This is a genomic window from Amycolatopsis sp., from assembly GCF_035276945.1.
GTDB lineage: Bacteria > Actinomycetota > Actinomycetes > Mycobacteriales > Pseudonocardiaceae > Amycolatopsis_E.
In genome coordinates this window covers 1-56,471 of the sequence record NZ_DATELF010000065.1, presented here as the reverse complement: position 1 = coordinate 56,471, position 56,471 = coordinate 1, and the positions used below count along the sequence as shown (strand labels likewise).

Sequence of the window (56,471 nt, the reverse complement as noted above, 5' to 3'; positions counted from 1 at the left end):
GCGACCAGCCGGCCTCTTCGGGCGAAATCGAGCTGTGCGCGAGGCTGGCCCAGCGGTATCCGGACGGCGTCCTGCTCTACCAGCCGGCGGCCGGCGTCCGGCAGCATGTGCCGCCGGAACGGGCCACCTGGGCGTACTTCACGGCTCGCTGCCGTGCGGAGGGGCTGTCGAGGGCAGCAGTGTCCGATTCGGACGGTCACCCGCGCGCGCTCGACACCGAACGCGAGTATGTGCGTCGCGTGCTTCCGGCCGGAATCGCCCACGCGTTGCGTGCCGCGGTTTTCGAACGTGATCTGGCCGGGCTCGCCAGGGCCGGGGCGTCGCTCGGCGGGCTGGCCGCCACCTGCGCCGGTTACGCGGCGGTCCGGGTCCGGCAAGCCCGGACCATCCGGTCGGCGAAAGCGCTGGCCGTGCTGCTCATCGCGCTGACGCTGTGGGCGGTGTCGCTGCGCTCGGCAAATCCGCGGGCGATGAACGACTTCGGTCTCCTGTCGATTCTCCCGCCCACCTACTGGATGGGCTTCGCGCTGATCGTCGGCGGCGCCGTGGTGCTCAACCACCGCGGGAACACGTCCGGGCGTGTGCTGGCCGCGTACCTGACGGCGTTGATCGTCCAGCTGCACGGCACCCCCGCGATCCTCTACGGTTCGCCGCGCTACTCGTGGTCGTGGAAGCACCTGGGCATCGTCGATTTCATCACCAGGCGGAACATGGTCGATCCCGCGATCGGCACCCTGTCCGCCTATCACGGGTGGCCCGGCTTCTTCTCGCTCAACGCGGGCTTCGTCGACGCCGGGGGTCTTACCGGCGCGTTGAACTACGCCGCGTGGGCACCACCGGTGTTCGCGCTACTGGCCTTCCCTCCGCTGCGCCTGCTGTACGGGACTCTCGTGCCGGATCGCCGGCAGGTCTGGTTCGGTCTCCTGTTCTTCTACCTGGCCAACTGGGTCGGCCAGGAGTACTTCTCCCCGCAGGCGTTCGCGTTCGTGCTCTACCTGACGGTCCTCGCGGTGTGCCTGGCCTGGCTTCCCGCGGGCCGACCGGTGCCGCGGTGGGCCCGCTGGCTCGGCGGAGGCGTGCGGGCACGGAAGACCCTGCCGGCGCCGAGCCGCCGAGGAGTGCTCGCCGTCGTCGTCCTGTTGCTGATCGCGGTGGTGAGCTCGCATCAGCTAACGCCGTTCATGCTGCTGTCCGCGCTGACCTGCCTCGTGGTGACCAGGCAGATCAGGCCGGCGTGGCTGCTGCCGCTGCTGGTTGCCTTGATCGCCGCGTGGGACCTCACGGTGGCCGAGCCGTTTCTGAAACAGAACCTGTACTGGATCGTGGAATCCATCGGCCAGCCCACCGCCAACACCCAGAGCAACCTGGTGGACCTGAGCAACACCCCGTACGCCCAGAAGCTCGTCGGCTACGCCGACCGGTCGTTGACCGGCGCGATGTACCTGCTCGCGGGACTCGGCTGGCTGCGCGGCCACTGGACGCGCAGTCCCCGGATGGTCCCGGTGCTGCTGGCACTCAGCCCGTTTCCCCTGCTGGTGGCCAACAACTACGGCGGCGAGATGCTGTTCAGGATCTACCTCTTCGGGCTGCCGGGACTCGCGTTGCTCACCGCGGGACTGGTGTATCCCCAGGCGTCGACCCGGTTGTGGCGGGCTGTGTTCCCGGCGGCCCTGGCGGTCGCGGTGACGATCAGCCTGGCCTTCGCCTACTACGGCAAGGAGCGTGCCAACTACTTCACCTCGGAGGAGATCGAGGCGGAAATGTGGCTGTACGACAACGCGCCACCGAGATCACTCCTGATCGGTGCGACACCCGACTTCCCATGGGCGTTCCGGCACTACGAGCAGTACGACTACACGTTCCTGGAAAACCTCTCGGCCGAAGAGCGCCGTGACATCGCGGCGAAACCCACCGAAGCGATGCTCGACATGGTGGGCGACCATCCCGGCCGCGCCTTCCTCATCCTCACCCGTAGTGAGGACGTGTCGGCCCGCTATACCGGTCTGCTGAGGGCGGATGTGATGCCCCGTCTGCGCGCGCTGGCCGAAACCGGAGTGTTCCAGGTGGTCTACCGCAACCCGGAGGCCGTGATCGTCGAGGTGAAAGGCGCCGCGTCATGACGAGATTCCAGGTCGACCGGCGGCGGGCCACGGTGCTCGCTTGCGGGGCCACCGCGCTGGCTTTCGACCTCCTCGGAGCCGGCCAGCCGTGGCGCGTGCTCGCGGTCGTGGTCTTCATCGTGGTCGCCCCCGGCCTGGCGTTCGTACCGCTCATCCGCGGACTCGACGTCTGGACCCGCGGGGTGCTGATCGTGGCCGTGGGTCTCGCGCTGGGGGCGGCGGTGTCCGAAGCGCTCGCTCTGGCCCACATCTTCTCGGGCACGCTGTTGCTGCTCATGCTCGCCGGGGTGTCCGCGGTGGGCTGTGTGTTCCCGCGAGGTGCCCGATGAGCGACGAGCCGATTCCGGTTCTGCTGTACCACTCCGTGAACCGGGACCCGTCGGGGTGGATCGCGCCGTTCACCGTGGCGCCGGACACCTTCCTCCGCCACCTGGACCTGATCGCCGAGTCCGGCCGTACCGCGCTGACGGTCTCCGCGCTGCGTGCCGCCGTCGAGTCGGGAGCGCGCCCGGACCATCCGGTTGTGATCACCTTCGACGACGGTTTCCGTGACACGCTCGAGTTCGCCGCGCCGCTGCTCGCCAACCGCGGCATACCGGCGACGGTGTTCCTGACGACCGGCTTCCTCGGCCGCCGCAGCCCGGGTGGTGACCGGATGGTCAGCTGGAGCGCGCTGGGGGAGTTCGGCGAATTCGGCCATGCACTCGGCGCTCACTCGGTGACCCACCCGCAACTGGACGCGTTGCCGTCGAAAGCGGCGCGCGAGGAAATCGTGGCGTGCAAGGCCGCGTTGGAAGATCACCTCGGCGCGCCCGTGGAGCACTTCGCCTACCCGCACGGGTACTCCAGCCCGACCGTGCGGCGGCTGGTCGCGGAAGGCGGCTACCTGTCGGCTTGCGCGGTCAAGAACGCCTTCAGCAGCCGGTCCGACCCGCCGTACACGATCGCTCGGCTCACCGTGATGGCCAACACGAGTGACGGGCGACTGCGTGCCTGGCTGTCCGGCAGGGGAGCGCCGCCGGCGCGCAGCCGCGACCGGGTCGCCACCCGCGCCTGGCGAACCTACCGGCGGGCCCGTGCGGTCGTTCGCGGCGGGGATGCCCCATGAAGCCGCTGCTGGCGCCCGACCTGCTGGGCGGCGCGGACGTCCTCGCCGAGCGCCTGGACGACGCCCTGCGCGAGGAGCAATGGCTCGATGCCTTCCTGCTCGCGGCCGGGCTGAACCAGGTGATCGAGGACCGGCTCCATCCGGACCCGCTGTTGCTGCGCCGGACCGCCGGCTACCTGAGCGGATCGTCCTCTCCCGCGGCACGGGTGGCGGCGGGTACGGCCGACTTGCTCGGTGCGGTACTCAACGTCGCCACCGGCCCCACGCGGCGGAAATTGCTGCGAATCCGGCCCGAACTCGACGGGCTGGTCGCACGCCTGGCCACGCAGGTGGTCGCGCCGCGGCCGATCGACGGCCCGACGATGCCGGTACTGCCCACGCTCGACGCGGAGCCGCCGCGGGTGCCGTCCTGCTTCCGCAGTTTCGACCAGCATCCCGACGACGTGACCTGGCTGGTGGACGCGTTTCGCCGCCGCTACCCGGAAACCGGCGTCCCGCTGTGCGTGGTCGGCGTGCGCACCTCCGGCAGCTACCTCGCGCCACTCCACGCGGCCGCGTTACGTGCCGCCGGGACGTCTCACGTCGAGACGCTCACGTACCGGCCAGGCCGGCCCTTCCTGCGCTCCGAGCGCTCCGTGCTGACGGCCACCGCCCGCGCCGGCGGGTTCGTGCTTGTCGTCGACGACCCCCCGGGATCAGGCACCTCCCTGGCCACGACGGCGTCGGCGATCGGTCGGACCGGCGTGCCCGACGGCCGCATTGTCCTGCTCCTGTCGCTCTTCGGCGCGGCCGACGACGTGCCGGCCACGCTGCGCCGATGGCCCGTCGTGATCCAGGAATGGGCCGAGTGGAGCGTGCACCGCAGGCTCGCCGCACACTCGGTGCGCCCGGTGCTGGCCGGAATGGCCGGCGCCGGGGTCGCGCTGGGCGAGGTCCGGCCGCTGGGCTGGCGGGCACCGGCCAACGGGCGCGGGCACGTGCGGCGAAGGTTCGAGGTCCGGTTTTCCGATCGGCGCACCGGGAAGACGGACTGGCGGCAGATCCTCGTCGAGGGAGCCGGCCTTGGCTACTTCGGACGGCAGAGCATCGCGGTCGCCGACGCGCTTCCGGCCCACGTGCCCCGCGTCTACGGGTTCGCGGACGGTTTGCTGTACCGGGACTGGCTTCCGTCGCGCCCTTCGCCCGAGCCCCTGCTGGTCCGCACCGTCGCCGACTACGTCGTCGCAAGGCAGCGGTCGTTGCCGGCGTCTTCGGCGTCCGTGCGCCGCCTCGGCGGCCGGGATCCCGTGTGGGAGGTTGCCGCCACGCTGCTGGCGGCCCAGTACGGCCGGTTGTCCCCGCCGGTGAGGCCGGTGCTGTTCGAACCGATCATGCGGCGACTGCTCGCCAACGACGCTCCGACCGTCGTCGATGGCAAGACCGGCCACCGGCACTGGCTTCCCGACCCGTCCGACGCCGGCAGGCTGCGCAAGGTCGACTTCTACCAGCGGGCGTTCAGCCACCTCGAACTCACCTGCTACGACCCGGTCTTCGACCTGGCCGGAGCCGCCGCCGACCCGCCGGGCGCCGGGTTCGAGTCGCGGCTGCGGGCGGCTTACGCCGATGCCGGCGGGTGTCCGGTCGACGGGGAGCGGTGGCTGCTCTACCGGCTTACCCACCTCTGGCGCCTGGGCCGAGCGGGCGATCTGGATGGCGAGCGCGTGCACCGACGGTCCGCCGCGGCGGTCCACGACTATCTGGCCGAACTGTTCCTGCGTGACCTGCCACCTGCCACCGGACCGCTGTGCGCCCTCGACCTCGATGGCGTACTGGAATGCGACTCGCTGGGTTATCCGGTCACCTCACCGACCGGCATGCGGGCGCTGCGCGCGTTGATCGCCCACGGCTACCGGCCTGTGCCGGTCACCGGCAGATCCCTGCCCGAGGTTCGTGATCGGTGCGCGGCTTTCGGGCTCGCCGGCGGGGTCGCCGAGTACGGAGGCGTGATCCTGGTCGACAACGAGGTGGCCGACCTGCGGCCGCCGGCCGCGCGGGTCCTGCTTGACCGCGTCCGGCGCGAACTGTCCGTCCGCCCCGAGGTCCGGATCGACCCCCGGTACCGGTACTCCGTGCGTGCGCGCACGGCGAAGGGCCCGGTCCCCGCCGAGTGGATCCCGGCGGTCCCCGGCACGGTGGTCGTCCAGGGCCAGGGACAGACCGACATCACGGCCGCCGGAATCGACAAGGGAGCGGGCCTTCGCGTGCTCACCGCGCGGCTCTCCGCACCCGGCTGTGCGCTCGCGGTCGGAGACTCGCCGGCGGACCTTCCGATGCTCGCCGCGGCGTCCCTGGCGCGAGCCCCCCGCAACGCCCGCTTCGGCGACGAGGCCAACCTGACGTTCGGCCCACCCGTCACCCTGGGTCACTCCCGGCCACCCGGAACCAGACTGACCAGCCGCGGTTATCAGGCCGGACTCGTGCAAGCGTGCCGCGCACTGCTCGGCCACCACCCCGGCCGATGCCCGGTCTGCCGTCCGCCCGGCCTTCCTTCCCGCACCAGAACCTTGCTCGCCATCCTCGACCTGCGCGCCAACGGGCTGGCGTCAGTCCCGTGCCGCACCGCCGCGCTCGGCGTCTCGCTCCTGCGGAGGTATTGATGCCGCCCTTCGAAGTCGTCACGCCCGCACCGCGCGCCGCTTGGCACGCGCTGCTGGCCGAAGACCCCACCTCGCTGATCACCCAGACTCCCGAGTGGCTCGACTGCATCACCGCGATCAGCCCCTACCACGACACGAGCAGGCTGTACCGGTTCGACGACGGGCGGCAGGTGCTGTTACCCATGGTCGGCCGCCTGCCGGGACCGGTCTCGATCGAGGCGTCCTGGCCGTTCGACTGGGGCATCGGCGGGCCGGTGGTCGACGGCACGATCGGCGCGCGCCACACCGAGGCGATATACGCCGATCTCGTCGCCCAGCATGCCTTGCGTCTCACCTTCCGGCCGGGGCCGTTCGCGGATCCGGCCTGGCGGGCCGTGCCATCGCCGTTCCGGGCCACCGAGCACACGACACAGATCGTCGATCTCGACGGCGGTTTCGCGCAGGCGTGGTCGCACCGCTTCAGCGGTAACGTGCGGCGTGCCGTGCGTAAGGCCGAGCGCGCGGACCTCGAGGTGGAAGTCGCGCAAGGGAACCGGCTGATCGACGTGTTCCACGACCTCTACCTGCATTCGATCCGGCGCTGGGCGCGGCAGCGACACGAACCGCACGTGCTTGCTCTCCTGCGTGCGCATCATGCGAATCCTCGGCGGAAGTTCCACGCGGTAGCCCGCCGGCTCGGCGAACGCTGTGCGGTCTGGGTCGCGACGACCGCCGGGGAACCCGCGGCGGCGATCATCGTGCTGCGCCACGGCCGGCACGCCAAGTACTGGCGCGGTGCGATGAACGTCGAGTTGGCCAACCCGGCCAGGGCCAATGACCTGCTGCACCGCCTGGCGATCGAAGACGCGTGCGCGGCGGGCTGCCGCTACTACCACATGGGGGACAGCCGCCCGGCTTCCGGACTGGCCCGGTTCAAGGCCGGATTCGGCGCGCGGGCGTATCGGACCGACGCCTATCGGTATGAGCGGCTCCCGTTCACCGAACTCGAAACCCGGCTGCGCTCGACGGTCAAGCGATGCCTGCGGTTCCGCGATCGGTAGACGGGCTAGGGAGGAACCATGACCTGGTTGATCACCGGCGGCGCCGGCTACATCGGTGCCCATGTCGTCCGGGAGCTACGGCGCGCCGGGCGCGAGGTCGCCGTCCTCGACGACCTGTCCACAGGCGACATCGTGCGGCTGCCGGACGACGTGCCGCTCTACCGCGGGTCCGTTTTGGACACCAATCTGCTGGCCAGCGTGCTGCTCGCGCACCGGGCCACCGGGGTGGTCCACCTGGCCGGGCACAAGGCGGTGGCCGACTCGGTCGCCCATCCCCTCGACTACTACCAGCACAACGTTCTCGGCATGCACAGCCTGCTTTCCGCGCTCGTCCGCGCTGACGTGCCGCGTGTCGTTTTTTCGTCGACGGCCGCGGTTTACGGGATCACCTCCGAAGGCATCGCGAACGAGCGATCCCGGACCCAGCCGCTGTCACCCTACGGGCGCAGCAAACTGATGTGTGAATACATGCTGCGTGACGCCGCGACCGCTTACGGGCTGGCCTGGGTGTCGTTGCGGTACTTCAATGTCGGCGGGGCCGCGTACCCGTCGCTTGCCGACCACGGTGCCGACAATCTGATCCCGCGCGCGTTCAACGCCGTCGACAGCGGCCGGCCGTTGCCGGTGTTCGGGCTGGGGTATCCGACTCCGGACGGGACCTGCGTGCGTGATTACGTGCACGTCCTCGACCTGGCCGACGCTCATGCGACCGTCGTGCGGCGCCTGGAAGAATCGATGCCGCGCGAGGTGTACAACGTCGGCCGCGGCGAGGGCGCCAGCGTGCTCGAGGTCATCCGCGCGGTCGAACGTGCCACCGGAAGTCCTTGCCCCTGCCAGCCCGCGCCGCCACGCCCCGGAGACCCGGCAACGGTCGTGGCGGACACGGCGAAGATCGAAACCGAGCTTCGCTGGCATGCCCGATACGCCCTCGACGACATCGTCGGCAGCGCTTGGCGGGCATGGTCCGTCCACGCGGCCGCCCCGCTCCCGGGTGGACCTTGACCAGGGCTCGTACCACGCGAGCGGGGAACTCGGGCGTCGTGAATGGGCAACAGCCGCGTCACGAAAGCCGGACTCGCGCGTGTTCGGGAGGGGACTCGCGGGTTACGAGGAAGGGCGGGTGCGGAGGCCGAGGCGGGCCAGTTCCCAGCGGGCGAGTCTGGCGAGGACGGCCGGGTCGCGGTCACGCCAGCCGGCGGTGACATCGCCGGCGCCGGCCAGGCGGGACAGCCGTTGCGTCGTCAGGGCGCGCAGGGCGAGCAGGTCCTGGCCCGCTTCGCCCAGGTCCCGCAGCCTGACCGCGGCTGTCGCCCTGCTCACGAAGCGCCACCGCAACGGCAGCCAGGTCACCAGCAGGAACATCACCGGGACGGCGATGAGGACGACGGCGATCCACAACGCGAGGTTCTCCACCGCCTCGATCTGCCACCGTCCGGCGTCGGCGAGCTGGGTCCCGGCGGTGGACCCGCTGTGCAGCGCACCGGCCAGCGCGCCGCCGATCAGGGGAAGGTCGTCCGCGTGGTCCGCGGCGGCGTCGAAGGTGTTCCGCAGCCCCGATCCGGCGTTCACGAGCCCATCGCCGGGCGCGCGCAACTGCACCACCTGGTCGTGCACGGTAAGGCCCAGCCACACCGTACCGGCGATGACCATGATCGCGAAAAGATCGCTGACGATCTGGGCCGTGTAGCGGGCCGGGCGGTCGGCGTAGAGCTTCATGCGATTGTCCCCTTCGGCTGGCGCATGCTCGGCGAGCAAGGAAAACCTACCGCCCCCCGTGCCCGGGCGCCGTGCACCGCGGCCGGTCACCGGAGCCGCCGCGCCCGCCCCCCGCGGTCGTGAAAAGAAAACAGCTTTTCGAAACGCGGCCGGACCGAATACCCGGGAAAGCTGCGAAATCCGCGGTAAGAATCCGGAACTGGGTACCCCGGACCGTTGGCGAGATGGCAAGGACGTGGAAGACCTCAGTGACCCTTGGTCACCTCACAGGAGTTTCGCGGCAACCGGGGAGTCCGTGCAATGCCTGAAAGCGCATTCTCACTGCGCACCGTGGTCGTGGAAAAGGCGCCCACGTTCGGTGGTTCCGCGGCCCGATCGGGTGCCGGTACCTGGATCCCGTGCGGCGAGGTGATTCTCGCCGCCGGAGTTCCCGACACCCCGCGGAAGGCCGCCGCCTGTCTCTCGGCCGTCGTCGGCAACACCGTCCCGGCCGCCCGGCGGCAGGCGTTTCCGGCCGTTTCCTTCGTCATGCGGCACAGCTCGCTGCGATTCCGCTGGATGGAGGGCTGCGACTACTACCCCGAACTGCCCGGGGGATGTCGTGCCTGGCGCGCGGGACCGCGGCCGCACTGGCCGGCCAGAAGCCGCTTACCATGGGCCCGTCGCCGGCCGCCGGGTTGCGCGCCGGACTGCTCTCCACCGGTGTCCCGGTGTGGCCGAAGACGCCACTGCCCGACCTGAACATCGAAAACGGGCCCGCGGGACACCGTCACCAGGTTCAACGGTTTCGCGCTGGGCGTCGACGACGTCGACTTCCACCGCGGCGACAGCGTTTACGACCACTGCTACACCGGCCCGGCCATCCTGCCCGACTCGTGCCCGGCGGCGCTGTGGAAGCCGCCGTTCTACCCGTCCAATGCCCGGTGACCTGGGCACAAGGGTGGCATGGTCACCGATGCCCGCGCCAGGGTGCTCCGGGCCGACGGCTCGGGCATCCGTGGGCGGTATGCGGCGGCGCGGCCGTCATGGGAGCACGGCTACGCCATGACCTTCGGGTACATCGCCGGGACGACATCTGAGGAAAGGAACGATTCGCCCGATCCGTGGTCATGAATCCGAATAACCCGGCGGCGACCTGGGTAGCACTCGCGTAACGGGCGACGAACAGCGGGGGAGTGTTTTCCGGTGAAAGGTTCGACCCAGGTCGACGTGAGACAGACCGAGCGAGCGGGATGTCTCGTCCTGAGGTTGACCGGGCGCCTCGACTCGGTCAGCTACCTCGAAGTGCGGGATCTGCTCGTCAAGCTGGCGCTGGAGCAACCGCGCGCGGTGGTGGTGGACATCGACGAGCTCGAGGTGGCCGCCGAGCACGCCTTGACGGTGTTCTCCGCGGCGCGGGCGAAGGTCAGTGACTGGCCCGAGGTGCCGATCGTGGTGCTCGCCGCGGACGGGGCGCGGCACGCGTGGCTGACCCGGTGTGCGTTCAGCCGGTTCGTGCCGGTCTTCGCCACCGTCGACGAAGCCGTCCGCTCGGTCCGGACCCTGGCGCCGCGTCGCCGCGCCACCGCCGACTTCCCGCCTGCGGCGGGGAGTTCCGCGCCGGCGCGCCGGTTCGCCCGGCGGGTCTGTGCCGAATGGCGGGTCGGCCTGCCGATCGAGGAAATCCTCTGTGTCGTCTCGGAACTGGTCGAGAACGTGCTCAAGCACGCGGGCACGCCACTGCAGCTGAAACTCGAACTCCGCAACGGGCTGCTGACGGTGGCAGTCCGTGACGGCAGCCCCAGGCAGGCCATGCTCTGTCAAGGCCCGTCGGGGACGCCCGTGGGATACGGGTTGCGGCTCGTCGCCGAGTTCGCCCGCGCCTGGGGTTGTTCGCCGGATCTGCGGGGCGGGAAGGTCGTGTGGGCGGTGCTCACGGCCGGCCCGGAGTGGTTCCGGAAGTTCCCGCCATGGCGGCCCCGTCAGAAGGTGCTTTGAAACGCGGGCTAACGGCGTCCGGCGGTTTCGATCACCGCGTCGTGGATGCGCAGCGTCTCGTCCAGGCCGGTCAGCCTGAGCAGGCGGCACACGTGGGCGCCGGCGACCAGCCGCAGGGAGACATCCCGCTGCCCGGCCCGGTGTGCGATCTCCACCAGCGTGTCCAGTCCCGCGGCGCCGAAGAAGTCCACCTCGGAAACGTCGACCACCAGCAGGGTCGCCGCGTGGAGCTGCTCGGTCAGCACCGCGAGCAGCCGGGGCGCGGTGAGCAGGTCGACCTCCCCGTGCACGGACACCGTGGTGTCCGGACCGTCTCGCCGGACCCGCAGCCGCAGCAGCGCCTCGACAATCGAGACCGGCACCGGTCGCTCGGGCACCACGTTCGCCTCCATCCCGCCTGGAAGACGATGGGCGAGGCACCCGGCAGTGCGCGTGGGCGCCTCACGTCACGCTTACAGCCTACTGCCAACCGGCCCGTCCGTAACCAGGTCGAATGTCAGGTGACGTAGACGGGAGTGAACTCCACCGGGAGTGACGTCAGCCCGCGCGTCCACATCGACGGCCGCCACACCAGCGCCTCCGGCGGCACCGCCAGGTCGACGTCCGGCAGGCGGTCGAGCAGCACCTCGATGCCACCCTGGGCGATGGTCGCGGCCACGTCCTGGGCCGGGCGCGGGCAGCCGTGCTCCCCGTGGCTGAACGACATGTACGCCTGGTTGCCCGCCGAGCCGGCAGCCGTGTCGGCGGTGTCCGGGCTGGAGACCGGCCGCACCAGCGGGTCGGTGTTGGCCGCGGCCAGGCCGAGTACCAGCATGTCCCCGGCCTGGATGCGCCGGCCGGCGAGCTGGGTGTCCTGGGTGGCCCACCGGCCCACGAAGTTCTGGACCGGCGTCTCTTCCCACAGCACCTCGTTCAGCGTCTGGCCCACGCTGCGGCGCCCGCCCGACAGGCTGACCGCGAACCGCTCGTCGACCAGCATCAGCCGCAGCGCGTTGCCCATCCAGTCCGAGGTGGCCCGCTGGGCCGCGCTCATGGTGATGCACAGGTCGGTGGCGACCGTCTCGTCGGACGGCACCTCCGGGTGGGCCGGCATGCGCGACGACATGTCGGGGCCCGGTCGCTCCTTCTTCTCCGCGACCAGCCGCTGCGTCCTGGACATGATCCGTTCGTTCGCCCGAACCGCCTCGGGGCCTTCGGCGGCGGAGATGGCCAGGTCACGGACCAGGTCGGGAGCCTCGGTGTCGGGCAGCCCGAACAGCTTGGCCAGTACCAGCAGGGGGATTCGGTGGGTGTACTGCGCGATCAGGTCGGCCTTACCGCGTCCGGCGAAGGAGTCGATCAGGCTGTCGGCGATCCGCTCCACGTGCGCGCGCAGTTCGAACTGGTCGATGGCGGCGATGGCGGTGATGACGGTGATGGCGGTGATGGCATCGTGCACGGCCGCGGACTTCTGCCGGTACTGGTCCCCTTCGCTGTGGGTCGAGGAGCTCGCCGCGACCCCGTAGGGCCGCAACGACCAGTCCTCGGAGGCCAGGTGCCAGCTGTGCCGGCGGCCGAACAGGTGCGGGTTGCCGGTGACGTACTGGGCCTCGCGGTAGCCGAGCACCAGCCACGCGGGCACGTCGCCTTCGAGCAGCACCGGTGCCACCGGGCCGTACTCCTCGCGCATGTCGTGGTACACCTGCGCCGGGTTGTTCTCCAAGCGCGGGCCGTACAGCGCCGGCGGCTTCCGCCGGGCGATCCGCGCCGTGGTCTCGGACCCGTGGCGAGGGCTGGTCATGAGCGGGTTTCCCGGGCGGAGGACAGGGCGTGGAGGTGGTCGACGAGGGCGATCAGAACCTGCTTCGACGACTCGCGATCGCGTGCGTCACAGTCGACGAGCGGGACGTCCTCGGACAGGGTGAGCGCGTCGCGCACGGCGCCCAGGCTGTGGACCGGGCCCGGAAAGTTGTTCCGCGCCACGACGAACGGTGTGCCGTGGTGCTCGAGGCGGTCGATCGCGTACCACGAGTCGACCACGCGCCGGGTGTCCATCAGCACGACCGCGCCGAGCGCGCCGGCGAACAACCGGTCCCACAGGAACCAGAACCGCTCCTGACCGGGCGCGCCGAACAGATACAGCACGAGTTCGCCGCTGAGCGAGATCCGGCCGAAGTCGAAGGCGACGGTGGTGGTGGTCTTGCCGGCCACACCGCTGGTGTTGTCGATGCCGATCCCGGCCTGGGTCATGGTCTCTTCGGTGGACAGCGGCCGGATCTCGCTGACCGAGGAGACCATGGTGGTCTTGCCGACGCCGAACCCGCCCACGATGACGATCTTCACCGCGTCCGTCGCGGTGCCCGGGAGCGGCGTGCGGTCCTGCCCCGCCGGGATTTCAGAGATTCTGGAGTCCAACGAGCACCTTCTTCAGGAATGTGGCGTCGGGCCGGCCGGTCGCCTGGCCGGAGGCCCGCCGCGGGCCTCCGCCACGGGCCGAAGACGGGTGCCGCGCGCTGATCCGGTCCTGGCCGAGCAGGTCGCACAGCAGGATCTTCACCACGCTCACGGGCAGGCCCAGATACGACGAGATCTCGACCACCGCCATCGGCCGCCGGCACATCCGCAGGATCTCGACATGCTCGGACTGCATGCCCGGCGCCGGCTCGGACCGGCTCACGATCAGCGTGACCAGGTCCAGCGTGTCCTCGCTGGGCCTGCTCCGCCCGCCGGTCACGGTGTAGAGCCGGTCCGGCCGCTCGTCGTCCAAGCTTTTCCGCGTCATGCTGTTTCCTCCGCGAATTCGCGCGCGTTGCCTTGATCGCCGCGACGTGACATGGAGCTGCTCACGCCAGAGATGCCGGCTGGCGCGGCGCGGCGGTCAGGTAGTCGCCGAGCTGTTCGACCAGTTCGTTCATGGTGTGGCCGATGAGCCCCACGTCGGCGTCGTCGTCGGCGACGACGGCCAGGTGGGCGCCTTCGCCCGCGGCCACGATGAACAGCAGGCCGCCGTGGAACTCGGTCATGCTCTGGCGCACCCCGCCGGTCCCGTCGCCGAACTCCATGGAGGCGCCGTAGGACAGGCTCTGGATGCCCGAGGCGATGGCGGCCAGCTGGTCGGCCTTGTCCGGCGTCAGGCTCGAGGTGTGGCAGAGCTTGAGGCCGTCCCTCGACAGCACCAGGGCGTGCCGGGTTTGCGGCGTCCTGGTGAGCAGGTTCTCCAGCAGCCACTGGAGATCGTGGTTCATGGCGTTCATTCCGATCGCGGGATCCGCCCGGCGCCCGGGCAGGTCCTTGCCTCCAATCCGTCGTGTCAGGCGTCGTGGTCCGGGGGAGCGGTGTCCGGCCCGGCCGGCCTGCCGGGAGGCGCCGAACCGGGTACCGGGGCCAGGGCGGGGGGTCTGTCCGGCGGCCGCGCGCATCCGCCCGCTCCGGCTGATCTCGTGCGCCAGGGTCTCCATGACGTACCGGTACCCGCCGTCGGCAGGCCCGGGGGCCAGTGCGGCCTCCGCCGGCGCGCCTTCGCGCAGGCGGTTCGCCAGCGCGGGCAGCAGCTTGTCGATGTCCGTGGTCGGCGCGTTGAGGCGGGCCCGTGCCCGGCGTGCGACACCGTGGTGTGGACCGCGACCGCCAGCAGGACCACCGCGACCCCGCCGAACCAGGCCAGCGAGATCCGGCCCGCGTCCGGCCTGGGTGAGCGGCGAGCGGCCGGGCGGACCGGGGCTGGTTGCGGGTACTGACATTGGTAGGTCCTCGTCGAGGTCGGTGGCCTGGTCGTGCGGAGCCGAATGATCCTGCTCTGTTCCCGCTCCTTGCCTCCATCCGGAAGCCGGCGCCGCCGGCGGAAAGGTGATCCTAGCCGCGACCTCCGGCCGCCGTCAGGAGGAAGTTGCGAAATGCGCGACCAATCGTGCCACTGCAACAAAGTCTTTCATGTTCTGCCTCCGGTGCCGGGCGGACCTTTCGCGAACAGGTTCTACCAGGTGCGACAAGGCCGCGGAACGGTCGGGCGGGTCAACGCGTTGGGCCATCCGGCCGAACGGGAGTACCGCCGGGGTGGGCAGTTACGCCGGAGGTGCGTTTCGCCGGTGGGCGCCGGGGAACTCCGCCCCCGGTAAGGGGACGAGTCACCTGGAGGTGTCCAATGTCCACTAGTGCGATCATCGTCGTCCTTGTGGCGGTCGTGGTGATCGGCGTGGCCGCGGCCGTGCTGGCCATGCAGGTGCGCAGGCGGCGGCTCCGCAACCGGTTCGGGCCGGAATACGACCGCGTGCTCCACACCACCGACGACCGGCGTGCCGCCGAGCGCGAACTGCTCGAGCGCGAACGCCGCCACGCCGACCTGGAAATCCGGCCACTGTCGGAGGATTCGCGTGTGGTCTACACCGAACGTTGGTCACGGGTGCAGGAACAGTTCGTCGACGCGCCCGCCGAGGCCGTCGCCGAGGCGGATCGCCTCGTCACCGACCTGCTGGCCGAGGTCGGCTACCCCAGGCGGGAGTTCGAGCAGCAGGCGGCGGACCTGTCGGTGGACCATCCGGACGCGGCGGAACCGTACCGCCGGGCGCACAGAGTGCTGGCCGACGGGGACAGTGGCGACGGCCAGGTGGCCGAGTCCGCGGACGAAACCGACGAACTTCGCCGCGCGCTGCTCGACTACCGGGTCGTCTTCGACGCGGTGTCGGGCCACAAGGCCGGCTCGATGTCCGGCGCCCGCTCCTGACCACTCGCATCCAAAGGGGATATCGTCATGACCAGTATCGAATCCGACGCTCAGCGGAACCTGCGGCACGACGACACGACTTCCGAGGAGACAGCCGGGCGCACGCCAGAACTGCCGCCCGGCGACGAAACGCCGCACCAGGGCACGGAGTCCGATACCGAGTCCGGCATCGAATCCGGCGCCGACTCGGGGGCCGAGCCCGGCGTAGAGTCCGGCGGCGAGTCCAAAAAGGATATCGAACTGCTCGCCTCGGACGACGTCGAACGGTACGAGAACGAGTGGCGCGCGGTTCAGGCCGGGTTCGTCGACGATCCGGAAGGCGCGGTGCGCGAGGCCGACGCACTGATCGACCGCGTGGTCGAGACGTTGACCAGCAAGATCACTCAGCGGCAGGCGGCGCTCACCGACCGCCTGAACGGCGACGGCTCGCAGACCGAGCAACTGAGGCTGGCGTTGCGGGAATACCGCTCGCTGTTTTCCGAGCTGGTCCCCGGCGCGCAAGTCGAATTGCGCGGACAAAACCGATCCACCGCTACCGGAGCGGGCGGTGCCGCGGATGGTCGGTGACGGCCCAGTGCCAGGCCACCTGCTCGTCCTGGTAGCGGACGACGCCCATCACCGCCCATCACCCGGAACTCGACCTGGTTTCCGGATGGGGAACGTCGAACCACGGACAGGTGTGCTGCCGCGGAACTTCTTGTGGCGGCCACGAAATCTCCGTCCCCGGCACAGCGCAGGAGTTGCCCCACCGAGTGTGAGCTGGCGGTGCTGACGCGCCCACCGACTGGCCGCGTGCCCACCGACTGGCCGCGCGCGCATGAGTGCGCCTGACCGGTTCGACCGGCCAACTCCTTCGACGTGGGACCGTGGAGCCGCCAGGCGGCGGGCCGATCACCAGCGATACCGGGCAGGTGCCGAGTTGATCGCCCACGGCCGCATGATCGCCGTGTTGTTCGGGTCGGTCGCCGCCGGTCACTTCGGCCATGGCTTGGTCGCCATCCCCGTCGACGGTCGCAAGAAGACCCCGCTCGCTGTCTGTCGCCGATTCATCTCACACCGCATCTCCCCAATCAACGACAGCAAAACCTCGGCACGCGAGGAAGTGGGGGCGGACGGGACATCGTCGGGCTGCTCTTCGGCGGACGATTCAGTCATTCCTTCATAATTCCGAACAAAGAGAGGAAACGTGAATTTTTGCGATCGAACATACCGTTCGCCCGGCTGGTCCACATTGGAACTCTGGATTCGCGTGAAATTGTCGTTGTTGCTCATACAGTACGTGGATTCCATGGAGGTGTGGAGGTCGGTCGAAGTCTCGTGCGCGCGGGCGGGGCTGGTGATCCCGAGAGCGGCGACAACCCGGTGTTTCCCGGTGGTGGTGTGGTCGCCGGAGTGCTCGATCAGGAAAGCGCGTGCGGGCGCAGAAAATTGATTTCGTCGCCGATCGGCTCGAGGTGGACGGCTCGCACCCGACCAGGGCCGAGGTTTGCCCATGAGTGCGGGCCGCAAAGGGGCCGGGGCAGTGTGTCCAGGTGGGCGAACAGCGTGGGCTGGTTTTCCGTCACGGTCAGCACGTAGCCGGTTCGGCGCTGTTCGACCAGGCGACCAACCTGCTCGCGCTTCGGTGTGCGGAGTGTATCGCGCGACTTCTCACCACCCTCGGTGACCCAGGCAGCCGGGACAGGGCAGTGGTCATCCCCAACTAACGAAGCAACAGCAGGCGCAGCTCTCCGCGAGATCACGGGCTTCCACAACCACCACATGATCAACACGTGCCCGCCCTTCACCGGTCTTGACCAGACGCAACCGACTTCGCACTGGAACGGCGGGCTCGGACGCGCGAGAGCGTGGTGTGGCCGAGATAGCGGTGCGGCGAAGGGGTTTCCAGAAAGATCGTTGATGTCCAAAGTGGATGACCCGTTCCGGGGTCGCCCGAACGGTCGGATGTCCGGTGAGGGCAAAGCCGGCCGGGCGGGGGTGATCTAGCGTCGGGAAATATGACGGTCTTGCGGCAGGTCCTCGTGGTGATCGTATTGGTGACCAGCTCGGTTTTCGGTGTGCTGCCCAGCGCCGAAGCCTCGCCGGTCGTCGCCGGCTTCGACATCAGTTACTGGCAGGGAATTCCGGACTTCGCCGCCGCCAGGGCGCGGGGCGCACGGTTCGTGTTCGTCCAGGACACGGGTGGCGTCGGCTACGTGAACCCGAGATTCCTTCAGCAGTTCCGTGCCGTGAAGACCGCCGGTTTGCTGCGTGGTGCCTACCATTTCGCGCGGCCGGACAAGTCCGGCGGTGCGGCTCAGGCGGCATTTTTGCATTCGCACAACGGCAAATGGTTCGCCGACGGCATGACCCTGCCGCCCACTCTCGATCTCGAGGACGCCCGTGGCGCCGCGCCCTGCTACGGGCTCTCCGTGCCCGCCATGGTGGACTGGATCAGCGACTTCAGCACCGAGCTCAAGCGCCGCACCGGGCACCGGCCGATCATCTACACGTCCACCCGGTGGTGGAAGGCCTGCACCGGCAACAGCGGGGCGTTCGCGGCGAACCACGTGCTCTGGCTGGCCAGGTACAACGCGCGGATCGGGGACATCCCCGGTGGCTGGACCGCTTCCTTCTGGCAGTCGGGCGTCACCGGTCCGCTGCCGGGCGACCAGAACTCGTTCTTCGGCAGCTTCGCGCAACTGAAGCGGCTGACCGTGTCCTGACCCGGCGGTTCCCACCTGGCGGGATGTTTTGGCGATCCGCCGCTTAGGGTGGAGGGTATGCGCACTTGGTCATCGGTCACCCTGCCCCGCGTGCCCGGCACGCCGCCCCCGCTGCGCCTGTACGACACCGCCACCGGACGGCTCCGCCCCACCGCACCTGGCCGGACCGCGCGGATGTACGTCTGCGGCATCACACCCTACGACGCCACCCATCTGGGCCACGCGGCGACTTACCTGGCGTTCGACCTGGTGCACCGCGCGTGGCTGGATGCCGGGATCGACGTGCACTACGTGCAGAACGTGACCGACATCGACGAGCCGCTGCTGGAGCGCGCCGAGCGGGACCAGGACGACTGGATCGTGCTGGGCCTGCGGGAGACGGCGCTGTTCCGCGAGGACATGGAGGCGCTGCGGGTACTGCCGCCGCGGCACTTCGTCGGCGCCGTGGAGAGCATTCCGGAGATCGTCGAGGTGATCGCGAAACTCCTGGCCGACGGCGCCGCGTACCGGGCGGAGGACCCCGAGTACGCGGACATCTACTTCGATCACACCGTGACGGGCAAGTTCGGCTACGAGTCGAACTACGACCACGAGACCATGGCCCGGCTCTTCGCCGAGCGGGGTGGTGATCCGGACCGGCCCGGCAAGCACGACCCGCTGGACGCGCTGCTGTGGCGGTGCGCCCGGCCGGGGGAACCGTCCTGGGAATCCGAACTCGGCCCGGGCCGCCCCGGCTGGCACATCGAGTGCAGCGCGATCGCGGTCAACCGACTGGGCATGACCTTCGACGTGCAGGGCGGCGGGTCGGACCTGATCTTCCCGCACCACGAGTTCAGCGCGGCCCACGCGGAGGCACAGACCGGAGTCCACCCGTTCGCGCGGCACTACGTGCACGCCGGGATGATCGGGCTCGACGGCGAAAAGATGTCGAAGTCGCGCGGCAACCTGGTGTTCGTGTCCCGGCTTCGGGCCGACGGCGTCGACCCCAGCACGATCCGGCTCGCCCTGTTCTCCGGGCACTACCGCACGGACCGTGCCTGGACGGCCGCCCTGCTGAGCGAGGCCGAGGCGCGGCTTTCCCGCTGGCAGGAGGCGGCGTCACTGCCGGCCGGTCCCGCGGCGGAGCCGACCGTGGTGCGCCTCCGTGAACACCTGGCCGACGACCTCGACACCCCCCGGGCACTCGCCGCGCTGGACGCCTGGGTGGCCGACGCGCTCCGCCGGGACGGCACCGATCCCGCCGCGCCCGCCCTCATCCGCTCGGCCGTCGACGCCCTGCTCGGTATCGTCCTTCAGTAATGTATAACGAGCTATATGGCTCGGCCCTGGTCGAGACACAGGGTCTCACCCTGCCATTCCCGGCGAAGCCAGCGATCGTGTGAGGCCACGACGACCGCGCCCGGGGCCGTGTTCAGGGCGTCGAAGAGTTCTTCGGCGAGGCTGAGGGACAGGTGGTTGGTGGGCTCGTCCAGCAGCAGCACCTGCGGTGGCCGCGCGACGAGGATCGCCAGTGCGAGCCGCCTGCGCTGGCCGGCCGAGAGCCGGCCGGCCGGGCGGTCCAGATCACGCGCGGGAAGCAGGCCGAGTTGGGGGAGGGGCACCGAATCGGGGCCGGCGGCCTCGGCGTAGAGCCGACGCGGCGATTTGTCCTCCTCGGCCAGGGTCACGTCCTGCTCGAGCAGGCCGACCCGAACGCCGCGACGCCGGCGCACCACGCCGTCCGTCGGTTCGAGCCGCCCGGCCAGCACGGTGAGCAAAGTGGACTTCCCGGCGCCGTTGCCGCCCGCGACCAGAAGCCGCGTAGAAGGGTTCACGTCGAGCTGTCCAATGTGGAGCCTTCCGGGTACGTCGATGTCCCGGGCGGACAACGCGGGGCCGTCCTCGACGGCCGGGGCGGTCAGCTCGCCGGCGAACCGCAGCGGCGCGGGCGGTTTGGGCACCTGGTCCCGGGTCAGCTCGTCGAGCCGTTGCCGCGCGTCACGGACACGCCGTGCGATCTGCTTCTGCACGCGCGCGCCCTTGAAGCTGTAGATGAACTTGTCGTTGTCCCGGGCCGCCCGGTCGTGCGCGACGCTGCGGGCGGTCACCGCAACGGATTCCCGCAGCCGTTTGAGCTCGGCCTGTTCCTCGTTGAAGCGCTGCTCCCAGCGTGCCCGCTCGGCGCGTTTCTCCGCCAGATAGGCGGTGTAGGCGCCGCCGTAGCGGGTCGGGCCACCGAGTGCTGGATCGAGGTCGACGACGTCGGTGCAGACCACGTCGAGGAACACCCGGTCGTGGGAGGACAGCACCACGATCCCGCGCCAGGACGACAGGTGTTTCTCCAGAAACTCCATGGCCGCGTCGTCGAGATGGTTGGTCGGCTCGTCGAGCAGCAGCGTCCGCGGTCGCCGGATCAGCAGCGCCGCGAGGCCCAGCCGGGAGCGCTGCCCACCGGAAAGCGTGTCGAGCGTCCGGCTGGACGCGATCCCGCCCAGCCCTAGGCCGTCACACACCAACCGGGCGCGACGGTCGGCGTCCCACAGTTCGTGCGCTTGCGCCCATTCCAGGGCGTGCCCGTACTCGGCCAGCGCATCGGGATCTTCGGCGAGCCGCTCCGCGAGCCGGTCAAGCCGCTCGGCGGTCGCGCGGATCTCGGCGAGCGCGTCGTCGATCACTTGCTGGAAGCGTGCCGTGCCGGGGTACGGCAGTTCCTGGTCCAGGAAACCGACTTCGGGTCCACTGTGGACCGTGTCCCGGCCCGTGGTTGCGCCAGTCCGGCGAGCAACCGCAGCAGGGTGGACTTTCCGGCGCCGTTCTCGCCGACGAGCCCGAGCCGCTGACCGTGCCCGGCCGTCAGTGAGAGCCCGTCGAAGACGACCCGGTCGCCGTAAGAGAAGACGACATCCTGTGCGCGCAAGGAAGACATGAACATCCCCGAAGAGAAAGGGAGCCCGCCGGGCGCAAGCCTCGGGCGCGGGCGGGACGGGATGTCAGTTCTTCATGATGCGGCCACCCTACCCGACTGCCGTGCGCGGCCGTCAAATCCTTTTCCCTTGACAGCCACCCAGAGCCTCGAAGAGTTCTTTCGAACGGGTTCTTTCGGACTTGGGGGTGAGGACATGGCCGAGCTGCCGCCGCGGAGGCGCGTCCGGGACACCGAGCTGATGCGCGCGCCGGCGCATCCGGTGCGGTCACCGGATCGGCGGCATCCACGGCGGTGACCGTGGTCGCCGGGTCGCGGCGATCATCTGGAACGCCGTGTACGTCACGACGTCGTTCGGGGCGTATCTCGTGCTGTTCGTCGTGATCGGCGCGCCCGCCGCGATCCTCAGTGCGGGCCTGATGTCCGTGGTCCAGCTCGCCACCCCGCCGGAGAAGACCGGGCGAGCGCTGGCGAGCCTGTTCGCCGGAAACCACGTTGTTCCAGGTCGCCGGCACGCTGGGGGCCGGTGCGCTGGCGGCCCTGACCGGCCCGGCCGTGCTCCTGAACGTCCAGGCGGCCTTCGCCGTGATCGCGGGACTGATCGTGCTGTTCGGGCTGCCGCGGCCAGTGGCTACGGTGGAGGAGTGCCCAGTCTCTTCGCCACCAGCGACCTCCATGTGACCCACGAAGGCAATGCCCCGATCGTGGAGACGATCAGGCCGGAGTCCCCGGACGACTGGCTGCTGGTCGCCGGGGACGTCGCCGAGCGGGCCCAGGCGATCGTCGACACGCTGGCCATGTTGGGGGAGCGGTTCGCCAAGGTGGTGTGGGTGCCCGGCAACCACGACCTGTGGACGACGAGCCGGGACGAGGTCCAGTTGCGCGGTGAGGCCCGCTACCGCCATCTGGTCGAGCGGTGCCGGGAGATCGGCGTACTCACGCCCGAGGACGAGTTCCCGGTCTGGGAGCACGGTGACCGCCCGCTCACGATCGCGCCGATGTTCCTGCTCTACGACTACAGCTGGCGCACGCCGCAGGCCGAGTACGTCTCGCTGGAGGAGGCGCTGGGGCAGGCACGCGAGGCGGGCGTGGTGTGCACCGACGAGTACTTCCTGCACCCGGACCCGTATCCGAGCCGGCAGGAATGGTGCGCGCGGCGGCTGAAGGTCACCGGGGAACGGCTCGACGCGATCCCGGAGGACCACGGCACCATCCTGCTGTCGCACTGGCCTCTGCACCGGCACCCGACAGCGCCGCTGTACTGGCCGGAGTTCGCGCTGTGGTGCGGCACCACACAGACCGCCGACTGGCACGTGCGCTACCGCGCGGAGGCGGCGGTGTTCGGGCACCTGCACATCCCGCGCACGACCCAGGCCGACGGCGTCCGCTTCGAGGAGGTCTCGCTGGGCTACCCCCGCGAGTGGGGCAAGCGCGCCCGCGGCCCGGTGCCGGCGCGCAAGATCCTCTGACTCAGCTCGGTCCCTCCTGACCGGGCCGGCGGCGCCGGAGGTAACGCTCGAACTCGGCGGCGATCTTGTCCCCGCTGGATTCCTCGAGCGAGATCTGGACCTCGGCGTCCCCGCGCTCTTCGAGGGACCGCACGTACTCGCTGATCTCCTCGTCCTCCTCCGCCATCTCGCTGACGGTGCGCTGCCACTCCTCGGCCTGCTCGGGCAGCGCGCCCAGCGGGATCTCGACGTCGAGCACGTCCTCGAGCTTGTGCAACAGCGCCAGCGTGGCCTTGGGTGACGGCGGGTGGGAGACGTAGTGCGGCACCGCGGCCCAGACGGAGATCGCCGGGATGCCGGCCTGCACGCAGAAGTCCTGCAGGATCCCGACGATCCCGGTCGGCCCCTGGTACCGGCTGCGTTCCAGGCCGAACCGCGCGGCGGCCTCGGCGTCATAGGCCGTCCCGGTCACCGGCACCGGCCGCGTGTGCGCCGTGTCGGCCAGCAGCGCACCGAGCGTGACGACGGTGGACACCTCGAACTGCTCCATGTGCTCGATCAACTCCTGGCAGAAGGCCCGCCACCGCATGTTCGGTTCCGGGCCCTGCACCAGTACGACGTCCCGGTCGTAGCCGGGCGGGCGGCACACGGACAGCCGCGTGGTCGGCCACTCGACCCGCCGGGTCACCCCGTCCACCAGGCGGACGGTCGGACGGCTCACCTGGAAGTCGTAGTAGTCGTCGGGGGCCAGTTCGGCCAGTGGTTTCGCATCCCAGCTCAACTGAAGGTGCTCAACCGCCGTACTGGCCGCGTCACCTGCGTCGTTCCATCCCTCGAAGGCCACCACCATGACCGGGCGGGTGTCATCGGGCAGCTGCGTCGCGTCGGCTGGGTCGCTCACTCGACCAGCCTACGACCCGAACCCGGGTACCGAGACCGTAGCCTGGGTGACATGCCGGAACAGCTCTCTTCGCCGCTGCTGGACGCGCTTGGTTCTCGCGTGGTCATCGCTGATGGGGCGATGGGTACCGCGTTGCAGGCGCATGACCTGTCGTTGGATGATTTTTGCGGCCTGGAGGGGTGCAACGAGATCCTGAACGTGACCCGGCCGGATGTGGTGCGCGGGATTCACCGGGCGTATCTGGCCGCCGGGGCGGACGCGGTGGAGACCAATTCGTTTGGTGCGAACCTGGCGAATCTGGCGGAGTACGGGATCGAGGACCGGATCTTCGAGCTCGCGGAGGCGGCGGCGCGACTGGCGCGGGAGTCGGCCGACGAGTTCGCCACCCGGGAGCGGCCCCGGTTCGTGCTGGGTTCGGTCGGTCCGGGCACCAAGCTGCCCACGCTGGGGCACGCGCCCTACGCCGCCCTGCGGGACGCCTATCTCCGCCAGGTGCGTGGTCTGCTGGCCGGCGGGGTCGACGCGGTCGTCGTCGAGACCGCGCAGGACATCCTGCAGGCGAAGGCGGCGATCGTGGCGGCGCACCTGGCGATGGCGGCCGAAGGCAGGCGGGTGCCGGTGATCGCGTCGATCACGGTGGAGACCACCGGCACGATGCTGCTGGGCACGGAGGTGGGTGCCGCGCTGGTGGCGCTGGAACCCCTCGGCATCGACGTGATCGGGTTGAACTGCGCGACGGGCCCGGCGGAGATGCGCGAACACCTGCGCACGTTGTCGCGGTCGGCGCGGGTGCCGTTGTCGGTGATGCCCAACGCCGGGCTGCCCGAACTGGGTCCGGACGGGGCGGTGTATCCGCTGTCCCCGGAGGGGCTGGCGGAGGCGCTGTCGGGTTTCGTGGCCGAGTTCGGGGTCGGGCTGGTGGGTGGGTGTTGCGGCACCACGGGGGAGCACATCCGCCAGTTGGCCGCGGCGGTGGCCGGGGTGGCGCGGCCCCCGCGCGAGCCACGCCTGGAGGCGGGGGTGTCGTCGTTGTATCAGGCGGTGCCGTTCCGGCAGGACGCCAGCGTGTTGATGGTGGGTGAGCGCACCAACGCCAACGGGTCGAAGAAGTTCCGCGAGGCCATGGTGGCGGGCCGGTACGAGGACTGCGTGGAGATCGCGCGGGAGCAGACCCGCGACGGCGCGCATCTGCTCGACCTGTGCGTGGACTACGTGGGCCGGGACGGCGCGGCGGACATGGCCGAGTTGGCGGGCCGGCTCGCGACGGCGTCGACGCTGCCGATCATGCTGGACTCCACCGAGCCCGCGGTGGTGCAGGCGGGGCTGGAGCGGTTGGGCGGCCGGTGCGTGGTCAACAGCGTGAACTACGAGGACGGTGATGGCCCCGATTCCCGCTTCCAGAAGGTGATGCGGCTGGTGGCCGAGCACGGCGCGGCGGTCGTGGCGCTGTGTATCGACGAGCAGGGCCAGGCTCGTACCGCGGAGTGGAAGGTGCGGGTCGCCACGCGGTTGATCGAGGACCTCACCGGCAACTGGGGCATGCGGGTGGGGGACATCATCGTGGACTGCCTGACGTTCCCGATCAGCACCGGGCAGGAGGAAACCCGCCGCGACGGCCTGGAAACCATCGACGCCATCCGCGAGTTGAAGCGCTGCTACCCGGAGGTGCAGACCACTCTCGGCGTCTCCAACGTGTCCTTCGGGCTGAACGCCGCCGCGCGGCAGGTGCTCAACAGCGTGTTCCTGCACGAGTGTGTGCAGGCGGGGCTGGACACCGCGATCGTGCATGCCTCGAAGATCCTGCCGATGGCGCGGATCCCCGACGAGCAGCGACAGGTCGCCCTCGACCTGATCTACGACCGCCGCGGGGAGGGCTACGACCCGCTGCAGCGGTTGATGCAACTGTTCGAGGGCGTCTCGGCGGCGTCGCGGCGGGAGTCGCGGGCGGAGGAGCTGGCCGCGTTACCGCTGTTCGAGCGGCTGGAGCGGCGGATCGTGGACGGCGAACGCGCCGGCCTGGAGGCCGACCTGGACGAGGCCATGCGGTCCAGGCCCCCGTTGGAGATCATCAACGACACCCTGCTGTCCGGGATGAAGACCGTGGGGGAGTTGTTCGGGTCCGGGCAGATGCAGTTGCCGTTCGTGCTGCAGTCGGCGGAGGTGATGAAGGCCGCGGTGGCCTACCTGGAGCCGCACATCGAAGAGGACAGCCAAGGACGTCCGCAGCACAAGGGGCGGATCGTGCTGGCCACGGTGAAGGGGGATGTGCACGACATCGGCAAGAACCTGGTCGACATCATCCTGTCGAACAACGGGTACGAGGTGGTCAACCTCGGCATCAAACAGCCCATCACCGCGATCCTGGACGCCGCCGAGGAGCATCGGGCCGACGCCATCGGCATGTCCGGACTGCTGGTGAAATCCACCGTGATCATGAAGGAGAACCTGGAGGAGATGAACTCCCGCGGGGTCGCCGGCCGCTGGCCGGTGCTGCTCGGCGGGGCGGCGTTGACCCGGACCTACGTGGAGAACGACCTCACCGAGATCTACCACGGCCAGGTCCGCTACGCCCGGGACGCCTTCGAGGGCCTGCGCCTCATGGACGGCATCATGGCCGTCAACCGCGGCCACGCCCCCGCCGCCGATCCCGCCGAGGAGGCCAAGCGTGCGGAGCGGAAAGCCCGCCGTGAACGGTCCCTGCGGATCGCCGCGGCCCGTGAGGCCGCCCGGGAACCCGAGGTGATCCCGGCCCGCTCGGATGTGGCCACCGACGTGCCGCTGCCCACCCCGCCGTTCTGGGGAACCCGCGTGGTCAAGGGCATCCCGGTCGCCGACTACGCCGCCTACCTCGACGAACGCGCCACCTTCCTCGGTCAGTGGGGCCTGCGCGGCAGCAAGGGAGGCCAGGGACCCACCTACGAAGAACTCGTCGAGACCGAGGGCCGCCCCCGGCTGCGCTACTGGCTGGACAAACTGGCCACCGACGGGATCCTCGCCCATGCCGCGGTCGTCTACGGCTACTTCCCCGCCGTGGCCGAGGGCGACGACCTCGTGGTGCTCACCGAGCCCCGCCCGGACGCGCCGGAACGTTGCCGGTTCACCTTCCCCCGCCAGCACCGCGACCGGCACCTGTGCCTGGCCGACTTCTACCGCCCCCGGGAGGCGGGCGAGGTGGACGTGCTCCCGCTCACGTTGGTCACCATGGGCGAGCCCATCGCCGAATACGCGAACGAGCTGTTCGCCGCCGACGCCTACCGCGACTACCTCGAGGTCCACGGCCTCGGCGTCCAGCTCACCGAGGCACTCGCCGAATACTGGCACCGCCGTGTCCGCCAGGAACTCCACTTCGCCACCGGCACCGCGGTCGCCGACGAGGACCCGGCCGCCATCGAGGAGTTCTTCAAACTCGGCTACCGCGGCGCCCGCTTCTCCCTCGGCTACGGCGCCTGCCCCAACCTCGAAGACCGCGCCAAGATCGTCGACCTGCTCGAACCCGAACGCATCGGCGTCAAGCTCTCCGAGGAGTTCCAGCTCCACCCCGAACAGTCCACCGACGCCATCGTCTGCCACCACCCCGAAGCCAAATACTTCAACACCTGACCAACCCACCCGGGTGCGGGTGTCCCGCAGAGCACCGGGTGCGGGTGTCCCGCATGACATGGAGGGGCGCGTGATCGACAATGGCGGAGCCCTGATCGTGCGGCCCGACCGGGTGCGGGTGTCCCGCACAACACAGAGGAGACACGTTGACTGAACCGTCCGTCAGGGCCGGCTCGGGCGTTCCCGCCGCCGTGCTCTGGGACATGGACGGCACGCTGGTCGACTCGGAGAAGCTGTGGGACATAGCGCTCTACGAGGCGGCCGAATGGCTCGGGGGCACGCTCACCGAACAGCAGCGGCTGACACTGGTCGGATCCAACATGACGGCCACCGCGCGGTATCTCCTCGGCGTGGCGGGCCGGACGCCGTCACCGGGAGCGATCGCGGACACGGGGGAGTGGATCCGGAACCGCACGGCCACGCTGTTCGGCGACGCGCTGCCCTGGCGTCCCGGCGCCCGGGAGGCCCTCGCGGCCGTGCGCGCGAGCGGGCTTCCGTCGGCGCTCGTCACCTCGACCGAGAGGGCGCTCACGGAGCTCGCGCTCGACACCATCGGGCGGGAGTTCTTCGACGCGACGGTGTGCGGTGACGAGGTGGACGGGCTGAACAAGCCGCATCCGGAGCCCTACCTGCGCGCCGCTCGGCTGCTCGGCGCGGACGCGGCACGGTGCGTCGCCGTGGAGGACTCGAAACCGGGCACCGAGTCGGCCGTGGCGGCGGGCTGCACGGTGCTCGTCATCCCCAACGACGTCCCGGTCGATCCCGGCGAGCGCCGATTCTTCCGCGTGTCGCTGGTCGGCGTCGACGTCGAAACGCTCGCGGAACTCTTCGCGGGCGACTGAGCCTTGTGGTGAGGCTCATAGCCCGCGCCAGGCGGTCCGGGGCGGATCCTCGCGCCCGCCGGGCGGATGCGAGGATCTACAGATCGTGAAGACCTTCGACGAGCTGTTCGCCGAGCTGACCGAGCGAGCGCGGACCCGGCCCACCGGGTCGGGCACCGTCGCCGCACTCGAAGCCGGCGTGCACGCGCAGGGCAAGAAGGTGCTCGAAGAAGCGGGCGAGGTGTGGATCGCGGCCGAGCACGAGTCGGACGAGCGCCTGGCCGAAGAGATCTCTCAGCTGCTCTACCGGGTGCAGGTACTCATGCTCGGCCGCGGGCTGACCACAGAGGACATCTATCGCTATCTCTAGCGGATCAGGGAACGGAGTGAAGGCGGATGCTGCGGGTCGCGGTGCCGAACAAGGGAGCGCTGGCGGAGCCGGCGGCGGAGATGCTCGGTGAAGCGGGCTACCGGGGGCGCCATGACCGCGACCTGACCGTATTCGATCATGTCAACGACGTGGAGTTCTTCTTCCTGCGGCCCAAGGACATCCCGATCTATGTCGGATCGGGCGAACTCGACCTCGGCATCACCGGCCGCGACCTGGCGGTCGACTCGGGCGCGGCCGTCGAGGAGACCCTCCCGCTGGGCTTCGGCGCCTCCACCTTCCGGTACGCGGCGCCGGCCGGCCAGGACTGGAAGCCCGCCGACCTGCAGGGCAAGCGGGTCGCCACGTCGTTTCCGAACCTGGTCCGGGAAAACCTCGCCGGGCACGGGGTGGAGGCCGAGGTCATCCGGCTCGACGGGGCGGTGGAGATCTCCGTCCAGCTCGGCGTCGCCGACGCCATCGCCGACGTGGTCGAGACCGGCCGGTCGCTGCGGCAGCACAACCTCGTCCCGTTCGGCGACCCGATCTGCGTGTCGGAGGCGGTGCTCGTAAAGGGGGCGGGAAGCGCCCCGTCGAAGGCGAAGTCGCAGCTCACCGCCCGTCTTCAGGGTGTGGTGTTCGCACAGCAGTACATGATGCTCGACTACGACTGCCCGCGCGGCCTGCTCGACAAGGCCGTCGCGATCACCCCTGGCGTCGAGTCGCCGACGGTGGCCCCGCTGGCCGATCCGGACTGGGTGGCCGTGCGCGCCATGGTGCCGCGCAAGGACGTCAACCGCATCATGGACGAGCTGGCCGAGGCCGGTGCGAAGGCCGTGCTCGCCTCCGACATCCGGTCCTGCCGCCTGTGACTCCCTGACCGGCGTCGTCTCCGCGTCCTGCTACGCCAACGCGGGGAACCTCGGCCGTCCGGTGGCCGGCGGGTGCTCGGCAACTCGCGCTTCACGGCACTGCTGGTGGTCCAGGCCGGCTCGTGGTCGCTTCCCAGGGCCGCGTCCCGATGACGACGGTGGCTTCCGGCTCGTCGCAACGGGCCACCCGGGGCACGAGCCCCGCCACCGCGAAGATGTCGACGATCCGCGGTGCCTGCCGTTCACCGGTCTCGACCAGCAGGTGCCCGCCGGAGGCCAGCCACCGAGGAGCCTCGGCGGCGACCCGTCGCAACACCTCGAGACCGTCCGAGCCCCCATCGAGGGCCACGCGCGGTTCATGCTCGCGGGCCTCGGGAGGCATCAGCGCGACCTTTCCGGAGGGTACGTACGGCGCGTTGGCGAGCAGGAGGTCGACACGCCCGAGGAGTGTGGTGGGCAACGACTGGTACACATCACCGACATAGGCCCGCCCGCCCACGGCGGCGATGTTGCGGACGGCGCACCGCACCGCGACCGGGTCGATGTCGGTGGCGTGCAACTCGACCTCGCCCAGCGCCGACGCCACGGCGAGGCCGAGCGCGCCCGAGCCGCAGCACAGGTCGAGCACGACGACTCCCGGGCTCGCCAGGGAAACCGCTTGACGGACAAGGAACTCGGTGCGGCGGCGGGGTACGAAGACCCCCGGATCCACCGCGATCCGCAGGCCGCAGAACTCGGCCCAGCCCAGCACGTGTTCCAGGGGCAGCCCGGCGACCCGCATCGCCACCATGGCGTCGAGTTCGGCCGGCGTGCGTGCCCCCGCGACGAGCAGCCGGGCTTCGTCCTCGGCGAAGACACAACCGACGGCACGGAGCCGGGTCACGAGCGGGTCGAGGGAAGGGGAAACAGACATGGGAAGCGCCTTTCGAGAGATGCCCACGGGGCTCTCCCCGGCGTTTCCTACGCGCGGGCTCGAGGTGAGAGCACCCGGCCTGACCTGGCGTGAATGGGTCTCACCTCCTTCGTTCGCGTACGGACCGCGCCAACTTTATCGCATTCAGCCGCGCGGCCGCTTGGGCAGGAGATCATAAAGCCCTTTGCGGGCGCCGCTGTCGTTGGCGCTGCGGGTGCGGGCGACCTCGGTGATGAAGTCCTCGAAGACGAACTCGTCCGCGACCGGCAACGGGTTCGGGGCGGGCTGCTCCCGGCGGTAGGTGTCGAGGATCTCGGCGATCTTCCGGAAGGCCGCCGCCTGTGTGGTCTCCGGCGCGAACGTGGTCACCGGCACGCCGTGCGCGGCGGCCTCGTTCATCACCACGCCCAGCGGAATGTGCGACAGCAGCGGATAGCCGAACCCCTGCAGCTCGTTGAGCGCCGAGGACGCGTAGGTGGACATCGGCCTGCGGTAGAGGCCGGGCACGACCCCGTAGTAGGGGATCGGCGAGCGGTTGACCGCCTCCTGCACGTAGACGAGCTGGTCGTTGAGCAGCCGCAGCGCCCGGATGCTGGTCCGGTCCGGCTGGACCGGCACGAGAATGCCGTGCGTGGCGGCCAGCGCGTTGTTGGTGAGCACGTCGAGCGCGGGCGGGCAGTCGATGATCACGTGGTCGTAGTTGGCGAACTGGATCACCCGGGCCAGCTGCCAGCCCGGCACCCGGAACGTGTCCAGGCGGCGGATCAGGTCGAACATGCCGGGCGAGGTGGGGATGACGTCGAAGGCGCCGTCAGGCCCGATGTTGCTGCGCGTGTGCGGCACCACCAGGTCCTCGACCGGGCCCTTCCACAGCTTGGTGAGGGCGCGGGCCAGGTTGGGCGCCTGCGGCGACGCCTCGGGGAGCCCGAGCATCTCGGTCGTGGCATGTCCCTGCGGGTCGAGGTCGATGAGCAGCACCCGGCATCCACGTTCCGCGAGCGCGGCGGCAGCGCCGACACTCAGCGCGGTCTTGCCGACGCCGCCTTTCTGGTTGACCACCGAGGTGATCTGCACTCAAGCGCTCCCAGGATCGTCGTTGGGGAAAGGTTAGTGGATTCGGGCCACGAAAGTGGGAGGCAGTGGGTGTGTCCGGGTGTGTCCGCTCATGTCGTTCGCCCGTTGTCAATTCCCTGGTTGGTGGGCACGGACGGGTACGGACGAGTAATGCCTGCGTACCGAGGGCGACCGGACCGCGGAGGTCGCGAAGTGTGCCGCGGGCGACCCCACGCCGGGCGGGCCGATGATGGTGTCCGCCTCGAGGCCGATCCACTCGCCCGCGGGCGAGTGGAGGAGGTCCCGACCGGCCCGGCCGTTCGCCCTTCGCGTACACCGACATTTCGGCGACCGGGGCCGGGCCGAGGATTTCGACGGTCATCCTGGCCAGCCGGGTCTCCCGCTCCGACGGCAGCTCCTCCAGCGGGCGGACCAGCAAGGCCGACGGCGGGCCGAAATGCTGCGCGTCCGGGCGCCACGGCCTGGCGGTGTGCGGGGTGGCGAGAAACCGGCCTTCGCCTCGCGGCAGATAGAAAGCGCTTTCACCCATCGTCAGGGCCTCTCGGTCCGCGAGTCCGCGTGCGACCGCGATCGTGTCGCCAGGGCGCTGCTCGAGCGGGAGGCACGGGGTCCGCCACCTGGCCGCCTCGATCGCGGGTCTGACCGTTCGGGGCGCGCGCCCTGGTTGGTATCGGAGCCGTGATGCCACGAGGCTTCGCATCAGTCCGCCCGGTCCAGCGCCGTCTCCTCGCCCGGATCGGGCTCGGGCCAGCCAGGGTAGTCCGGCGGCGTGCCACCGAACGACGGGCACAGCGCCTGATGCGCGCACCAGTCGCACAACCGGCTCGGGCTGGGCCGGAAGTCGCCGCTCTTGGCGGCCCGCAGGATCGCCTCCCAGATGGCCTCCAGGGTCCGCTCGAACCGGCGCAGCTCCGGCTCGTCCGGCGCGTAGGCCAGTGACTGCCCGTCGGTGAGGTACATGAGCTTGAGCTGCCGGGGCACGATGCCGCGCAGCCGCCACAGCACAACGGCGTAGAACTTCATCTGGAACATGGCCTTCGCCTCGCCGATCTCCCTCGGCGCGGTGCCGGTCTTGTAGTCCACCACCCGCAACTCCCCGGTGGGTGCCACGTCCAGCCGGTCCACATAGCCGCGCAGCAGCACCCCGGAGTCCAGCTCGATCTCCACGTGCAGCTCGCAGGCCTCCGGTTGCAGCCGCCGTGGATCCTCGAGCTCGAAATAGCCGTCCAAAAGCTTTTCCGCGCCGGTGAGCCAGGTGGTGACCGAGCCGGGCTCTTCGCCGTCGAACAACGCCAGCCAGTCCGGGCGGTCGGCCGCCAGCCGCGTCCACGCCGGTTCGAGCAGTTCCTTGGCACGGTCCGGCAGCCGCTCCGGCTGCGGCAGGGTGAACAGCCGCTCCAGCACCGAGTGCACGAGCGTGCCGCGCAACTGCGCCTTCGTCGGCGTCTCGGGCAACCGGTCCACCGCGCGGAAGCGGTAGAGCAACGGGCACTGCTTGAAGTCGCTCGCCCGCGACGGGGACAGCGCGGGGCGACGCATGCCGGGCTGCGGATCCGCGGTTGCCATCTGTGTCATGGCCCGCACTCTAAGGCAGCACACCGACAGCTTTGTTCAAAGCACGTGCGCGGGCAGCCAGGCCGCGGTACTGATCGCCGGTTTCCGGGCGAGCATGGTGAAGGAACTGGGGGCCGAGCCGTCCCGGGCACTGCAGGAGCTGCACCATGCGCTCCTGGTCTCCGACCTCGAGTTCGACCAGCTCTCGGCCCCGGCGTCGTGCACGGCCGGCCACCCGCGGCGCTTCCGGCTTGTCGTTCGACCCGAGTTGGCGTCGAACCCCGGTTCGTGCTCCCTGGTCTCAGCGAAGTGGCGCTCGACCTCGGAGCCGTGCGGGAAAACCGGTTGAAAAGGCGAGTCAGGTGTGGACGGGGCGGGCGGCCGTGCCGAGCCGGGGCAGCACGTGCTCGGCGAACAGGCCCAGGCCGCAGGATGGCGGCCTGCCTCCCCGCTCCCGTACGCCGTTGTTCTCGACCACCAGGTGCCTGGTCGCGGGTTTTGCCTGGCGTGCCCGGCAGCATGGTTCAGAGCACGTGCGCGGGCAGCCAGGCCGCGACGAACTGCCGCGACAGGCGTCACCGCGCTCCCACAGGCAGGGCTCTAGGCTGTCCGGCATGGCCACGACCAGCCAGCACCGGCCGCGGCGGGGGTTCACTACCGCCGACGGTGGCCTGCTGCTGTTCCGGGTCCAGGAGGTGCCGGTACTGCTGGCCCCCTCGTGGTGGATCGGTTCGCTGATCGTGATCGTGCTGTACGAGCCGATGGTGGCCCGGCTTCTGCCCGGCGTGAGCCTGACCACGTCCTGGATTCTGGCCGTCGCCTCGGCGCTGCTGCTCGGGGTTTCGGTGCTGGCACACGAACTCGGCCACTGCGTGGTCGCGTTGCGGCTGGGCATTCCCGTGCGCAGGCTCCGGCTGTTCCTGCTCGGCGGCCTGTCCGAGGTCGCGCGGGCGCCGCGCGAACCCCGGCAGGAGGGCCTGGTGGCCGCGGCGGGACCGGTCGTCTCGATGTTCCTGGCGGCGTTCTGCGGGCTGCTGCTGCTCGCCGTGCCGCCCGACGGGGTCGCCTGGCTCCTGGTCGTCGAATGCGCCATCGCCAACCTCGCGGTCGGCGCCTTCAACCTGTTGCCCGGGCTTCCGCTGGACGGCGGTCGGCTGCTGCGCGCCGGGGTGTGGGCACTGACCGGTGCCCGGATCCGCGGCACCAGGGCGGCCGTGGTGGGCGGTGGCGTCGTCGCCGCAGGCCTGCTGGTATGGGCGGTCGTGGGCCTGGCGTCCGGCACCGAGGACCGCTGGCTGCGGCTCGGCGTCTGCGTGATCACCGCGTGGTTCGTGGCGGCGGGCGCGAGCGGTGAGCTCTCCGCGGACAGCGGCCGGAGCTGGCCCGAGGGTGTGGTGATCACCGACCTGGTCCGGCCGGTCCTCCAACTCCCGGCGGAGAGCCCGGTCTCCGACGCGCTCGCCGCGTCGGCCGGCCGCGGGGTCGTGCTGGTGCGGGCCGACGGGGTCGCGGCGGGTCTGCTGGACGAGACCGAGGCGCAGCGGCTGGCCGAAACCTCCCCGCAGGCGCCAGCCGAACTCGCCGCCGAGCCGATCCGCGCCGAGACGGTCCTGCTTGCTTCCGAGCCGGGGGAGGACATCGCCGAACGCGTCCGGGAAACCCCCGCCTGGCAGTTCCTGGTGGTGGACGACGAGGGGCGCCCGGCCGGGGTGCTGCGCCGCGAGGATCTGCGCGCCGCCCAGTCCCACCGGCCACGCTGAGGCTCCGCGAGCGCCGTGAGCCACGGAAAGTAACCTTGCCGGGGCCACCTGGGTGCGAGTCCCCCAGGGCAGAGCCGCGTTCGCCGTCACGGAGGGTGTCAGTTGTCAGGAAGCGGGCCGTTTCGCGCGGGTGACCGGGTGCGGTTGACCGATCCGAAGGGCCGGAACTACACGGTGGTCCTGCACGAGGGGGAGGAGTACCACACGCACCGCGGCGCACTGCGGCACGACGACCTGATCGGTCTGCCCGAAGGCAGCGTGGTCACCTCCGCCGCGGGCACCTCGTACCTCGCGATGCGCCCGCGGCTGGCCGACTACGTGCTCTCCATGCCGCGAGGCGCGCAGGTGATCTACCCGAAGGACGCCGCGCAGATCATGATGTGGGGCGACATCTTCCCGGGCGCCCGGGTGCTCGAAGCGGGCGCGGGCTCCGGCGCACTGACCTGCTCCCTGCTACGTGCGGTGGGCCGGGAAGGCAGCGTGATCTCCTACGAGGTGCGCGAGGACCACGCCGAGCACGCGGTGCGCAACGTCGAACGGTTCTTCCAGGGCCGGCCGGAGAACTGGACCCTGCGGGTCGCCGACCTGGCCACCCACTCCGGGGAGGTCGACCGGGTGGTGCTGGACATGCTGGCCCCGTGGGAGGTGCTGCCGACCGTTCACGCCAACCTCGTCCCCGGCGGGGTGCTGGTCGTGTACGTGGCGACCGTGACGCAGCTGTCGACCGTGACCGAGGCGCTGCGGGAGCAGCAGTGCTGGACCGAGCCGGAATCGTGGGAGACGCTGATGCGGCCGTGGCACGTGGTCGGCCTGGCGGTGCGCCCGGAGCACCGGATGGTCGCGCACACCGCGTTCCTGCTCACCACCCGCAGGCTGGCCGACGGCGTCACCCCGCCCCGGCCGCAGCGCCGCCCCACCAGGGCGCGGTGAGTTTCGCGGTCAGCTGGTGACGTCGCTGACGCACCAGCGGCCGGACTCCTTGTCTTCGACGAGCTTGCCGGAATCGACCTTCCCGTCCTGGGTGACGTCGACGGACACGGTCGCCTTGCCACCGTTGACCGTGACTTCCCTGATCTTGAAGGTCGCGCCGGGGATCGGCTGGACGAGCGCGTCGTTGATCGGCCTGGAGGGGCAGGCGTGCTGCTTCAGTTCGGTGGCATCGCCTTTGATCAGGGCGGTCATGAACTTCGACGCGATGTCCTTGACGGTCGCCGTGTCCCCCGTCCCGCCGGCCGGGCTGGTGCGCGTCTTCGTGCTGCTCGGGGCGGAGTTGGGGGCACCACCCAGCGCCGGCGGGGCGCTGCCGCCCGGCGCGGTGGCGTTCGCCTTGTCGTCGTTCCCGGTGAACAGGATCAGCGCGGTGACACCGCCACCGATGAGCAGCACGGCGGCTATCACGGCGCCGACGATCAGCCCGGTCTTCTTCTTCGGCGGTTCTTCACCCTGGTAACCCGGGTAGCCGACCGGCTGCCGGTCCCATGCGTCAGGCTGCGCGAACTGCCGCGCCGCGCCGGGCTGGGGTCCGGTCTGTGGGGAGCCGCCGCCGGGGTAACCGGGCTGCGGACAGCCGGGCCTGCTGCCCCACCGGCCCTCGTTTCCGTGGGGATCCTGCGGTCCGTACGGCCCGGGCTGCTGGGGTGGGTAGGTCATGAAGCTGCCTCTCCGGTGTGGGTCAGGAGGAGATGTCGGCGCACCAGCCGGACCCCTGTTGCCTGAGATCCAGTTCGGGCGTGAGGGATTCTCCGTGATAGCTCAGCGCCACGGTCACGGTGGCCCTCGTGCCGGTGACCTTCGGCTCCCCGGTGAGGCTCGCGTGCAGCGACTTGTCGCTCTCCCAGTCCGACTTCAGCTCGTCCAGCACGCTCTGGCCGGGCGTGGTGCACAGCAGGTTCGCGTACTGGCCGATGTTCTTCGCGTTGATCGACGCGACGAGGGCCCTGGCGACCGAGGCCGGGTCCCCACCCGAAGACCCGGATGAGTCGTTGCTCGGCGGGCCACCGCGGCTGGACGGCCCGGCACCGTCCGGGGTGACCGATCCCACACCCGCCGATGCCGTGGTCCTGTCATTACCACCGGTCAGCGCGATCAGCGCGGTGACGCCGCCGCCGACGAGCACCACGGCACCGAGCACACCGGCGATCACGCCGGTCTTCCGCTTGGCCGCCGGAGGTCCCTCCAAGCCATCGGTGAGGGAACCGGCCTGGGAGGGCCACTGATTTCGCCCGCCCCACTCGGCTGGTGGCGGACTCCACCCACCCCTCGGACCCCTCGGACCCCTCGGACCCCTCGGACCCCTCGGACCCCACTGTCCGGGTGGCGGGTTCCCGGGCCTCGGCGGCGCGACCGGACGCGATCCGGCGGGGTAGCCGGGCGGCCGCTGGGGGCCACGTGGAGGAAGGCCGTTTCCCTGGTAGGGCACGGGTTCTGGCCGGCCCTGCGGTGGGTACGTCATCAGTGGTTGTTTCCCGTTCGGTTGCTGTCGAACGCGGTGGATGTTAGCGCCGGGGGAACCTCCGGTGTGGCGAAGTGCGGTGAACTCGGCAGGGTTTGAACGCGTGGAGTAGGGGAAGTAGCTGTTATGAACGTCCTGTAAAGCCTTGGTTCGGTGGTGGTGACGTGGGTGAACTGGTAACTGCCCGGTCGGCCGCGCTCTGTCGCTGGGGCTCTACTCTCTGTAGTTCCGATGGCCGATCACCCTGCACCGTGACGGGTGCTTGCGTTACGAATTCGTTCCTGCTTTCGGTGCGACGCGCCGATCCTGTGATGCGGATAGGCCTTTTTTTGTCGGTGATCGCCGGTACCGTGGATGAAAAGCACTCCGAGGAGGTGCCGACATGCAACACGACCTTCCCGGAGGTCGGCATGAAGAAGCCGACCCGACTGAGACGACTGGAGCTGGAACGACGCCGGACGAGCAGGCGCGGCAGCTGCGTTTCCTGGAAGAGGAAGTCGCGCTGCTGCGAAGGAAACTGACCGATTCACCCCGCCAGAACCGAGTGCTGGAGCAGCGCCTCGCCGAAGCCTCCGAGCGGGTCGCCCAGCTGACCGAGCGGAACAGCAAGCTGGTCGAAACCTTGCGGGAGGCGCGCGGGCAGTTGCTCGCGCTCCGTGAGGAGGTCGACCGGCTCGCGCAGCCGCCGAGCGGATACGGCGTCTTCGTGGGTTCCTACGAGGACGGCACGGTCGACGTGTTCACGGCCGGGCGGAAGATGCGGGTGTCCGTGTCGCCCGCGGTCGAAATCGAGTCGCTGCAGCGCGGCCAGGCACTGCGCCTCAACGAGGCGCTGACGGTCGTCGAGGGCGGCGACTTCGAGCGCACCGGCGAGGTGTGCGCGCTGCGTGAGGTGCTCACGCCGGCCACCGACGGCGGAAGCGCGCGGGCGCTCGTCGTGGGGCACGCCGACGAGGAGCGGGTGGTCTGGCTGTCGGATCCCCTCGCCGAGGAGCCGCTCAAGCCGGGTGACTCGCTGCTGGTGGACTCCAAGGCCGGCTACGCCTACGAACGGGTGCCGAAGGCCGAGGTCGAGGACCTCGTGCTGGAGGAGGTCCCGGACGTGCGCTACGAGGACATCGGTGGTCTGGGCAGGCAGATCGAGCAGATCCGCGACGCGGTCGAGCTGCCGTTCCTGCACGCCGACCTCTACCGCGAGTACCAGCTCCGCCCGCCGAAGGGTGTGCTGCTCTACGGGCCGCCCGGCTGCGGTAAGACGCTGATCGCCAAGGCGGTGGCCAACTCGCTGGCGAAGAAGGTCGCCGAGGCCAGGGGCCACAAGGACGACGCCACCGGAGCACTGGAAGCCAAGTCGTACTTCCTCAACATCAAGGGTCCCGAGCTGCTGAACAAGTTCGTCGGGGAGACCGAGCGGCACATCCGCCTGATCTTCCAGCGGGCACGGGAGAAGGCCTCCGACGGCACCCCGGTGATCGTGTTCTTCGACGAGATGGAGTCCATCTTCCGCACCCGTGGCAGCGGGGTGTCCTCCGACGTGGAGACCACCATCGTGCCGCAGCTGCTGTCGGAGATCGACGGTGTCGAGGGGCTGGAGAACGTCATCGTGATCGGCGCCTCCAACCGTGAGGACATGATCGACCCGGCGATCCTGCGGCCGGGCCGGCTGGATGTGAAGATCAAGATCGAACGGCCGGACGCCGAGGGCGCGAAGGACATCTTCTCCAAGTACCTCATTCCGGGCCTGCCGATCCACGCCGACGATCTCGCCGAGTTCGGCGGCGACGCGAAGGCGACGATCGACGCGATGATCCAGCACACCGTCGAGCGGATGTACGAGGAGACCGACGAGAACAGGTTCCTGGAGGTCACCTACGCCAACGGTGACAAGGAAGTCCTGTACTTCCGCGACTTCAACTCGGGCGCGATGATCCAGAACATCGTGGACCGGGCGAAGAAGTCGGCGATCAAGTCGGTGCTGGAGACCAAGCAGCCCGGCCTGCGCGTGCAGCACCTGCTGGACGCGATCGTCGACGAGTTCGCGGAGAACGAGGACCTGCCCAACACCACCAACCCGGACGACTGGGCCCGGATCTCCGGGAAGAAGGGCGAGCGGATCGTCTACATCCGCACGCTGGTCACCGGCAAGAACCAGGACTCGGGCCGGGTCATCGACACGGCCACCAACACGGGTCAGTACCTGTAGCACGGCAAAACGAAGTGCCCTTCCTCGCCCAGGCGAGGGAGGGCACTTTTGTGATGTCCGCAACTCCCGGCCGAGTGGCCGCGAGTCGGGCTTTCGTGCTGGGTGAGTCGGGCTTTCGTGTCGGTCGAGTCCGGCTCGCGCGCAGCGCGTGTCCGGTTTGGTGGCACGCGTGTTCAATGTTCGCGACGTGCGAGTTCTCCGTAGGGACCCGCTCGGCGAGTGGCCCGCGGTCCGGCCAGGCCGCTCACGTCGACAGCGTGTGCCGGAGGGTCAACGCGTTCGTATAACGCTCTATACTTCGGGTATGACAGAGCCGGATTTGGTGCGTCCTCGGGCGCCGATCACCGAAGCGGACGTGCTCGCCTGGCTGGAGGAGACCGCGGAATCGGTCCGGGCGGGCGCGGTCAGCGCCGAAGACCTGATCACGGTGCTGGGGGAGTTGAGGCGCGCGTCGGCGGCGTGTGCCGACGCGTCCGACTGGGTGCTCTTGGCGGCTCGCGAGGAGGGCGCGAGCCTGCGTCAGATCGCCCCGGTGTTCGGCAAGGGGTATGTGCGCGCCCCGGCCGCGCGGCTGGAGAAGCTGCACCGCCAGGCGTTGAACTCCGCCCAGTGGCTGGAAATCCTTCGCACCCGGGCTGATGTATAACGACCTATACAGCGTTGCTTTACGGCTTCGGGCTCGTTCCACTCCGGTGAAAGGCTCGTGAGGAAGGGAGATCCCCTGCGCATCGGACTTGGCCTGGCGGCGCTGGGCAGGCCCGCCTACATCAACCTGGGCAGGGTGGAAGCGCTTCCCGAAGACCGCGGCGTGGCGTCCATGCGGCAGGCGGCCGGCGCCGTGCTGGACGCCGCCTACCAGGCCGGCGTCCGCTGGGTGGACGTGGCCCGTTCGTACGGCCTGGCCGAGGAGTTCCTGGCGGGCTGGCTGGCCGAACGCGGGCACACCGACGTCACGGTGTCGAGCAAGTGGGGCTACACCTACGTCGGCGGGTGGCGGCTCGACGCCACGATGCACGAGGTCAAGGAGCACTCCGCGGGCCAGTTTTCCCGCCAGTGGAGCGAAAGCCGCGCGCTGCTCGGTTCGGCCATCAACCTCTACCAGGTGCATTCGCTCACCTTGGACAGTCCATTGTTCACCGACGAGCCGCTGCTGCGTGCGCTCGCAGCGCTGACCGACGACGGGGTGCGTGTCGGATTTTCCACGTCCGGTCCACAACAGAGCGCGGTGATCCGCCGTGCCTTCGAGCTCCAGGTCGCCGGACGTCCCGTCTTCACCGCCGTGCAATCCACCTGGAACCTCCTGGAACCCTCCGCGGGGCGTGCGCTCGCCGAGGCGCACGATGCCGGGAACCTGGTGCTGGTGAAGGAAACACTGGCCAACGGCAGGCTGGTGGCCGATCCGCCAGGAACCGTGACGCGCATCGCGCAACGGCACCGGGTCGGTCCGGACGCCGTCGCGCTGGCCGCGGTGCTCGCGCGGCCGTGGGCCGACGTCGTGCTGGTGGGGCCGTCGAGTGCGGCTCAGCTCGCCGCCAACCTCGCCGCGACCAGGCTCAGCCTGACCGCCGCGGAGTTGCATTCGCTGGCCTCCCTGGCCGAACAGCCCGGCCAGTACTGGGCACGACGGTCCTCTTTGCATTGGCAGTGATCGCTTGCATTAGTCTCGGCGCCCACAGTCTCCAGCGGAGGGATCGATCAGGTGCGGCAAGCGCGGGTGACAGTCCTGGCCGCGGTTGTGCTGACCGGATTGACCGGTTGCGCGAACCGTCCGAACAACCTCGAGACCTACTACGACCAGCCGGGCGGCCAGCCCACGTCCGTGGTCACGTCGCCGCCCGCCACGACCTCCGGCGCCGCGCCGAACCAGGCGGTCGCCACCACCGGCGCCGCGAACCTCGTGGCGGACCAGGTGACCGCGGCCGTGTTGACCGCCGCCGATCTCCCCCGCGAGGGCGTGCACGTGGCGGCGACCCGGCCCGCCAACGGTGCCTGCTTCGACCAGGTCCCCGCCGGTGACCCGCGCGGCGCGAGCTGGCTCTACAACAGTGGCTCCACCTTCGTCCAGCAGGTGACCGGTTATCTGGACAAGTCGGCCGGTGACGTGCTGAACCAGATCCAGTGCGACGGCCAGAAGCTCACCGTGTCGGTGCCGTCGGCGACGGACGGGGTGCGTGGCTGGTGCCTGGGCACGACCTGCACGGTGCTGCTCGCTCGGGGACACGTCCTGTCCGGCCTGCAGGTCACCGCGAACACGACGGCTCGCGCGTCCGACGCCATCAGGAACCTCGCTTCGCTCGCGGCGGGCAAGCTGCCGCAGTCCTGAGCCCTCCCCGCCCGTCTCCCGCCGCCTCCCTAGGAACGGAGACGCTCCGCGCCACTGTCCCCGAAGCGGCGGAACCATTCCCGGATGCCGAGACGGCCGTCCGGGATCAGTGGCCCCTCCGGGTCGTCGGCCCACTTCTTCAGCTCCGGCAGCGGCATCCACGTCCCGGTTACGATCTCCTCGGGCTGGTGCTCGATGGGGCCGTCCCACCGGACCTCGAACGCGAAGTTGTGGCAGCGGATCGGCGGCTCGCAGTACACGTGCGTGAACAGGGGCGTCAGGCGCACGCCACGGATGCCGAGCTCCTCGTCCAGTTCTCGCCGGGCGCACTCGGCGGGCGTCTCGCCCGCGGCGACAATGCCCCCGGCCCAGCAGTCGTAGGTGCTGGGGAAGACATCCTTGTCCGGGGAACGAAGGTGGACGTAAGCGCTTTCTCCGCCCGGGGACCGCACCAGCACGACCCCCGCCGCGTGCCAGAGCCCCTTCGCCCGTACGTCGCCCCTAATCGCGGTGCCGACCACCGCGCCGTCGGCGTCGTAGACCGCGATCAGCTCCCCGGAGTCCCGCATGGCCCCACCCTATGACCCCGTGACGTCACTTCGGGGGGTTTACCCGGTCGCAACCCGTGGGCCACTCAACGTCGTCGGCCGGTACCCGTAGGCTTGAGACATGCGGCGGATCATGGGAACCGAGGTCGAGTACGGCATCGCGGTGCCGGGCGACGCGACCGCGAACCCGGTGTTGACCTCGACACAGGTGGTACTGGCGTACGCGGCGGCGGCCGACATACCGCGCGCGCGGCGCGCACGCTGGGACTACGAGGTGGAGTCACCGCTGCGTGACGCCCGTGGCTTCGACCTGGCAGGCCCCGGTGGGCCCGGGCACGACCCGGACGTGGAAGACCTCGGCGCGGCCAACGTCATCCTCACCAACGGCGCGCGGCTCTACGTCGACCACGCGCACCCCGAGTACTCCGCGCCCGAGGTCACGAACGCGCGGGACGCGGTCATCTGGGACAAGGCGGGGGAGCGGGTGATGGAGGAGGCCGCGCTGAAGGCGGCCACCGTGCCCGGTCAGCCGCCGCTGCAGTTGTACAAGAACAACGTGGACGGCAAGGGCGCCAGCTACGGCACGCACGAGAACTACCTGATGTCGCGGTCCACCCCGTTCACCTCGGTGATCGCCGGGCTGACCCCGTTCTTCGTGTCACGGCAGGTGGTGACCGGGTCCGGCCGGGTCGGGATCGGCCCGCAGGGCGAGGAGGCGGGCTTCCAGCTGTCCCAGCGGGCCGACTACATCGAGGTCGAGGTGGGGCTGGAGACCACGCTCAAGCGGGGCATCATCAACACCCGAGACGAGCCGCACGCCGACGCGGACAAGTACCGCAGGCTGCACGTCATCATCGGCGACGCCAACCTCGCCGAGTACTCCACGTTTCTCAAGCTCGGCGCCACGGCGCTCGTGCTGGACATGATCGAGGCCGGTGAGCGGTTCGACGAGCTCAAGCTGGACGAGCCGGTGCGTGCGGTGCACCAGATCAGCCACGACCCCGCACTGAAGACCAAGGTTTCGCTGGCCAACGGGCGCAAGTACACCGGCCTGGACATCCAGTTCGCCTACCACGAGATGGCCGCCGCGCACCTGGAGCGCACGGGCGGTGACGCGCAGTCGAAGGAGGTCCTGCGGGTCTGGGGAGAGGTCCTCGACGCGCTGGCACGCGACCCCGCGGAGTGCGCCGACCGGCTCGACTGGCCCGCGAAGCTGCGCCTGCTGGAGGGCTACCGGGCGCGGGACAACCTCGGCTGGGCCGCGCCGCGGCTGCACCTGGTCGACCTGCAGTACTCGGATGTCCGCCTGGACAAGGGCCTGTACAACCGGTTGGTGACGCGTGGCTCGATGAAACGGCTGGTCAGCGAGGAGGAGGTGCAGGCAGCGATCACCCAGCCCCCGCTGGACACCCGCGCCTACTTCCGCGGCCGGGCGCTGGAGAAGTACGCCACCTCGATCGCCGCGGCCTCGTGGGACTCGGTCATCTTCGACGTCGGCAAGGAGTCGCTGGTGCGGATACCCACGCTGGAGCCGTTGCGCGGCACGAAGGCCCACGTGGGCAAGCTGCTGGACGAATCGGCGACGGCGGAGGAGCTGGTCGAAGCGCTGACCGGTTCCGATTGACCGGCGAACGAGCCGCGGGGACGACGGCCAGGTGACCACGTCGCAACGAATGCGCTAGCGCGAATTGTCGGATCAACTGGGTAGGCTAAGGGCAACAGCTCACCGGGAGGCGAGATGGCTCAGGAAAAGATCGAGAAGCACGGCGGCGGCGACTCCGACGAGGAGCTCGAGGGCGCCGCACCAGCCGGGCAGGAGCGCCGGGAGAAGCTCGGCGAGGATGTGGACACCATCCTCGACGAGATCGACGACGTGCTCGAGGAGAACGCCGAGGACTTCGTTCGCGCATACGTGCAAAAGGGCGGCGAGTAGCGGCTGTCGGCAAGCGGTGGTGCCGGCCGAGCTGACCATCGCACGCGTGCCGGTCGTGCCGGTTGTGCCGGTCCACGGCGGGGGCGCCGAACAGCAAAACTGGAGACGTTAACCTGGGCACGCCCTGGCGGGGAGGCGCGTTCGCGCGCACTCCTCGCCTGCCAAGCACCGCCCTTCGTTGATGGGACTTACGAGCACGTATGGAAAACACGCCGGGGTCGTCGGGTTCTTCGCTGCCCGCAGCCTTCTTTTCGACTACGACGTCGTCCTTCGCCGAGTTCCTGCGGGTACAGGCGCCCGATCTGTTGCCAGGCCGCCGGCTGGCCGCCGGTGCCTCCGCGGGCGAGCTGAACGCGCCCCACGGCACCACGATCGTCGCCGTCGCCTTCGCCGGTGGGGTGCTGATCGCCGGTGACCGCAGAGCGACGTCCGGGAACCTCATCGCGACGCGGGACATGGAGAAGGTCTACGTGACCGACGAGTACTCGGCGGTCGGCATCGCGGGTACCGCGGGCATCGCGCTGGAGCTGGTCCGGCTCTACGCCGTGGAGCTCGGGCACTACGAGAAGATCGAAGGCGTTTCGCTGTCGCTGGACGGCAAGACGAACAAGCTCGCCGCCATGGTCAAGGGAAACCTGGAGCTGGCGATGGGCGGGCTGGCGGTGCTCCCGCTGTTCGTCGGTTACGACATCGAGGCGGACGACCCGAAGCGGGCGGGCCGGATCGTGTCCTTCGACGTGGCGGGCGGTCGCTACGAGGAGCGAGCCGGCTACCACGCGATCGGTTCGGGCTCGCTGTTCGCCAAGTCCGCGCTGAAGAAGCTCTACGACCCGGACGCCGACGAGGAGTCCGCCATGCGGACCGCGGTCGAGGCGCTCTACGACGCCGCGGACGACGACACGGCCACCGGCGGTCCGGACGTGGTTCGCCGGATCTTCCCGACCGTGGTGACGATCACCGCGGAGCGCGGCGCCGAGCTGCTGCCCGGCGATCAGACGGCGGCGGTGGCCGAAGCCGTGGTCAGCGGCCGCGCCGAGCGGGTCGCGCAGGGCCGGAGCTGAGCATTCCCATGTCCCCCCGAGCATTTTTGGAGCACACGCCGTGACCATGCCGCTGTACGCCTCTCCGGAGCAGTTGATGCGCGAGCGCTCGGAGCTCGCCCGGAAAGGCATCGCGCGCGGGCGCAGCGTGGTCGGGCTGAAGTACCGCAACGGTGTGCTGTTCGTCGCCGAGAACCCGTCCACCACGCTGCGCAAGTTCTCCGAGATCTACGACCGGATCGCCTTCGCCGGTGTCGGCCGCTACAGCGAGTACGAGAACCTGCGGGTGGCGGGGATCCGCCACGCCGACCTCAAGGGCTACCAGTACGACCGGCGTGACGTCAGCGCGCGGGCGCTGGCCAACGCCTACGCCGCCACGCTCGGCAGCATCTTCACCGAGCAGCTCAAGCCGTACGAGGTGGAGATCTGCGTCGCCGAAGTCGGCACGGGCCCGGCCGAGGACCAGCTGTTCCGGCTCACCTACGACGGGTCGATCTTCGATGAGCCGCAGTTCGTGGTGATGGGCGGGCAGACCGAGCCGGTCGCCAACAAGCTCAAGGAGAGCTTCGAGGAGGGCTTCGAGCTGCAGCGGGCGCTGACGGTGGCGGTGGAGGCGCTGCGCGGCGGCTCGTCCGCCAACGGCGACAGCGAGCCGGTCAAGCTCGAGGTCGCGGCCCTGGACCGGGAGCGGCCGCGGCGCGCCTTCCGCCGGATCACCGGTGCGGCCTTGGACGCGCTGCTGCCGTCGCCGGCGGCCGCCGGCGACGGCGAGGCCCCGTCCGACGGCGCCGAGAAGTCCGAAAACGACGGCTGATCGTCCAGTCGAAGGCCGGTAGCCGCCGGCGGTGAAGCTGTGGCGGCTACCGTGCCCGCATCGTCGTCAGTGGTTCGTGGCGGCGACCAGGTGGTTGGATGCGGCGCGGAAGTGCTGGTCGGCGAAGACCAGGAGGTAGGGCAGGGTCGCGCGGGCCGTGTGCCAGGTGTGGTTGAAGCCGGGTTCGCTATGCACCACGGCTTCCTGCCCGCGTGATTCGAACGCGCTGGCGATGCGCTTGGCGGTGGCGACGTCGGTCGGGGCACCGGTGCCCACGGCCAGGATGACCGCGACCGGATCGCTGAACGTCATCGTGGGCAGATAGTCCCTGGGCGTGTTCGCCTCGATCAACTGCCGGTCGCCACCGAGCAGGTCGGCATCCTCGCCGAGCGTGTCGTAGGGCAGCGAGATCAGCAGGCCGCCGAACTCGTCGACGTGGTGCAAACCGATGTTGAGCGCCCCGTAACCGCCGCCCGACATCCCTCCGAGCGCGCGGCCGTCGCGGTCGGCGACGGTGCGGTAACGCTGGTCGATCTCCGGTACCACGGCGCGGGTCAGATAGGTCTCCAGTTGCGGGCCGCCCGGCACGTCGAGGCACTCCCAGTCCTTGCTCGGCCGCCCGGCCGTCAGGTCGACGCTGACCACGATCATCGGCGAGATGGCGTGGTCGGCGAGCAGCATCTGGATCGTGCTGGGGGCGTCGCCCGCGGTGAGCCAGTCCTGGGGACCGCCGTAGGGGTAGCCGTGGATCAGGTAGACCACCGGGTACCGCTGCGCGGTGTTGGCCGGGTCCCCGTAGCCGGGCGGCAGGATGACGTAACTCTTCCCGGACGGGACACCGTGGGCGGGGTCCGTGATGTCGACCTGCTCGATCCGCATGCCCGGCGGCCCTGGTTTCAGTTCGCGCTCCCCGTAGGGGGTTCGCTGGGGTGCGGAGCCGTCGGGGGCGTTCTCGCCGTCGTCGAGCAGCCTGCCGAGGGCGTTGAGCGGGCCGTTCGTCCGCTGCATCAGCCTGCCGAGATCGTTGGGCGTGCGGACGTAGCCGACGTAGCCGTTCACCGCGGTGACGGCGGCGAGCAGGAAGCAGCACAACGCCGCCATGCCGGCCCGCCGCCGGGCCACCTTGCGGTGCCGCGACCACACCATGACCGCCACCAGCGCGACCGTGGCGGCGGTGAAGGTCCCCCAGATCAGGGGCGACTCCAGCGGGCCGAGTTCGCGGACGTGCCGCGCCACGTCGTCGGGAATGGTGAGGTCGGTAGTGCGGTTCACGGTCTGCCCACCGTTACGGCCACCCAGGCGGGGGTCGGGGCGATGAGCCGGTTCCGGCGGGCCGGGAAACCGGATCGAAGCGCCTGCGTGGTCACAATGGACAGGACGCCACCAGCCGCCCCTCGGTTGCGCTGGTCCGCGATCAAGTCCGTGAGCAGGCAAAACGCCCACCTGGTCCGGGTTGTCATGACACCTCCGGGGTGTATCAAACACGACCAAAACCGGTTCATGGATTCGTCAAGAACCCTTTGACCACGGTGACCACGGACGGTGCGGCGTGCCGCCGCCCGATCGGCTCACCGCACGAGGGCCGAAAGCGCATAGCATTGAGTAATGCAGCGGCGGATTTTTGGCATCGAGACCGAGTTCGGCGTCACCTGCACCTTCCACGGGCAGCGGCGACTCTCGCCGGATGAGGTGGCGAGGTACCTGTTCCGGCGGGTCGTGTCGTGGGGACGTTCTTCCAACGTTTTCCTGTCCAACGGTTCCCGGCTCTACCTCGACGTGGGCTCCCACCCCGAGTACGCGACGGCCGAGTGCGACGATCTGATCCAGCTGGTCACGCACGACAAGGCGGGCGAGCGGATTCTCGAGGACCTGCTGGTCGACGCGGAGCGGAGGCTGGCCGACGAGGGTATCGGCGGCGACATCTTCCTGTTCAAGAACAACACCGACTCCGCGGGCAACTCCTATGGCTGTCACGAGAACTACCTCGTCACGCGCGCCGGGGAGTTCTCCCGGATCGCCGACGTGCTGCTGCCGTTCCTGGTCACCCGCCAGCTGATCTGCGGTGCCGGCAAGGTGCTGCAGACACCGCGAGGCGCGGTGTACTGCCTGTCCCAGCGGGCGGAACACATCTGGGAGGGTGTGTCGAGTGCCACAACCCGGTCCCGGCCGATCATCAACACCCGCGACGAGCCACACGCCGACGCCGAGCGGTACCGGCGACTGCACGTCATCGTCGGCGACTCGAACATGGCCGAGCCGACCACGCTGCTCAAGATCGGTACCGCCAACCTGGTGCTGGAGATGATCGAGCAGGGCGTGCAGTTCCGGGACTTCACGCTGGACAACCCGATCCGGGCGATCCGCGAGATCAGCCACGACCTGAGCGGGCGCAGGCCGGTGCGGCTGGCGGGCGGGCGCGAGGCCTCGGCGCTCGACATCCAGCGCGAGTACCACGGCCGCGCCGTGCAGCACGTCAAGGCCAATGACTCCGGGCCGACCGCGCGGCGCGTGATCGAGCTGTGGGGCCGGGCGCTCGACGCGGTCGAGCAACAGGACTTCAGCAAGATCGACACCGAGATCGACTGGGCGATCAAGCACCGGCTGGTCGAGCGTTACCGCGCCAAGCACAACCTGGACCTGTCCAGCCCGCGGGTGGCCCAGCTCGACCTGGCCTACCACGACATCCGCCGGGGCCGCGGCATCTTCGACCTGCTGCAGCGGAAGGGCCTGGTGCGCCGGATCACCGATGACGGGGAGATCGAGCTCGCCAAGGACACCCCGCCGCAGACGACCCGGGCGAAACTGCGCGGCGACTTCATCGCGGCCGCGCAGGCGGCCGGTCGGGACTTCACCGTGGACTGGGTGCACCTGAAGCTGAACGACCAGGCCCAGCGGACCGTCCTGTGCAAGGACCCGTTCCGGGCGGTCGACGAGCGTGTCGACCGGCTGATCAGCTCGCTGTAGGGGCGCCGTGACGACGGCCGAGGAGGACCGGCCGGCGGCGGACTGGTTGTGACGACCTACGCGGCCGACCGCGGCCTGGTGGTCGGCGAACCGGATGCCGGGTCGTGCTCGACTTCGACCGCGCGGGGAGCCCCGTGCGCGTTAATCGACTTCGTCACGTGTCCGCCGCCGCCAAGAAATCCACCTCCTGCTCGCTGTCGAAGCGGTCGAGCGGATGTCAAAGGGTCCTGGGGGCGTGCCCCCAGCCGGGGTTCCGGGCTTTGTTCCCCGGAGGGCACGGCACGCGCCGGGAACCGGTGAGCAGGCAAGACGGCGGTATCTTGTCCTCGCCGGGCCCTATCGGCGGGGCGAGATCGGTCAGGGGTTCGAATTTACGGCGTGTAATGGCCGGATCTCCGCGCCGGTGCGGCGTGGGCGAGCTAGGGTGGTCGCGTGTCCACCGCACGTGCCGAGCGTCTGGTCAACCTGGTGCTCGCCCTGCTCTCCACCCGGCAGTACCTCACGGCTGACCGGATTCGCGGGATCGTGCCCGGATACGCCGAGGCGGCCAGCGACGAAGCGTTCTCGCGGATGTTCGAACGGGACAAGACCGAGCTGCGGGAGCTCGGGATTCCGCTGGAGATCGGGCGCAACTCGGTGTTCGACGGCGTCGACGGCTACCGCATCGCCCGGCGTGACTACGAGCTGGGCGAGATCGAACTGGCCCCGGACGAGGCCGCCGCGGTCGGGCTCGCGGTCCGGCTGTGGGACTCTCCCGAGCTCAACGACCAGGCGCACGGCGCGCTGGTGAAGCTGCGGGCCGCGGGGGTCGAGGTCGACCACGGGGCGCCGCCGCTCGTGGAGTCCCGGGTGCGCACCGAACCCGCGTTCTCGCCGCTGCTGGCGGCCGTGCAGAACCGCCAGGCGGTGTGTTTCGACTACCGACGTTCCGGGTCCGCCGAGCGGCTCACCCGCACCCTCGAACCGTGGGGTGTGGTGTCGTGGCGCGCCCGTTGGTACGTCGTGGGCCACGACCGCCACCGGCAGGCGACCCGGTGCTTCAAACTGTCCCGCATCCTCGGCGAGGTCCGCACGGTCGGCCCGCCGGGCCTGGTCGAGCGGCCGGAGAACGTGAACCTCCTGGAGTTCGTCGCGGGCAGCGACCGGTCGGAACAACCCACCCCGGTGGCCACCGCCCGGCTGTGGATCGCCGACCGCCGCGCGGCGCGGATCCGGCGGCACGCCACGATCACCGGGCGGCTGACCGTCGACGGGGTCGGCGGCGACCTTGCCGAGATCGAGCTCTACCACCCGGAGAACGCCGCGGACTGGATCGCCGGGCACGGCCCCGACGTGCTGGTGCTCGAGCCGGACGTGCTGGCGAAGGCCGTCCGCGAGCGGCTCCACGCGATCGCGCGCCCGGGGAGCGTTCGGCCATGAGGACGGCCGCCACCGACCGGATGCCCCGGCTGCTCGCCCTGGTGCCCTACCTGCTCGCCCGGCCCGGGATCAGGATCGACGAGGCCGCCCGGGACTTCGGTGTCAGCGCCCGGCAACTCCGCCGGGACCTCGAGCTGCTGTGGATGTGCGGCCTGCCCGGCTACGGCCCCGGAGACCTGATCGACCTGTCCTTCGACGGCGACACCGTCACGGTCACCTTCGATGCCGGCATGAACCGGCCCCTGCGGCTGACCGGCGGAGAGGCCACCGCGCTGCTGGTGGCGCTGCGCGCGCTCGCCGAGACGCCGGGCGTGCTCGACACCGAGGCCGTGCGCCGGGCCATCGCCAAGATCGAGGCCGCCGCCGGGCAGGCCCAGCCTTCGGGAGTGGTGGTCGGGCTCGGCGTCCGGGAGGGCGAGCGGACCGCCCGCACCCGGGGCGTGGTGCAGGAGGCGTTGCACGCCCGGCGCGCGCTCCGGATCCGCTACTACACCGCCTCGCGGGACGAGATCACCGAGCGCACCGTCGACCCGATGCGGTTGCTGATCGTGCAGGCGGTCGGCTACCTCGAAGCCTGGTGCCGCCGGGTGGAGGGCGTGCGCCTGTTCCGGCTCGACCGGATCGACGGCGTGGTGATCCTCGACGAGCCCGCCCTGCCGCCGCCGGATGCCAAACCCTCGGACATCACCGGCTCCGGCGTCTTCCAGGCGCGGCCGGACCAGCCCGAGGCCGAGTTGGTGCTCGAACCGGACGCGCGGTGGGTGGCCGAGTACTACCCGTGCCAGGAGCTGGACGAGCTCGAGGGCGGCCGGCTGCGGGTCCGCATGCGCTACGGGGACGAGTCGTGGATGGTCCGGCTGGTGCTCGGTCTCGGGGGCGACGCGCGGGTCGAGCGGCCCGCCAGGCTCGCGGAGGCCGTCCGTCGCCGGGCCGCCGACGCACTGACACGGGCAGCTCACCTTTTGTCAACACTGGATCAGTAGGGTGGTGGCGTGTCGTATCTGCCGAGCATCGCGCTCGCCGTGCTGGGGTTGGGAGTGCTGGGGGTGCTGGCCGTCCGGATGGCCCGGGGCTTGCGCCGTTTCCGGTCGACCTTGAGCATGGTGGTGACGAACACGAACGACCGCACCGGACTGATCCGGGCCCGCGCGGCGGGCGTGCGTGTCGCCATCGACCAGCGACGGCGAAAGCCGGCGAACCAGTAGCATTGGCGTGAACGAGATGGGAGGCCACTCATGCTGAACGGATTGCAGCCGTGGCACTTGATCATTGTGTTGGTGGTCCTGGTTCTGCTGTTCGGCGCCAAGCGGCTGCCCGATGCCGCGCGCTCGATCGGTAAGTCCATGAAGATCTTCAAGGCCGAGACCAAGTCGATGCAGGACTCCGACGAGCCGGCCACCGAGCCGGAGGCCAGGCAGCTGCCGCGGGCCACCGCTCAGCCGAAGACCACCGATCAGCAGGTCACCGATCTGCAGCGTCAGCTGGACGAGCTGAAGAAGCAGCAGGGCTCTTCGGCCGACCAGCCGCAGAAGCACGTCGGCTGACCCAGGGACGGGACCTCACTTCCGTGGCCGACCACGAGAGCCGCCGAACCAAGCGGCGCCGGCGCAGCCGCCGGCACAACCCTGACGGCACGATGCCGCTCATCGAGCACATCTACGAATTCCGCCGCAGGCTGGGCTGGGCGCTCGTGGCGGTCGTGATCGGTGGCATCTTCGGCTTCATCTGGTTCGACACCAAGCTCGGGCCGATCCCGTCGCTGGGCGAGATCGTCAACGCGCCCTACTGCGCGATTCCTCCCGAACGCAGGCTCGGGGCCGCCGACGGCGCGTGCCGGCTGTTGCAGACAGTGCCGTTCGAAGCGTTCATGATGCAGCTCAAGGTCGGCGTCGCGGCGGGCGCGGTGCTGACCTCGCCGTGGTGGCTGTACCAGATCTGGGCCTTCATCGCGCCCGGGCTGTACTCGAAGGAACGCAAGTACGCGATGGTCTTCGTCGGCTGCGCCAGCCTGCTGTTCACCGGTGGCGCGGTGCTCGCGTACTGGTTGCTGCCGCACGCGTTGCAGCTGTTGATGAACTTCGGCAGCGACTTCTTCGTCACCGGTCTGACCGCCGACAAGTACATCAGTTTCGTGCTGTCCCTGCTGGTGATCTTCGGGGTCAGCTTCGAACTGCCGTTGCTGGTGGTGATGCTCAACTTCGTCGGGGTGGTCAAGTACTCGAAGCTGCGGAAGTGGCGCCGCGGCATCATCTTCCTCCTGTTCGTCTTCGCCGCGTTCGTCACCCCGGGCCAGGACCCGTTCTCCATGATCGGCCTGGCCGGCGCGCTGACCGTGCTGTTCGAGATCGCGATCCAGATCGCCCGCGTGCACGACAGGCGCAAGGATCGGGAGCGTCAGGACGAGGGCTGGGACAAGCTCGCCGACGACGAGGCCGCCCCGTTCGACTACCGGACGAGCACGCTCGACGACAAGCCTGTCACGCCCCCGGCGAAGGCCAGTACTGACGACGTGACCTGAGCGGGGCGGCGGTGCACGCGGTGCCGGCCGTGCGTCCCGGTGCCGGCCGGCCCTGCGCTGACCTGCGCCGGCACGCCGCGTTCCCGGCGCCCTGAACGTGCTGATTGAACGAAGACGTGCCGTGGTTGTGATGCCCCATACGCGCATCGGCAGCGGTATGACAACCTGGTGACGTGGCCCCTCGCCCTGTTTCCTCCCCGGCCGAGGCCTATCAGGCTTCGAAGCGACGCGGGAGACACCCTCAGCTGACCCGGTTCGCGGCCGAGGTGTCGTTCGAGTTCGACGACTTCCAGGTCCGTGGCTGCCAGGCCCTGGAAGACGGGCACGGCGTGCTGGTGTGCGCGCCGACCGGCGCCGGCAAGACCGTGGTCGGCGAGTTCGCCGTGCATCTCGCGCTCGCCGAGGGCCGGAAGTGCTTCTACACCACGCCGATCAAGGCGCTGTCCAACCAGAAGTACAACGACCTCGTCGACCGTTACGGTACCGCCGCGGTCGGCCTGCTCACCGGCGACACCGCGATCAACGGCAGCGCGCAGATCGTCGTGATGACCACCGAAGTGCTGCGCAACATGCTCTACGCCGGCTCTCCGGCACTGAACGAGCTGTCCTACGTGGTGATGGACGAGATCCACTACCTGGCCGACCGGTTCCGCGGCGCGGTCTGGGAAGAGGTGATCCTGCACCTGCCCGAGCACGTCCGGCTGGTCGGCCTGTCCGCGACGGTGAGCAACGCCGAGGAGTTCGGCGAATGGCTGGTCACCGTGCGCGGGGACACCACCGTCGTGGTCGAGGAGCACCGCCCGGTCCCGCTGTGGCAGCACATGATGGTCGGCAACCGGCTGCTGGACCTGTTCGCCGACGACGGCGAAAAGCGGATGAACCCCTCGCTGCTCAGGCGGGTCGAAGAGGTCGGCAGGATGCACGCCCCGGCGGCGCTGCGCGGGCCACGCAACCGCGGACGGCAGCAGTTTCGCGGCCCGCGGTTCCGCCCGCCGTCCCGGGTCGACGTGGTGAACCGGCTGGACGCGGCGGGCCTGCTCCCGGCGATCGTGTTCATCTTCTCCCGGGCCGGCTGCGACGCCGCCGTCGGCCAGGTGACGCGGGCGGGGCTGCAGCTGAACACCCCCGACGAGATGGCGGAGGTCCGGCGCGTGGTCGCCGACCGCACCGGCGACCTGCCCGACGGCGACCTCGGCGTGCTCGGCTACTGGGAATGGCGGGACGCGCTGGAAAACGGGGTCGCGGCGCACCACGCGGGGCTGCTGCCCGCGTTCAAGGAAACCGTCGAGGAGTTGTTCGTCCGCGGTCTGGTAAAGGTCGTCTTCGCCACCGAGACCCTGGCGCTGGGCATCAACATGCCGGCCAGGACGGTGGTGCTGGAACGGCTGGTGAAGTACAACGGCGAAGCGCACGTGGACCTGACGCCGGGGGAGTACACCCAGCTCACCGGGCGTGCGGGACGCCGCGGCATCGACGTCGAGGGTCACGGGGTGGTCGTCTGGCAGCCCGGCATCGACCCGAAGCAGGTGGCGGGCCTGGCCTCCACCCGGACCTACCCGCTGCGCTCGTCGTTCCGGCCTGGCTACAACATGGCGATCAACCTGGTCAGCCAGCTCGGGCACGAGCAGGCGCGGGAGCTGCTGGAGCAGTCCTTCGCGCAGTTCCAGGCGGACCGGTCGGTCGTCGGGCTCGCGCGCCGGATCGAGCGGAACCGTGAGGGGCTGCGCGGCTACACCGAGGCGATCACCGCCGACTTCCAGGAGATGCTCGAGTACGTCGAGCTCCGCAAGAAGATCTCCGACCGGGAAAAGGCGCTGGCCAAGCAGAACACCGCCGCGCGGCGGGCCAGCACCGCCGAGTCGCTGGAGAAGCTGCGCAAGGGGGACGTGATCGCCGTGCCCGCCGGGCGCCGCGCCGGGCTCGCGGTCGTGGTGGATCCCGGCCTCGACCCGATCCGGGAGCCACGCCCGGTTGTCGTCACCGAGGACCGGTGGTCCGGACCGCTGTCGCTGGCGGACTTTCCCGGTCCGGTGGAGCCGCTGGGCCACATCCGCCTGCCCAAGCACGTCGAGCTGCGTTCGCCGAAGACCCGGCGGGACATCGCGTCCAGCCTGCGCAGCGCGGGGATTTCCCTGCCGTCCCGGCAGAAACGCCGGTCCGGGGCGAACGAGGACGGCGAACTGGCCGCACTGCGGCGGGCCCTGCGCGCGCACCCGTGCCATGGACTCGCCGAGCGCGAGGCCAACCTGCGGTGGATCGAGCGCTACCAGCGCCTGGCGGCGGAGACCGAGCAGCTGGAACGCCGGGTCGCGGCCACGACACACTCGCTCGCCCGCGCCTTCGACCGGATCTGCGCGCTGCTCCGTGAGCGCGGTTACCTGGGCGAAGGTGAGGACCGTGTGACCGAGCACGGCGTCCGGCTCGCGCGGCTGTACAGCGAGTCCGACCTGCTCGCCGCGGAATGCATCCGGCATGGCGTGTGGAGCGGTCTGGACCATGCCGAGCTCGCCGCGGTCGTCTCGACCCTGGTGTTCGAGGCGCGCCGGGACTCCGCGGGTGAGCCGCGGTTGCCCTCCGGCGCGGTACCGCGGGCCTGGCAGGACACCGCGCGGCTGTGGCAGGAACTGTCCGAGGACGAGCGACGCCACCGGCTGGACCGCACCCGGGAACCCGACGCCGGGTTCGCCTGGCCGGTGTACCGGTGGGCGCGGGGCGAGTCGCTGGAGAAGGTGCTGACCTCGGCGGAGGCCAACGGGCAGGAACTGTCCGCCGGTGACTTCGTGCGGTGGTCCCGGCAGGTGATCGACCTGCTCGACCAGATCCGCACGGTGCTCGGCAAGGCGGATCCCGTCGGGGACACCGCCTCGCGGGCGGTCAAGGCGCTGCGCCGGGGCGTGGTCGCCGCCGGTGCGCAGTAAGACTCCGGCCGCGGTGTACCGCGGGGGTGTTCTTCCGGGCAACGATCGTGGCCCTGACCGGTGAGAGGGTTTCCGGCGCAGGTGATCCTGTGGTTGGATCGCGCTCAGCGAGGCAGGCGCGGATTGGAGTTTGGATGAGCACGCCCTACGGGGGCAACGACCCGCAGCAGTGGGGGCAGGGGGGCAATCCGCAGTCCGGTGGGTTTCCCGTGCAGGGTTACCCGCAGCAGCCGGGAAATTCGCAACCCCAGTACGGCCAGCCGTATCCCCAGTACGGCCAGCAGCCCGGGTACGGCCAGCCCCAGTACGGCCAGCCCCAGTACGGCTCCGGATATCCGCAGCAGGGCTATGGGACCCAGCAGCAGTACGGGCAGGCCGGCCAGTTCGGGCAGCCGTTCGCGCCGCCGCCCGAGGGCCGCAAGGGCGGGAAGGTCCTCTGGATCGTCATCGCGGCGGTCATCGTGGTGGCCGCCGCCGTGGGCGTGACGGGCTTCTGGAAGCCCGGTTTCTTCGTCACGACCGTGCTCGACCAGTCCGCGGTGCAGAACGGGGTGAAGACCGTCCTGACCGATCAGCCGCCGAAGGGGTACGGGCTCACCGTGAGCGCCGTGTCCTGCGCGGCCGACCAGGAGGTCGCCGCGGGCAGGACCTTCGACTGCTCGGCCACGGTCGACGGCCAGCGGAAGACGGTCACGGTCACGGTGAAGGACGCGGACGGCAACTACGAGGTGGGCCAGCCGAAATAGGTACGCGCCGTCCGAAGGTGGCGTGTGCGGGAAAAATCGTTGGCCGGTGGGTGGGTTCGTCCGCGACGATCGCTGCGTGAGCGACTACACCGTGCGAGTGCTGCGGCCCGACGAACATCGGGCGGCCGCCCAGTTGTTCCGCGCCACGCTGCACGTGTCCGGGCTGACCGACGAGGAATGGGGGTACGTCGAGCATGCCTTCCAACCCGGCCGGACGTTGGGAGCCTATGCCGTCGCCGGGAGGTCCAGCCCCCAGACCGCTCTGCCTTCCGAAGGTTCGACCCCCGGACTCCGACTTGGGGGCAGGCCCCCGGAACGCTCTGCTTTCCGGGGGTTCGACCCCCGGACCCCGACTGGGGGCAAGCCCCCAGACCCCCTTG

Annotated in this window: 55 protein-coding genes and 3 pseudogenes (1 of these 58 running past the window's edge); 40 read left to right on the top strand and 18 right to left on the bottom strand. The window is 70.0% G+C overall.

All coding sequences use genetic code 11. The features are described 5' to 3' along the window. The 6 genes in view from VJT49_RS11305 to galE are tightly spaced (at most 18 nt apart) and all read left to right on the top strand, a layout consistent with a single transcriptional unit that may run on beyond the window. On the top strand, positions 1–2,120 hold the 3' portion of the coding sequence (locus VJT49_RS11305; protein ID WP_324164709.1) for a glycosyltransferase. It extends 583 nt beyond the left edge of the window; the window shows 2,120 of its 2,703 coding nt (coding positions 584–2,703); its start codon lies beyond the left edge, outside the window; the stop codon is at positions 2,118–2,120. Continuing rightward, positions 2,117–2,449 (top strand): hypothetical protein, encoded by a 333-nt coding sequence (locus VJT49_RS11300; RefSeq protein ID WP_324164708.1) that lies wholly within the window; start codon positions 2,117–2,119, stop codon positions 2,447–2,449. The genes VJT49_RS11305 and VJT49_RS11300 overlap by 4 nt, the downstream gene beginning before the upstream one ends. After that, complete coding sequence (locus VJT49_RS11295) at positions 2,446–3,228, top strand: polysaccharide deacetylase family protein (protein WP_324164707.1); 783 nt, start codon at positions 2,446–2,448, stop codon at positions 3,226–3,228. The genes VJT49_RS11300 and VJT49_RS11295 overlap by 4 nt, the downstream gene beginning before the upstream one ends. Further along, on the top strand, positions 3,225–5,864 hold the full coding sequence (locus tag VJT49_RS11290) for an HAD hydrolase family protein (RefSeq protein WP_324164706.1): 2,640 nt from the start codon (positions 3,225–3,227) through the stop codon (positions 5,862–5,864). Before VJT49_RS11295 ends, VJT49_RS11290 begins: the two co-directional genes overlap by 4 nt. Then, a complete protein-coding gene (locus VJT49_RS11285) occupies positions 5,864–6,904 on the top strand; it encodes a GNAT family N-acetyltransferase (protein WP_324164705.1) in 1,041 nt (346 codons plus the stop codon). Before VJT49_RS11290 ends, VJT49_RS11285 begins: the two co-directional genes overlap by 1 nt. Before the next feature lie 18 nt (positions 6,905–6,922). After that, positions 6,923–7,906 carry a UDP-glucose 4-epimerase GalE gene (gene galE, locus VJT49_RS11280; protein ID WP_324164704.1) on the top strand — a complete coding sequence of 328 codons (984 nt, stop codon included), beginning with the start codon at positions 6,923–6,925 and terminating at the stop codon, positions 7,904–7,906. Between the two features lie 102 nt (positions 7,907–8,008). Here the strand turns inward: galE and VJT49_RS11275 are convergent, their stop codons facing one another. Beyond that, entirely contained in the window at positions 8,009–8,620 is a 612-nt protein-coding gene (locus tag VJT49_RS11275; RefSeq protein ID WP_324164703.1) for a hypothetical protein, read from the bottom strand. A gap of 300 nt (positions 8,621–8,920) precedes the next feature. Here VJT49_RS11275 and VJT49_RS11270 point away from each other — a divergent pair, with 300 nt between their 5' ends. The 3 genes from VJT49_RS11270 (at position 8,921) to VJT49_RS11260 (ending at position 10,597) form a co-directional block, all read left to right on the top strand. After that, positions 8,921–9,361: a hypothetical protein gene (locus tag VJT49_RS11270; RefSeq protein WP_324164702.1), complete on the top strand. Its 441-nt coding sequence runs from the start codon at positions 8,921–8,923 to the stop codon at positions 9,359–9,361. 204 nt (positions 9,362–9,565) lie between these two features. Then, the gene (locus tag VJT49_RS11265; protein ID WP_324164701.1) at positions 9,566–9,733 is read left to right on the top strand and encodes a hypothetical protein; all 168 of its coding nucleotides are present in this window, start codon (positions 9,566–9,568) and stop codon (positions 9,731–9,733) included. 96 nt (positions 9,734–9,829) lie between these two features. Then, on the top strand, positions 9,830–10,597 hold the full coding sequence (locus VJT49_RS11260; RefSeq protein WP_324164700.1) for an STAS domain-containing protein: 768 nt from the start codon (positions 9,830–9,832) through the stop codon (positions 10,595–10,597). A gap of 8 nt (positions 10,598–10,605) precedes the next feature. Here the strand turns inward: VJT49_RS11260 and VJT49_RS11255 are convergent, their stop codons facing one another. From VJT49_RS11255 to VJT49_RS11235, 5 genes are all read right to left on the bottom strand, one after another. Next, complete coding sequence (locus VJT49_RS11255; protein ID WP_324164699.1) at positions 10,606–10,977, bottom strand: STAS domain-containing protein; 372 nt, start codon at positions 10,975–10,977, stop codon at positions 10,606–10,608. A gap of 116 nt (positions 10,978–11,093) precedes the next feature. Next, complete coding sequence (locus VJT49_RS11250) at positions 11,094–12,377, bottom strand: cytochrome P450 (protein ID WP_324164698.1); 1,284 nt, start codon at positions 12,375–12,377, stop codon at positions 11,094–11,096. Then, the gene (locus VJT49_RS11245; protein ID WP_324164697.1) at positions 12,374–12,991 is read right to left on the bottom strand and encodes an ATP/GTP-binding protein; all 618 of its coding nucleotides are present in this window, start codon (positions 12,989–12,991) and stop codon (positions 12,374–12,376) included. The genes VJT49_RS11250 and VJT49_RS11245 overlap by 4 nt, the downstream gene beginning before the upstream one ends. Further along, positions 12,972–13,358 carry a DUF742 domain-containing protein gene (locus tag VJT49_RS11240; protein WP_324164696.1) on the bottom strand — a complete coding sequence of 129 codons (387 nt, stop codon included), beginning with the start codon at positions 13,356–13,358 and terminating at the stop codon, positions 12,972–12,974. The genes VJT49_RS11245 and VJT49_RS11240 overlap by 20 nt, the downstream gene beginning before the upstream one ends. Positions 13,359–13,419: 61 nt before the next feature. After that, positions 13,420–13,830, bottom strand: a complete 411-nt coding sequence (locus VJT49_RS11235; RefSeq protein ID WP_324164733.1) for a roadblock/LC7 domain-containing protein — start codon at positions 13,828–13,830, stop codon at positions 13,420–13,422. A gap of 887 nt (positions 13,831–14,717) precedes the next feature. Here VJT49_RS11235 and VJT49_RS11230 point away from each other — a divergent pair. The 3 genes from VJT49_RS11230 (at position 14,718) to VJT49_RS11220 (ending at position 16,461) form a co-directional block, all read left to right on the top strand. Beyond that, entirely contained in the window at positions 14,718–15,296 is a 579-nt protein-coding gene (locus tag VJT49_RS11230; RefSeq protein ID WP_324164695.1) for a hypothetical protein, read from the top strand. Between the two features lie 27 nt (positions 15,297–15,323). After that, complete coding sequence (locus VJT49_RS11225) at positions 15,324–15,863, top strand: hypothetical protein (protein WP_324164694.1); 540 nt, start codon at positions 15,324–15,326, stop codon at positions 15,861–15,863. Positions 15,864–16,215: 352 nt separating this feature from the next. Further along, entirely contained in the window at positions 16,216–16,461 is a 246-nt protein-coding gene (locus VJT49_RS11220) for a hypothetical protein (protein WP_324164693.1), read from the top strand. A gap of 235 nt (positions 16,462–16,696) precedes the next feature. Here VJT49_RS11220 and VJT49_RS11215 read toward each other — a convergent pair whose 3' ends face one another. Then, the gene (locus VJT49_RS11215; protein ID WP_324164692.1) at positions 16,697–17,068 is read right to left on the bottom strand and encodes a hypothetical protein; all 372 of its coding nucleotides are present in this window, start codon (positions 17,066–17,068) and stop codon (positions 16,697–16,699) included. A 225-nt stretch (positions 17,069–17,293) separates the two neighbouring features. On the opposite strand from VJT49_RS11215, the gene VJT49_RS11210 reads away from it, so the two are divergent. Next, on the top strand, positions 17,294–18,001 hold the full coding sequence (locus VJT49_RS11210) for a GH25 family lysozyme (protein WP_324164691.1): 708 nt from the start codon (positions 17,294–17,296) through the stop codon (positions 17,999–18,001). Between the two features lie 57 nt (positions 18,002–18,058). Continuing rightward, positions 18,059–19,300 carry a cysteine--1-D-myo-inosityl 2-amino-2-deoxy-alpha-D-glucopyranoside ligase gene (gene mshC / locus VJT49_RS11205; RefSeq protein WP_324164690.1) on the top strand — a complete coding sequence of 414 codons (1,242 nt, stop codon included), beginning with the start codon at positions 18,059–18,061 and terminating at the stop codon, positions 19,298–19,300. Positions 19,301–19,311: 11 nt separating this feature from the next. Here mshC and VJT49_RS11200 read toward each other — a convergent pair. Then, a pseudogene (locus VJT49_RS11200) lies at positions 19,312–20,906 on the bottom strand (ABC-F family ATP-binding cassette domain-containing protein). Between the two features lie 265 nt (positions 20,907–21,171). Beyond that, on the bottom strand, positions 21,172–21,345 hold the full coding sequence (locus VJT49_RS11195) for a hypothetical protein (protein ID WP_324164689.1): 174 nt from the start codon (positions 21,343–21,345) through the stop codon (positions 21,172–21,174). A gap of 53 nt (positions 21,346–21,398) precedes the next feature. Between VJT49_RS11195 and VJT49_RS11190 the strand changes: the two genes are divergently transcribed. Further along, on the top strand, positions 21,399–21,584 hold the full coding sequence (locus tag VJT49_RS11190) for a hypothetical protein (protein ID WP_324164688.1): 186 nt from the start codon (positions 21,399–21,401) through the stop codon (positions 21,582–21,584). Next, positions 21,548–22,372, top strand: coding sequence for a metallophosphoesterase (locus VJT49_RS11185; protein WP_324164687.1), 825 nt, complete (start codon positions 21,548–21,550; stop codon positions 22,370–22,372). The genes VJT49_RS11190 and VJT49_RS11185 overlap by 37 nt, the downstream gene beginning before the upstream one ends. Before the next feature lies 1 nt (position 22,373). Here the strand turns inward: VJT49_RS11185 and VJT49_RS11180 are convergent, their stop codons facing one another. Beyond that, the gene (locus VJT49_RS11180; protein WP_414635908.1) at positions 22,374–23,252 is read right to left on the bottom strand and encodes a PAC2 family protein; all 879 of its coding nucleotides are present in this window, start codon (positions 23,250–23,252) and stop codon (positions 22,374–22,376) included. Positions 23,253–23,303: 51 nt separating this feature from the next. Between VJT49_RS11180 and metH the strand changes: the two genes are divergently transcribed. From metH to hisG, 4 genes are all read left to right on the top strand, one after another. Beyond that, positions 23,304–26,852, top strand: a complete 3,549-nt coding sequence (gene metH, locus VJT49_RS11175; RefSeq protein WP_324164686.1) for a methionine synthase — start codon at positions 23,304–23,306, stop codon at positions 26,850–26,852. Positions 26,853–26,998: 146 nt separating this feature from the next. Beyond that, positions 26,999–27,694, top strand: coding sequence for an HAD family phosphatase (locus VJT49_RS11170; protein WP_324164685.1), 696 nt, complete (start codon positions 26,999–27,001; stop codon positions 27,692–27,694). Between the two features lie 85 nt (positions 27,695–27,779). Continuing rightward, entirely contained in the window at positions 27,780–28,043 is a 264-nt protein-coding gene (locus tag VJT49_RS11165; protein WP_324164684.1) for a phosphoribosyl-ATP diphosphatase, read from the top strand. Positions 28,044–28,069: 26 nt separating this feature from the next. Continuing rightward, complete coding sequence (hisG, locus tag VJT49_RS11160) at positions 28,070–28,912, top strand: ATP phosphoribosyltransferase (RefSeq protein ID WP_324164683.1); 843 nt, start codon at positions 28,070–28,072, stop codon at positions 28,910–28,912. A 91-nt stretch (positions 28,913–29,003) separates the two neighbouring features. Here the strand turns inward: hisG and VJT49_RS11155 are convergent, their stop codons facing one another. From VJT49_RS11155 to VJT49_RS11140, 4 genes and pseudogenes are all read right to left on the bottom strand, one after another. Then, complete coding sequence (locus VJT49_RS11155; RefSeq protein ID WP_324164682.1) at positions 29,004–29,825, bottom strand: putative protein N(5)-glutamine methyltransferase; 822 nt, start codon at positions 29,823–29,825, stop codon at positions 29,004–29,006. Between the two features lie 144 nt (positions 29,826–29,969). Further along, on the bottom strand, positions 29,970–30,899 hold the full coding sequence (locus tag VJT49_RS11150) for a ParA family protein (protein WP_324164681.1): 930 nt from the start codon (positions 30,897–30,899) through the stop codon (positions 29,970–29,972). A 283-nt stretch (positions 30,900–31,182) separates the two neighbouring features. Beyond that, positions 31,183–31,428: pseudogene (locus VJT49_RS11145) on the bottom strand (acyl-CoA thioesterase domain-containing protein); the annotation flags it as partial. 170 nt (positions 31,429–31,598) lie between these two features. Further along, on the bottom strand, positions 31,599–32,474 hold the full coding sequence (locus tag VJT49_RS11140; protein ID WP_324164680.1) for a RecB family exonuclease: 876 nt from the start codon (positions 32,472–32,474) through the stop codon (positions 31,599–31,601). Here VJT49_RS11140 and VJT49_RS11135 point away from each other — a divergent pair. The 3 genes from VJT49_RS11135 to VJT49_RS11125 all read left to right on the top strand — a co-directional run bounded on the left by VJT49_RS11135 (position 32,473) and on the right by VJT49_RS11125 (position 35,143). Beyond that, complete coding sequence (locus VJT49_RS11135) at positions 32,473–32,802, top strand: hypothetical protein (protein WP_324164679.1); 330 nt, start codon at positions 32,473–32,475, stop codon at positions 32,800–32,802. The genes VJT49_RS11140 and VJT49_RS11135 overlap by 2 nt on opposite strands. Positions 32,803–33,067: 265 nt before the next feature. Next, complete coding sequence (locus VJT49_RS11130) at positions 33,068–34,213, top strand: site-2 protease family protein (protein ID WP_324164678.1); 1,146 nt, start codon at positions 33,068–33,070, stop codon at positions 34,211–34,213. Positions 34,214–34,315: 102 nt separating this feature from the next. Next, the gene (locus tag VJT49_RS11125; RefSeq protein ID WP_324164677.1) at positions 34,316–35,143 is read left to right on the top strand and encodes a tRNA (adenine-N1)-methyltransferase; all 828 of its coding nucleotides are present in this window, start codon (positions 34,316–34,318) and stop codon (positions 35,141–35,143) included. A gap of 9 nt (positions 35,144–35,152) precedes the next feature. Here VJT49_RS11125 and VJT49_RS11120 read toward each other — a convergent pair whose 3' ends face one another. Both VJT49_RS11120 and VJT49_RS11115 read right to left on the bottom strand, forming a co-directional pair. Next, positions 35,153–35,863 carry a hypothetical protein gene (locus tag VJT49_RS11120; RefSeq protein WP_324164676.1) on the bottom strand — a complete coding sequence of 237 codons (711 nt, stop codon included), beginning with the start codon at positions 35,861–35,863 and terminating at the stop codon, positions 35,153–35,155. Between the two features lie 22 nt (positions 35,864–35,885). Then, entirely contained in the window at positions 35,886–36,392 is a 507-nt protein-coding gene (locus VJT49_RS11115) for a hypothetical protein (RefSeq protein ID WP_324164675.1), read from the bottom strand. 655 nt (positions 36,393–37,047) lie between these two features. Between VJT49_RS11115 and arc the strand changes: the two genes are divergently transcribed. From arc to VJT49_RS11095, 4 genes are all read left to right on the top strand, one after another. Next, positions 37,048–38,868, top strand: coding sequence for a proteasome ATPase (arc, locus tag VJT49_RS11110; protein ID WP_324164674.1), 1,821 nt, complete (start codon positions 37,048–37,050; stop codon positions 38,866–38,868). 304 nt (positions 38,869–39,172) lie between these two features. Continuing rightward, on the top strand, positions 39,173–39,514 hold the full coding sequence (locus VJT49_RS11105; RefSeq protein WP_324164673.1) for a hypothetical protein: 342 nt from the start codon (positions 39,173–39,175) through the stop codon (positions 39,512–39,514). Between the two features lie 57 nt (positions 39,515–39,571). Further along, a complete protein-coding gene (locus VJT49_RS11100; RefSeq protein ID WP_324164672.1) occupies positions 39,572–40,516 on the top strand; it encodes an aldo/keto reductase in 945 nt (314 codons plus the stop codon). A gap of 51 nt (positions 40,517–40,567) precedes the next feature. Beyond that, on the top strand, positions 40,568–41,191 hold the full coding sequence (locus VJT49_RS11095) for a hypothetical protein (protein WP_324164671.1): 624 nt from the start codon (positions 40,568–40,570) through the stop codon (positions 41,189–41,191). 29 nt (positions 41,192–41,220) lie between these two features. On the opposite strand, the gene VJT49_RS11090 is transcribed toward VJT49_RS11095, so the two are convergent. After that, the gene (locus VJT49_RS11090; protein WP_324164670.1) at positions 41,221–41,760 is read right to left on the bottom strand and encodes an NUDIX domain-containing protein; all 540 of its coding nucleotides are present in this window, start codon (positions 41,758–41,760) and stop codon (positions 41,221–41,223) included. 100 nt (positions 41,761–41,860) lie between these two features. Here VJT49_RS11090 and dop point away from each other — a divergent pair, with 100 nt between their 5' ends. From dop to prcA, 4 genes are all read left to right on the top strand, one after another. Beyond that, entirely contained in the window at positions 41,861–43,363 is a 1,503-nt protein-coding gene (gene dop, locus VJT49_RS11085) for a depupylase/deamidase Dop (protein ID WP_324164669.1), read from the top strand. Between the two features lie 114 nt (positions 43,364–43,477). Continuing rightward, positions 43,478–43,672 carry a ubiquitin-like protein Pup gene (locus tag VJT49_RS11080; protein ID WP_144592203.1) on the top strand — a complete coding sequence of 65 codons (195 nt, stop codon included), beginning with the start codon at positions 43,478–43,480 and terminating at the stop codon, positions 43,670–43,672. 200 nt (positions 43,673–43,872) lie between these two features. Then, on the top strand, positions 43,873–44,733 hold the full coding sequence (gene prcB, locus VJT49_RS11075) for a proteasome subunit beta (RefSeq protein ID WP_324164668.1): 861 nt from the start codon (positions 43,873–43,875) through the stop codon (positions 44,731–44,733). A 40-nt stretch (positions 44,734–44,773) separates the two neighbouring features. Continuing rightward, positions 44,774–45,526 carry a proteasome subunit alpha gene (gene prcA / locus VJT49_RS11070; RefSeq protein WP_324164667.1) on the top strand — a complete coding sequence of 251 codons (753 nt, stop codon included), beginning with the start codon at positions 44,774–44,776 and terminating at the stop codon, positions 45,524–45,526. Positions 45,527–45,592: 66 nt separating this feature from the next. On the opposite strand, the gene VJT49_RS11065 is transcribed toward prcA, so the two are convergent. Beyond that, the gene (locus VJT49_RS11065) at positions 45,593–46,798 is read right to left on the bottom strand and encodes an alpha/beta hydrolase (protein ID WP_324164666.1); all 1,206 of its coding nucleotides are present in this window, start codon (positions 46,796–46,798) and stop codon (positions 45,593–45,595) included. A gap of 333 nt (positions 46,799–47,131) precedes the next feature. On the opposite strand from VJT49_RS11065, the gene pafA reads away from it, so the two are divergent. The 9 genes and pseudogenes from pafA to VJT49_RS11020 form a co-directional block, all read left to right on the top strand. Then, on the top strand, positions 47,132–48,490 hold the full coding sequence (gene pafA / locus VJT49_RS11060) for a Pup--protein ligase (RefSeq protein ID WP_324164665.1): 1,359 nt from the start codon (positions 47,132–47,134) through the stop codon (positions 48,488–48,490). 432 nt (positions 48,491–48,922) lie between these two features. Beyond that, positions 48,923–49,909 (top strand): helix-turn-helix transcriptional regulator, encoded by a 987-nt coding sequence (locus VJT49_RS11055; RefSeq protein WP_324164664.1) that lies wholly within the window; start codon positions 48,923–48,925, stop codon positions 49,907–49,909. Further along, complete coding sequence (locus tag VJT49_RS11050; RefSeq protein WP_324164663.1) at positions 49,906–50,892, top strand: YafY family protein; 987 nt, start codon at positions 49,906–49,908, stop codon at positions 50,890–50,892. Before VJT49_RS11055 ends, VJT49_RS11050 begins: the two co-directional genes overlap by 4 nt. Before the next feature lie 9 nt (positions 50,893–50,901). Continuing rightward, positions 50,902–51,114 (top strand): bacteriophage holin, encoded by a 213-nt coding sequence (locus VJT49_RS11045; protein ID WP_324164662.1) that lies wholly within the window; start codon positions 50,902–50,904, stop codon positions 51,112–51,114. A 30-nt stretch (positions 51,115–51,144) separates the two neighbouring features. After that, entirely contained in the window at positions 51,145–51,453 is a 309-nt protein-coding gene (gene tatA / locus VJT49_RS11040) for a Sec-independent protein translocase subunit TatA (RefSeq protein ID WP_324164661.1), read from the top strand. A 23-nt stretch (positions 51,454–51,476) separates the two neighbouring features. Next, entirely contained in the window at positions 51,477–52,427 is a 951-nt protein-coding gene (gene tatC, locus VJT49_RS11035) for a twin-arginine translocase subunit TatC (RefSeq protein ID WP_324164660.1), read from the top strand. Between the two features lie 173 nt (positions 52,428–52,600). Further along, complete coding sequence (locus VJT49_RS11030) at positions 52,601–55,345, top strand: DEAD/DEAH box helicase (protein WP_324164659.1); 2,745 nt, start codon at positions 52,601–52,603, stop codon at positions 55,343–55,345. 134 nt (positions 55,346–55,479) lie between these two features. Next, positions 55,480–56,091 carry a DUF4333 domain-containing protein gene (locus VJT49_RS11025; protein ID WP_324164658.1) on the top strand — a complete coding sequence of 204 codons (612 nt, stop codon included), beginning with the start codon at positions 55,480–55,482 and terminating at the stop codon, positions 56,089–56,091. 76 nt (positions 56,092–56,167) lie between these two features. Next, a pseudogene (locus VJT49_RS11020) lies at positions 56,168–56,471 on the top strand (hypothetical protein); the annotation flags it as partial.

Bases quoted from the DNA above. Each gene is read 5' to 3' on its own strand.
- VJT49_RS11090 (WP_324164670.1), bottom strand. From the start codon at position 41,760: ATGCGGGACTCCGGGGAGCTGATCGCGGTCTACGACGCCGACGGCGCG.
- VJT49_RS11120 (WP_324164676.1), bottom strand. From the start codon at position 35,863: ATGACCTACCCACCCCAGCAGCCCGGGCCGTACGGACCGCAGGATCCC.
- VJT49_RS11050 (WP_324164663.1), top strand. From the start codon at position 49,906: ATGAGGACGGCCGCCACCGACCGGATGCCCCGGCTGCTCGCCCTGGTG.
- VJT49_RS11210 (WP_324164691.1), top strand. From the start codon at position 17,294: ATGACGGTCTTGCGGCAGGTCCTCGTGGTGATCGTATTGGTGACCAGC.
- VJT49_RS11285 (WP_324164705.1), top strand. From the start codon at position 5,864: ATGCCGCCCTTCGAAGTCGTCACGCCCGCACCGCGCGCCGCTTGGCAC.
- hisG (WP_324164683.1), top strand. From the start codon at position 28,070: ATGCTGCGGGTCGCGGTGCCGAACAAGGGAGCGCTGGCGGAGCCGGCG.
- VJT49_RS11275 (WP_324164703.1), bottom strand. From the start codon at position 8,620: ATGAAGCTCTACGCCGACCGCCCGGCCCGCTACACGGCCCAGATCGTC.
- VJT49_RS11080 (WP_144592203.1), top strand. From the start codon at position 43,478: ATGGCTCAGGAAAAGATCGAGAAGCACGGCGGCGGCGACTCCGACGAG.
- VJT49_RS11105 (WP_324164673.1), top strand. From the start codon at position 39,173: ATGACAGAGCCGGATTTGGTGCGTCCTCGGGCGCCGATCACCGAAGCG.
- prcB (WP_324164668.1), top strand. From the start codon at position 43,873: ATGGAAAACACGCCGGGGTCGTCGGGTTCTTCGCTGCCCGCAGCCTTC.
- VJT49_RS11300 (WP_324164708.1), top strand. From the start codon at position 2,117: ATGACGAGATTCCAGGTCGACCGGCGGCGGGCCACGGTGCTCGCTTGC.
- pafA (WP_324164665.1), top strand. From the start codon at position 47,132: ATGCAGCGGCGGATTTTTGGCATCGAGACCGAGTTCGGCGTCACCTGC.
- dop (WP_324164669.1), top strand. From the start codon at position 41,861: ATGCGGCGGATCATGGGAACCGAGGTCGAGTACGGCATCGCGGTGCCG.
- VJT49_RS11155 (WP_324164682.1), bottom strand. From the start codon at position 29,825: ATGTCTGTTTCCCCTTCCCTCGACCCGCTCGTGACCCGGCTCCGTGCC.
- tatA (WP_324164661.1), top strand. From the start codon at position 51,145: ATGCTGAACGGATTGCAGCCGTGGCACTTGATCATTGTGTTGGTGGTC.
- mshC (WP_324164690.1), top strand. From the start codon at position 18,059: ATGCGCACTTGGTCATCGGTCACCCTGCCCCGCGTGCCCGGCACGCCG.
- arc (WP_324164674.1), top strand. From the start codon at position 37,048: ATGCAACACGACCTTCCCGGAGGTCGGCATGAAGAAGCCGACCCGACT.
- VJT49_RS11225 (WP_324164694.1), top strand. From the start codon at position 15,324: ATGACCAGTATCGAATCCGACGCTCAGCGGAACCTGCGGCACGACGAC.
- VJT49_RS11295 (WP_324164707.1), top strand. From the start codon at position 2,446: ATGAGCGACGAGCCGATTCCGGTTCTGCTGTACCACTCCGTGAACCGG.
- VJT49_RS11135 (WP_324164679.1), top strand. From the start codon at position 32,473: ATGGCCCGCACTCTAAGGCAGCACACCGACAGCTTTGTTCAAAGCACG.
- galE (WP_324164704.1), top strand. From the start codon at position 6,923: ATGACCTGGTTGATCACCGGCGGCGCCGGCTACATCGGTGCCCATGTC.
- VJT49_RS11265 (WP_324164701.1), top strand. From the start codon at position 9,566: ATGGTCACCGATGCCCGCGCCAGGGTGCTCCGGGCCGACGGCTCGGGC.
- metH (WP_324164686.1), top strand. From the start codon at position 23,304: ATGCCGGAACAGCTCTCTTCGCCGCTGCTGGACGCGCTTGGTTCTCGC.
- VJT49_RS11240 (WP_324164696.1), bottom strand. From the start codon at position 13,358: ATGACGCGGAAAAGCTTGGACGACGAGCGGCCGGACCGGCTCTACACC.
- VJT49_RS11270 (WP_324164702.1), top strand. From the start codon at position 8,921: ATGCCTGAAAGCGCATTCTCACTGCGCACCGTGGTCGTGGAAAAGGCG.
- VJT49_RS11130 (WP_324164678.1), top strand. From the start codon at position 33,068: ATGGCCACGACCAGCCAGCACCGGCCGCGGCGGGGGTTCACTACCGCC.
- VJT49_RS11230 (WP_324164695.1), top strand. From the start codon at position 14,718: ATGTCCACTAGTGCGATCATCGTCGTCCTTGTGGCGGTCGTGGTGATC.
- VJT49_RS11025 (WP_324164658.1), top strand. From the start codon at position 55,480: ATGAGCACGCCCTACGGGGGCAACGACCCGCAGCAGTGGGGGCAGGGG.
- VJT49_RS11140 (WP_324164680.1), bottom strand. From the start codon at position 32,474: ATGACACAGATGGCAACCGCGGATCCGCAGCCCGGCATGCGTCGCCCC.
- VJT49_RS11250 (WP_324164698.1), bottom strand. From the start codon at position 12,377: ATGACCAGCCCTCGCCACGGGTCCGAGACCACGGCGCGGATCGCCCGG.
- VJT49_RS11235 (WP_324164733.1), bottom strand. From the start codon at position 13,830: ATGAACGCCATGAACCACGATCTCCAGTGGCTGCTGGAGAACCTGCTC.
- VJT49_RS11290 (WP_324164706.1), top strand. From the start codon at position 3,225: ATGAAGCCGCTGCTGGCGCCCGACCTGCTGGGCGGCGCGGACGTCCTC.